Origin of the sequence: Microbacterium sp. NPDC060117, from assembly GCF_042729315.1 — a bacterium.
Taxonomy (GTDB): Bacteria; Actinomycetota; Actinomycetes; order Actinomycetales; family Microbacteriaceae; genus Microbacterium.
The window spans coordinates 168,789-226,204 of record NZ_JBHWXR010000004.1; the positions used below are offsets into that span (position 1 = coordinate 168,789).

At 70.2% G+C, this 57,416-nt stretch carries 51 protein-coding genes and 1 tRNA gene (1 of these 52 only partly in view); 44 read left to right on the top strand and 8 right to left on the bottom strand.

Going from position 1 to position 57,416, the window contains the following annotated elements; translation table 11 throughout:
• From alr to ACFWCK_RS16630, 3 genes are all read left to right on the top strand, one after another.
• On the top strand, window positions 1-360 hold the end of the coding sequence (alr, locus tag ACFWCK_RS16620; RefSeq protein ID WP_378806892.1) for an alanine racemase. Its footprint begins 750 nt before the window's first position; the window shows 360 of its 1,110 coding nt (coding positions 751-1,110); its start codon lies beyond the left edge, outside the window; its stop codon occupies window positions 358-360.
• Window positions 357-845: a tRNA (adenosine(37)-N6)-threonylcarbamoyltransferase complex ATPase subunit type 1 TsaE gene (tsaE, locus tag ACFWCK_RS16625; RefSeq protein WP_378806893.1), complete on the top strand. Its 489-nt coding sequence runs from the start codon at window positions 357-359 to the stop codon at window positions 843-845. Before alr ends, tsaE begins: the two co-directional genes overlap by 4 nt.
• A 200-nt stretch (window positions 846-1,045) precedes the next feature.
• Window positions 1,046-1,933 carry a response regulator transcription factor gene (locus tag ACFWCK_RS16630; RefSeq protein WP_378806894.1) on the top strand — a complete coding sequence of 296 codons (888 nt, stop codon included), beginning with the start codon at window positions 1,046-1,048 and terminating at the stop codon, window positions 1,931-1,933.
• A gap of 406 nt (window positions 1,934-2,339) precedes the next feature.
• Here the strand turns inward: ACFWCK_RS16630 and ACFWCK_RS16635 are convergent, their stop codons facing one another.
• Window positions 2,340-3,551, bottom strand: coding sequence for a chitinase (locus ACFWCK_RS16635; RefSeq protein WP_378806895.1), 1,212 nt, complete (start codon window positions 3,549-3,551; stop codon window positions 2,340-2,342).
• A gap of 235 nt (window positions 3,552-3,786) precedes the next feature.
• Between ACFWCK_RS16635 and ACFWCK_RS16640 the strand changes: the two genes are divergently transcribed.
• The 7 genes from ACFWCK_RS16640 to ACFWCK_RS16670 all read left to right on the top strand — a co-directional run bounded on the left by ACFWCK_RS16640 (window position 3,787) and on the right by ACFWCK_RS16670 (window position 10,578).
• The gene (locus tag ACFWCK_RS16640) at window positions 3,787-5,382 is read left to right on the top strand and encodes an ATP-binding protein (RefSeq protein WP_378806896.1); all 1,596 of its coding nucleotides are present in this window, start codon (window positions 3,787-3,789) and stop codon (window positions 5,380-5,382) included.
• Complete coding sequence (locus tag ACFWCK_RS16645) at window positions 5,379-6,527, top strand: hypothetical protein (RefSeq protein WP_378806897.1); 1,149 nt, start codon at window positions 5,379-5,381, stop codon at window positions 6,525-6,527. The genes ACFWCK_RS16640 and ACFWCK_RS16645 overlap by 4 nt, the downstream gene beginning before the upstream one ends.
• Window positions 6,528-6,588: 61 nt before the next feature.
• A complete protein-coding gene (gene tsaB / locus ACFWCK_RS16650) occupies window positions 6,589-7,227 on the top strand; it encodes a tRNA (adenosine(37)-N6)-threonylcarbamoyltransferase complex dimerization subunit type 1 TsaB (protein WP_378806898.1) in 639 nt (212 codons plus the stop codon).
• Window positions 7,224-7,808 (top strand): ribosomal protein S18-alanine N-acetyltransferase, encoded by a 585-nt coding sequence (rimI, locus tag ACFWCK_RS16655; protein ID WP_378806900.1) that lies wholly within the window; start codon window positions 7,224-7,226, stop codon window positions 7,806-7,808. The genes tsaB and rimI overlap by 4 nt, the downstream gene beginning before the upstream one ends.
• Window positions 7,801-8,910: a tRNA (adenosine(37)-N6)-threonylcarbamoyltransferase complex transferase subunit TsaD gene (tsaD, locus tag ACFWCK_RS16660; protein WP_378806901.1), complete on the top strand. Its 1,110-nt coding sequence runs from the start codon at window positions 7,801-7,803 to the stop codon at window positions 8,908-8,910. The genes rimI and tsaD overlap by 8 nt, the downstream gene beginning before the upstream one ends.
• Window positions 8,910-9,350, top strand: a complete 441-nt coding sequence (locus ACFWCK_RS16665; RefSeq protein WP_378806902.1) for a hypothetical protein — start codon at window positions 8,910-8,912, stop codon at window positions 9,348-9,350. The genes tsaD and ACFWCK_RS16665 overlap by 1 nt, the downstream gene beginning before the upstream one ends.
• A 4-nt stretch (window positions 9,351-9,354) precedes the next feature.
• Window positions 9,355-10,578, top strand: a complete 1,224-nt coding sequence (locus ACFWCK_RS16670) for a hypothetical protein (protein ID WP_378806903.1) — start codon at window positions 9,355-9,357, stop codon at window positions 10,576-10,578.
• Window positions 10,579-10,584: 6 nt separating this feature from the next.
• Here ACFWCK_RS16670 and ACFWCK_RS16675 read toward each other — a convergent pair whose 3' ends face one another.
• Window positions 10,585-11,781 carry an SAM-dependent methyltransferase gene (locus ACFWCK_RS16675; protein ID WP_378806904.1) on the bottom strand — a complete coding sequence of 399 codons (1,197 nt, stop codon included), beginning with the start codon at window positions 11,779-11,781 and terminating at the stop codon, window positions 10,585-10,587.
• A 168-nt stretch (window positions 11,782-11,949) separates the two neighbouring features.
• On the opposite strand from ACFWCK_RS16675, the gene groES reads away from it, so the two are divergent.
• From groES to guaB, 5 genes are all read left to right on the top strand, one after another.
• Entirely contained in the window at window positions 11,950-12,246 is a 297-nt protein-coding gene (gene groES / locus ACFWCK_RS16680) for a co-chaperone GroES (protein ID WP_231090549.1), read from the top strand.
• Window positions 12,247-12,381: 135 nt separating this feature from the next.
• Window positions 12,382-13,341, top strand: a complete 960-nt coding sequence (gene rarD, locus ACFWCK_RS16685; protein WP_378806905.1) for an EamA family transporter RarD — start codon at window positions 12,382-12,384, stop codon at window positions 13,339-13,341.
• Between the two features lie 195 nt (window positions 13,342-13,536).
• Window positions 13,537-14,478, top strand: coding sequence for a helix-turn-helix domain-containing protein (locus ACFWCK_RS16690; RefSeq protein WP_378806906.1), 942 nt, complete (start codon window positions 13,537-13,539; stop codon window positions 14,476-14,478).
• Between the two features lie 165 nt (window positions 14,479-14,643).
• The gene (locus ACFWCK_RS16695) at window positions 14,644-15,123 is read left to right on the top strand and encodes a hypothetical protein (protein WP_378806908.1); all 480 of its coding nucleotides are present in this window, start codon (window positions 14,644-14,646) and stop codon (window positions 15,121-15,123) included.
• Window positions 15,124-15,297: 174 nt separating this feature from the next.
• Entirely contained in the window at window positions 15,298-16,800 is a 1,503-nt protein-coding gene (guaB, locus tag ACFWCK_RS16700) for an IMP dehydrogenase (protein ID WP_378806909.1), read from the top strand.
• 230 nt (window positions 16,801-17,030) lie between these two features.
• Here the strand turns inward: guaB and ACFWCK_RS16705 are convergent, their stop codons facing one another.
• Entirely contained in the window at window positions 17,031-18,518 is a 1,488-nt protein-coding gene (locus tag ACFWCK_RS16705; RefSeq protein WP_378806911.1) for a DHA2 family efflux MFS transporter permease subunit, read from the bottom strand.
• Between the two features lie 97 nt (window positions 18,519-18,615).
• Here ACFWCK_RS16705 and ACFWCK_RS16710 point away from each other — a divergent pair, with 97 nt between their 5' ends.
• The 8 genes from ACFWCK_RS16710 to guaA all read left to right on the top strand — a co-directional run bounded on the left by ACFWCK_RS16710 (window position 18,616) and on the right by guaA (window position 31,544).
• Complete coding sequence (locus ACFWCK_RS16710; protein ID WP_378806913.1) at window positions 18,616-19,260, top strand: TetR/AcrR family transcriptional regulator; 645 nt, start codon at window positions 18,616-18,618, stop codon at window positions 19,258-19,260.
• 134 nt (window positions 19,261-19,394) lie between these two features.
• Window positions 19,395-19,946: an OsmC family protein gene (locus ACFWCK_RS16715; protein WP_378806914.1), complete on the top strand. Its 552-nt coding sequence runs from the start codon at window positions 19,395-19,397 to the stop codon at window positions 19,944-19,946.
• Between the two features lie 422 nt (window positions 19,947-20,368).
• Window positions 20,369-22,057 (top strand): ABC-F family ATP-binding cassette domain-containing protein, encoded by a 1,689-nt coding sequence (locus ACFWCK_RS16720; protein WP_378806915.1) that lies wholly within the window; start codon window positions 20,369-20,371, stop codon window positions 22,055-22,057.
• A 31-nt stretch (window positions 22,058-22,088) separates the two neighbouring features.
• Window positions 22,089-23,210: a GuaB3 family IMP dehydrogenase-related protein gene (locus ACFWCK_RS16725; protein WP_233312770.1), complete on the top strand. Its 1,122-nt coding sequence runs from the start codon at window positions 22,089-22,091 to the stop codon at window positions 23,208-23,210.
• A gap of 88 nt (window positions 23,211-23,298) precedes the next feature.
• Window positions 23,299-24,063 (top strand): SURF1 family protein, encoded by a 765-nt coding sequence (locus tag ACFWCK_RS16730; protein WP_378807383.1) that lies wholly within the window; start codon window positions 23,299-23,301, stop codon window positions 24,061-24,063.
• A 264-nt stretch (window positions 24,064-24,327) separates the two neighbouring features.
• On the top strand, window positions 24,328-29,349 hold the full coding sequence (locus ACFWCK_RS16735) for an ExeM/NucH family extracellular endonuclease (protein ID WP_378806917.1): 5,022 nt from the start codon (window positions 24,328-24,330) through the stop codon (window positions 29,347-29,349).
• Between the two features lie 126 nt (window positions 29,350-29,475).
• The gene (locus ACFWCK_RS16740) at window positions 29,476-29,961 is read left to right on the top strand and encodes a DUF3817 domain-containing protein (protein ID WP_378806919.1); all 486 of its coding nucleotides are present in this window, start codon (window positions 29,476-29,478) and stop codon (window positions 29,959-29,961) included.
• The gene (guaA, locus tag ACFWCK_RS16745; protein WP_378806920.1) at window positions 29,958-31,544 is read left to right on the top strand and encodes a glutamine-hydrolyzing GMP synthase; all 1,587 of its coding nucleotides are present in this window, start codon (window positions 29,958-29,960) and stop codon (window positions 31,542-31,544) included. The genes ACFWCK_RS16740 and guaA overlap by 4 nt, the downstream gene beginning before the upstream one ends.
• 213 nt (window positions 31,545-31,757) lie before the next feature.
• Here the strand turns inward: guaA and ACFWCK_RS16750 are convergent, their stop codons facing one another.
• A complete protein-coding gene (locus tag ACFWCK_RS16750) occupies window positions 31,758-32,432 on the bottom strand; it encodes a DNA alkylation repair protein (protein ID WP_378806922.1) in 675 nt (224 codons plus the stop codon).
• 117 nt (window positions 32,433-32,549) lie between these two features.
• Between ACFWCK_RS16750 and ACFWCK_RS16755 the strand changes: the two genes are divergently transcribed.
• Complete coding sequence (locus tag ACFWCK_RS16755; RefSeq protein ID WP_233312765.1) at window positions 32,550-32,975, top strand: YciI family protein; 426 nt, start codon at window positions 32,550-32,552, stop codon at window positions 32,973-32,975.
• A 5-nt stretch (window positions 32,976-32,980) separates the two neighbouring features.
• Window positions 32,981-34,255 (top strand): RNA polymerase sigma factor, encoded by a 1,275-nt coding sequence (locus ACFWCK_RS16760; RefSeq protein WP_378806925.1) that lies wholly within the window; start codon window positions 32,981-32,983, stop codon window positions 34,253-34,255.
• Between the two features lie 154 nt (window positions 34,256-34,409).
• Here the strand turns inward: ACFWCK_RS16760 and ACFWCK_RS16765 are convergent, their stop codons facing one another.
• Window positions 34,410-35,369 carry a Bax inhibitor-1/YccA family protein gene (locus tag ACFWCK_RS16765; RefSeq protein ID WP_233312763.1) on the bottom strand — a complete coding sequence of 320 codons (960 nt, stop codon included), beginning with the start codon at window positions 35,367-35,369 and terminating at the stop codon, window positions 34,410-34,412.
• A gap of 87 nt (window positions 35,370-35,456) precedes the next feature.
• On the opposite strand from ACFWCK_RS16765, the gene ACFWCK_RS16770 reads away from it, so the two are divergent.
• The 10 genes from ACFWCK_RS16770 (at window position 35,457) to ACFWCK_RS16815 (ending at window position 45,675) form a co-directional block, all read left to right on the top strand.
• Window positions 35,457-36,485 (top strand): glycerophosphodiester phosphodiesterase family protein, encoded by a 1,029-nt coding sequence (locus tag ACFWCK_RS16770; protein ID WP_378806927.1) that lies wholly within the window; start codon window positions 35,457-35,459, stop codon window positions 36,483-36,485.
• 47 nt (window positions 36,486-36,532) lie between these two features.
• Window positions 36,533-37,516 carry an ABC transporter ATP-binding protein gene (locus tag ACFWCK_RS16775; protein ID WP_233312761.1) on the top strand — a complete coding sequence of 328 codons (984 nt, stop codon included), beginning with the start codon at window positions 36,533-36,535 and terminating at the stop codon, window positions 37,514-37,516.
• On the top strand, window positions 37,513-38,538 hold the full coding sequence (locus tag ACFWCK_RS16780) for an ABC transporter permease (protein ID WP_378806929.1): 1,026 nt from the start codon (window positions 37,513-37,515) through the stop codon (window positions 38,536-38,538). Before ACFWCK_RS16775 ends, ACFWCK_RS16780 begins: the two co-directional genes overlap by 4 nt.
• 157 nt (window positions 38,539-38,695) lie before the next feature.
• Window positions 38,696-41,194, top strand: coding sequence for an ATP-dependent helicase (locus tag ACFWCK_RS16785; protein ID WP_378806930.1), 2,499 nt, complete (start codon window positions 38,696-38,698; stop codon window positions 41,192-41,194).
• Window positions 41,195-41,259: 65 nt separating this feature from the next.
• Window positions 41,260-42,402 (top strand): SseB family protein, encoded by a 1,143-nt coding sequence (locus ACFWCK_RS16790; protein WP_378806931.1) that lies wholly within the window; start codon window positions 41,260-41,262, stop codon window positions 42,400-42,402.
• Window positions 42,403-42,562: 160 nt separating this feature from the next.
• On the top strand, window positions 42,563-43,186 hold the full coding sequence (locus ACFWCK_RS16795) for a SipW-dependent-type signal peptide-containing protein (protein ID WP_233312757.1): 624 nt from the start codon (window positions 42,563-42,565) through the stop codon (window positions 43,184-43,186).
• 4 nt (window positions 43,187-43,190) lie between these two features.
• Window positions 43,191-43,853, top strand: a complete 663-nt coding sequence (locus tag ACFWCK_RS16800; protein ID WP_233312756.1) for a SipW-dependent-type signal peptide-containing protein — start codon at window positions 43,191-43,193, stop codon at window positions 43,851-43,853.
• Window positions 43,854-43,976: 123 nt separating this feature from the next.
• Window positions 43,977-44,495, top strand: a complete 519-nt coding sequence (locus tag ACFWCK_RS16805) for a signal peptidase I (protein WP_378806933.1) — start codon at window positions 43,977-43,979, stop codon at window positions 44,493-44,495.
• On the top strand, window positions 44,492-45,133 hold the full coding sequence (locus ACFWCK_RS16810) for an LPXTG cell wall anchor domain-containing protein (RefSeq protein WP_378806934.1): 642 nt from the start codon (window positions 44,492-44,494) through the stop codon (window positions 45,131-45,133). Before ACFWCK_RS16805 ends, ACFWCK_RS16810 begins: the two co-directional genes overlap by 4 nt.
• Entirely contained in the window at window positions 45,133-45,675 is a 543-nt protein-coding gene (locus ACFWCK_RS16815) for a hypothetical protein (RefSeq protein WP_378806935.1), read from the top strand. Before ACFWCK_RS16810 ends, ACFWCK_RS16815 begins: the two co-directional genes overlap by 1 nt.
• A 70-nt stretch (window positions 45,676-45,745) precedes the next feature.
• Here ACFWCK_RS16815 and ACFWCK_RS16820 read toward each other — a convergent pair whose 3' ends face one another.
• The gene (locus tag ACFWCK_RS16820) at window positions 45,746-46,423 is read right to left on the bottom strand and encodes a YqaJ viral recombinase family protein (RefSeq protein ID WP_378806937.1); all 678 of its coding nucleotides are present in this window, start codon (window positions 46,421-46,423) and stop codon (window positions 45,746-45,748) included.
• A gap of 1,073 nt (window positions 46,424-47,496) precedes the next feature.
• Between ACFWCK_RS16820 and ACFWCK_RS16825 the strand changes: the two genes are divergently transcribed.
• From ACFWCK_RS16825 to rplL, 3 genes are all read left to right on the top strand, one after another.
• Entirely contained in the window at window positions 47,497-47,790 is a 294-nt protein-coding gene (locus tag ACFWCK_RS16825) for a hypothetical protein (RefSeq protein ID WP_378806938.1), read from the top strand.
• 407 nt (window positions 47,791-48,197) lie between these two features.
• Complete coding sequence (gene rplJ / locus ACFWCK_RS16830) at window positions 48,198-48,686, top strand: 50S ribosomal protein L10 (protein ID WP_045273388.1); 489 nt, start codon at window positions 48,198-48,200, stop codon at window positions 48,684-48,686.
• 49 nt (window positions 48,687-48,735) lie between these two features.
• Window positions 48,736-49,119, top strand: a complete 384-nt coding sequence (gene rplL, locus ACFWCK_RS16835) for a 50S ribosomal protein L7/L12 (RefSeq protein ID WP_233312750.1) — start codon at window positions 48,736-48,738, stop codon at window positions 49,117-49,119.
• A 133-nt stretch (window positions 49,120-49,252) separates the two neighbouring features.
• Here rplL and ACFWCK_RS16840 read toward each other — a convergent pair whose 3' ends face one another.
• On the bottom strand, window positions 49,253-50,272 hold the full coding sequence (locus ACFWCK_RS16840) for a LacI family DNA-binding transcriptional regulator (protein ID WP_233312749.1): 1,020 nt from the start codon (window positions 50,270-50,272) through the stop codon (window positions 49,253-49,255).
• A gap of 236 nt (window positions 50,273-50,508) precedes the next feature.
• Here ACFWCK_RS16840 and ACFWCK_RS16845 point away from each other — a divergent pair, with 236 nt between their 5' ends.
• From ACFWCK_RS16845 to ACFWCK_RS16865, 5 genes are all read left to right on the top strand, one after another.
• Window positions 50,509-51,840, top strand: a complete 1,332-nt coding sequence (locus ACFWCK_RS16845) for an ABC transporter substrate-binding protein (protein ID WP_233312748.1) — start codon at window positions 50,509-50,511, stop codon at window positions 51,838-51,840.
• A gap of 114 nt (window positions 51,841-51,954) precedes the next feature.
• Window positions 51,955-53,298, top strand: a complete 1,344-nt coding sequence (locus ACFWCK_RS16850; protein WP_233312747.1) for a carbohydrate ABC transporter permease — start codon at window positions 51,955-51,957, stop codon at window positions 53,296-53,298.
• Window positions 53,298-54,266, top strand: a complete 969-nt coding sequence (locus tag ACFWCK_RS16855) for a carbohydrate ABC transporter permease (RefSeq protein WP_378806941.1) — start codon at window positions 53,298-53,300, stop codon at window positions 54,264-54,266. The genes ACFWCK_RS16850 and ACFWCK_RS16855 overlap by 1 nt, the downstream gene beginning before the upstream one ends.
• Before the next feature lie 120 nt (window positions 54,267-54,386).
• On the top strand, window positions 54,387-55,040 hold the full coding sequence (locus tag ACFWCK_RS16860) for a phosphatase PAP2 family protein (RefSeq protein ID WP_233312745.1): 654 nt from the start codon (window positions 54,387-54,389) through the stop codon (window positions 55,038-55,040).
• Between the two features lie 125 nt (window positions 55,041-55,165).
• Window positions 55,166-55,780 carry a GNAT family N-acetyltransferase gene (locus ACFWCK_RS16865; protein ID WP_378806943.1) on the top strand — a complete coding sequence of 205 codons (615 nt, stop codon included), beginning with the start codon at window positions 55,166-55,168 and terminating at the stop codon, window positions 55,778-55,780.
• Window positions 55,781-55,824: 44 nt separating this feature from the next.
• On the opposite strand, the gene ACFWCK_RS16870 is transcribed toward ACFWCK_RS16865, so the two are convergent.
• Window positions 55,825-55,912 (bottom strand) — tRNA-Ser (locus tag ACFWCK_RS16870).
• Window positions 55,913-56,026: 114 nt separating this feature from the next.
• Between ACFWCK_RS16870 and ACFWCK_RS16875 the strand changes: the two genes are divergently transcribed.
• Window positions 56,027-57,409: an LssY C-terminal domain-containing protein gene (locus ACFWCK_RS16875; RefSeq protein ID WP_378806944.1), complete on the top strand. Its 1,383-nt coding sequence runs from the start codon at window positions 56,027-56,029 to the stop codon at window positions 57,407-57,409.
• Window positions 57,410-57,416: the final 7 nt, after the last annotated feature.

The window sequence follows — 57,416 nt, forward strand, 5'->3', positions numbered from 1 at the left end:
GTGCGCCGGGTGCCGGCGGGCACCGGCGTCTCGTACGGCTACACGCACCGCACTGCGGCGGAGACGACGCTCGCTCTGGTGCCGCTGGGCTACGCGGACGGCGTGCCGCGGCATGCCTCCGGACGCGGTCCCGTGCAGATCGGCGGGCGTCGGTACACGGTCGCCGGCCGCATCGCGATGGATCAGTTCCTCGTCGACGTGGGTGACGAGGAGGTCGCCGTGGGCGACGAGGTCGTGCTGTTCGGCGATCCGACGCTCGGGGTGCCGTCGGCCCGGGACTGGGCCGATGCAGCCGACACCATCGACTACGAGATCGTGACCAGGATCGGCCCCCGCGTGCCGCGCCGGAGCGTGTCGTGACTGCGCTGGACGACCTCGCGGGCCGGCTGGAGATCCGCACCGCTGAGGCCATGGAGCAGCTCGGCCGCCGGATCGGGTCCGACCTCGTCGCCGGCGACGTGCTGATCCTCACCGGCCCGCTCGGCGCGGGCAAGACCACGTTCACGCGCGGGCTGGCCGACGGACTCGGCGTGCGCGGCCCGGTGCAGAGCCCGACGTTCGTGATCGCCCGCACGCATCCGTCGCTGGTCGGCCGTGCGCCGCTCGTGCACATGGATGCGTACCGGCTCGGATCTGCGGCCGAACTGGACGATCTCGACGTCGACGTGCCCGGATCCGTCGTCGTGGTGGAGTGGGGGCGCGGCATGGCCGAGGAGCTCGCCGGCGCCTGGTGGGACATCGAGCTGGAGCGTCCGGTCGGCGCCGTCGCCGACGAGCTCTCCGCGGAGGAGCTCGACGCCGACGCACCCCGCGTCGTCACGATCACGCGCAAGACCGCCCGCTGAGCCGCGACGCCTGCAGGGCTCGCGCGACGGATGCAGGCGCGCGACGCCGAATCTGCCCTGCAGACGTCGCGCGGCCCTGCATCCGTCGCAGGCTCCGGGTCGCTCCCGATCTCCGATCGTCGGACCGGCCGAGGGCCCGCGCTCGGATGGGCGTCGCGGGCATATCGATATGATGCTGACGACCGAGCGCAGGGAAGAGCATGAGCGAAGACGACACGAAGACCGCCGTCATCATCGAGGATGATCCCGACGTCCGGTCCCTGCTCGACGAGGTGTTCCGCGCCGCGGGATTCCGCACGGTGCTCGCCGGCACCGGTCTGGAGGGCGTCGCCGCGGTCGCCGCCCACGAGCCGATCATCACGACGCTCGACATCAATCTGCCCGGCATCGACGGCTTCGAGGTGGCACGGCGGATCCGCGCCGTCAGTGCGACGTTCATCATCATGCTGTCCGCCCTCGGCGAGGAGTCCGACGTCGTGCTCGGCCTCACCTCCGGCGCCGACGAGTACCTCGTCAAGCCGTTCCGCCCCCGTGAGCTCCGCGCGCGCATCGAGGCACTGCTGCGCCGACCGCGCAACGCGCACCCGGCTGCCGCGGGTGCGGCTGAGACGGGTGCGACGCCGCAGCCCGCGCGTGCAGCACATGCGGGATCCGCGACAGGGGCTTCGGCCGACGGGCAGCAGACCCCGGCCCGCAACCCCTCGGTCGCGCCGGCGGTCGCCCTGCCCGGCCCGGCGGGGCATTGGCGGGTGCACCGCGACATCAGCCTCGATCCGGTCACGCACACGGTGGTCGTCGCGCAGCGCGAGGTCGAGCTGACACCCACCGAGTTCGATCTGCTCGCGACCCTGCTCGAGTCGAAGCGCCGGGTGCGCAGCAAGGCGGATCTGGCACTCGTGCTGCGCGGTGAGGCATTTGGATCCGCGTCCTATGTGGGCGAACCCGACAAGCGGGCGATCGAGGCGCACATGGCGAACCTCCGGCGCAAGATCGGCGACAGCACGGCCGATCCCCGGTACATCGAGACGGTGCGCGGGGTGGGCTACCGTCTCACCGCGCATGCGGACGAGGCGTCCGCCGAGGTCTGACCGGTCCGCCGGAATCCCGGCGGCATCAAGCGAGGACGCCGCGCGGGAGCCGTCAGATGTCGTCTCAGGGAGCAATGTCTGCTCTCGGATCCGGGATGACCGAGCAGACATCGCTCCCCGAAATTGGTGAGGCCAGGAGCGGCGAGCGGCGAGCGGCGAGCGGCGGGCGGCACGACGGAGGCGCCGATCCCGATGTCGGCGCCCCGTCGGCGATCCCGTTGATCGCCCCGTGCAGCGCGGGTCCGAACCCGCGCCTTCCGCGGAGCCCCGGGTGCCGATCCCCATCGGCCCCCGGACTCCGCGACCCGCCACCGAGTCCCCATCGGTGTCGGGTTCCCGCTCCCGGGCAGGGTCCCGGGAGCGGGATGGCGCCCTGTCCCCGGGGCGCCGCCCACTCCGTCCCGGATTACGGGTCCCTGGTCGGAGTGGGAGTCGAAGCCGGCGGCGGTGCCGGCGAGCCGGTGTACGGCGCCGCCGCGCTGCCGGAGGTGGAAGCGGTCGGGCCGGGCTCGGCCGCGGTCGTGGGCGCGACCGCGAAGCCGCGGCCCAGCACTGCTGCGAACGCGGAGTCGCCCTGCGCGACGCCGCTGCAGGAGGCGGAGGCCGGATCCTGCTGATCCGCATCGCAGGCGCGGTCGCGGTTGAGTGACCACATCGAGAGGCGGGCGAGTCGCTGCTTCTGGGCGAAGGCGTTCAGCGTCGCGGCGTCGTCGAGGGCGAACACCTCGTCGTGCACGTCGTTGCGGCCGATCATCGGCGTCGCACCCATGACCGCCCACGCGCCGCCCGCGGGGAGCGCCAGATGAAGGTCGTCATAGAGGCGGCCGAGCTGGTCGTGCACGGCCGTCAGCGCCGTGATCGTGGCCGCCGCCATCGATCGGCCGGCGAGCGGTGCACCGTCATCCAACGTCATCGCGTTGACCCCGGAGAGCTGTACGCCCGCCTGCAGCAGCTGGCGGATGGAGCGCAGCCCGTCGGTGCCGAGCCCGTCCTGTCCCGCCGGCAGCGTGAGCCAGACCGACAGCTCCGAGCCCTTCGCACGCTGCCGCTCCTGTAGTCGGGCCACGGCCTCCGCGCGCCGGTCGCCGGCGACCACATCGCTGAGGGCGGGGTGCTCGAGGTCGAGATCAATCGCGGTGATCGTGTAGCGCTCCAGCACGGCCGCGTAGGCGTTCATCAGGTCGTCGATCGACGCGCAGGCGCTGGCGAGCTCCGTGCCCCTGGTGCCGCCGAAAGACACCGTCACCGGCGCGCCGTCCTGCCTCTTCTGCGCGATCCTGTGGTCCAGGTCGAGCGCGTCCCCCGCCTCGGCGAGCGAGTACACCCCGCCCCAGGTCGGACGGCAGGCGTCGCCGGGGCCGGCGGTGACGAACGCCAGGACGACCGCATCCGAACCGGATCCGGACAGCACGTCCTTCGGCGGGTCCGTCGCGGTGATGTCGTAGTAGCCGCCGAACCAGCGCGGACCGGGCGCTGCTCCCGGGACCGCCTCATCGCGAAGCAGGAACCACGGCACCACGACGATGCCGGCCACCACGGTGAGGGCCACGAGCACGCCCACCAGCACGCGCCAGGCGGACAGGCGTCCGCCGGACGGGGGTGCAGAGGGGCCGGTCATCGCAGCACGCTCGCTTTCTGCCCGTCGATGGCGGTGGACGGATCCGATGCGCGGGCGGCGGATCCGGTCGGGTGGGGACCTTCGATGCTGCGATGCTAGGCGGGGCGATATATCCGTTGAAGGGCCTTGGGCGCTTCTTTGGATAACCTTGCGGAAGCGTTGAGCGTCAGGGTTTCCCCCGGTGCGCGCGACGCGTCCCGCGGCGGCTCCGTGCCGACGCGGAGAGAGGATCGGCATGTCCCGCAGGGCGTCGATCTGGCGTTGGCAGCTCATCTTCGTCAGCACCACGGTTGCGATCGCCGTGCTCGTCGCGGCGCTCAAGCCGACCGTGTTCGCGACGCCGCTGTTCACCGCCGGGCTCGCGCTGTCGGTGCTGACCACGGCCGTGGTGCTGGTGCTGCCGTGGGATCGCATCCCGCCCGCGGGGATCCTCGCCGTCCCGATGATCGACATCTGCGCGATCGGCCTCACGACGCAGGCGCCGGACATCCGGCTCGGGTTCCTCTGGGTGATCCCGATCACGTGGATCGCCACGTACTACTCGATGATCGCGGTGTTCGGTGGCATCGCCCTCATCACGGCCTTCCTGTTCACGGTCGCGAACCAGACCGGACTGATCTCGGATGTGGTGCTGCGCGTGCTCATCACCGCGTTCGGGCTGGGTTTCCTGGGCACCACGATCCGGATCGGCGTGCGGCGCTCCCGGGCGTCCCGGCGACTGCTGCGTCGCCGATCCGAGCAGATCGACCGAGTGGCGCGGCGGGCCGAGACGCACGAGCGCCGGGTCACCCAGATCATCGATGCACTGGACACGGCACTCGTCGCCGTCGGCGACGACGGCGAGATCCTCAAGATGAACGACGCCTATCGCCGGCTGTACGGCCGCGACGCCGACGGCATCGCGCTGCCCGCGCTCGCGGTGGAGTACGACGACCGCGAGGGCGAGCCGATTCCGGTGCAGCGCACCGTGCTCGCCCGGGCCGCGCGCGGCGAGCACCTCGCGGGAGAGCGGGTGTGGCTCTACGGCGTGGACGGCGAGTGGCGGGCGCTCGAGGTCGACACCCAGCCGATCGCCAGCGACGCCGATCAGGGCGCCGTCGTGCTGGTCAAGATCGACGACGTCACCGCCCGGCTCGCCGCGGCCGAGGAACGCCGCCTGATGTCGGCCATCCTCACGCACGAGCTGCGCAACCCGCTCACCGCGATCGTCGGGCACGTCGACCTGCTGCTCGAGCGCGAGGATCTGCCGGCCCGTGCCGCCGACCAGCTGGGTGTGGTCGCCGGGGCCGCCGAGCGCATGCAGGATCTGGTCACGACGGCACTGGATGCCTCCCGTCCCCGCTCCCGGGTGCTGTCGGAGCCGGTCGATCTGCATGCCCTGGTGCAGGCCTCGGTGTCGTCGTTCCTGCCGACGGCGACGGCAAACAGGCTGCGGGTCGAGGTGACGGGCGAGCCGACCCTGCTCATCTACGGGGACGCGTTCCGGCTGCGGCAGGTGATCGACAACCTGCTCAGCAACGCCGTCAAGTACACCGCGGCCGGCGGCTCCATCCTGCTCTCGCTGGGCGTCACCGACGACACGCGCGCGGAGCTGGTCGTCGCCGACACCGGATCCGGCATGGCGCCCGCGGACGTGGACCAGCTCTTCCAACCGTACTTCCGCGGCGAACGGGCCGAGCGCAGCGGAGTGCCGGGGACCGGCCTGGGCCTCGTCGCCGCGCGCGACATCGTGACCGCGCATCACGGCACCATCGACGTCAGCAGCCGGCTCGGCGAAGGCACGCGCATGCGCGTGCTGCTGCCTCGGCGCCCCGAGAGGAACGACGCATGACCACCCTCACCGCCCCCGTCGGCATCACCGTGAACACATCCGTCACGCTCGTGGCGATGGTGACGCTGTCCGCCGCGCTGGTGTTCGGACTGGCTCTCATGCCGCGTCCGAGCAGAGCCACCGTGACCTGGTCGGTGGGTTTCGGCATCGCCATGCTCGCGACCTACGTATGGGTGGCAGCGAACCAGTTCGACAGCGCTCCGCTGCGAGCCCTGTCCTCGGGGCTGATCGTGTGCTTCGAGCCGCTGCTGTGGCTCGGGATCCGCGCCTATGCGGGGAAGCGGCTGCTCTGGCCTGCGGCGGCGGCGTTCGTCCTCGTCGCGCCGACGCTGCTCATGGCGAGCAGCACCACCGCCGCGTATCCGACCGTGTTCCGCGTCGTGTTCTCCGCGGCGGCGGTGTTCGCGGGGCTCGCGGCGTGGGAGCTGTTCCGGCTGCGGATCAGCGCCCGGGACGTGGTGCTGCCCCTGGCGCTGGTGTCATCGGCGTTCGTCGTGGTGGCCGTGTTCGGCGTCATCGCCGGCATCACGGGTATCGGATCCGCTCCCGGCGACGAGCTGCGCATGCTGCGTGACATCAACGGCGTCGGAATACTGCTGACCAGCCAGTGCGCGGCCGTCACGATCGTCCTGCTCGCCCGCGGCGAGGCGCTGCTGCGCGGCGGCGGGCACAGCAGCGCGGACAGCCGCGCAGCGCTGCGGGCACGTCTCGCCCGGGCCCGGCAGGCGCAGGAGCCGGCCTGGTCGCTGCTGGACATCCGGCTGGACGATCCCGCGGATCTGGCGGAGGCCTCGGGGCCGGCCGTGTTCGCCAGCATCGTGGATGCGTTCCATGCGCACGTGCTCGACGCGCTGCCCGCCGCGGCCGACGTCGAGCGGATCTCGGACGTGCGTGCGCTGGCCCTGCTGCCCGGCGCCGAGGACGCCGTACGACGCGAGCTGCGGGTGCTGCTGCAGCGGGTCTCCACGATCGAGGACTCCGGGCCTCGGGCGTCGGTGCGCGTCTCGGCGAGCGTCGGCTGGGCGGGCGCCGCAGCCGCGGACTACGATCTCGACGCGCTGTCGGCCGTCGCGGCCGATGCGGCGACCCTCGCGCAGGACCGCGGCGGCGACCGCTGGGAGCGCGCCGGGGTCTCCGCGCGCTGACGGGCGGATCCGGGGCCGCGTGCAGGGACCGGCCGAGGGCCGCGGCGGCTACCCTGGAAGGGTGATTCTCGGCGTGGACACCTCACTCGGCTCGGCCGTCGGCCTGATCGGCCGCGACGGGCGCACTGTCGCCGACGTGGCGCGGGAGGGACACCTGGGACACGCCGAGGCCATCGGTTCTCTGCTGGAGCAGGTGCTCGCCGCCGCGCCGGCGTCGGATCCGGATCCGGATCCGCTCACGCATGTCGCGGCGGGCATGGGGCCGGGGCCGTTCACCGGGCTGCGGATCGGAATCGCCGCCGCGCGTGCATTCGCCCTGGGACGGGGCGTCCCCGTGATCGCCGTGCCGAGCCATCATGCCGCCGCTCTCGCGATCATCGAGGCGGACGCTCCCACTGAGCCGTTCGCCATCCTCACCGACGCCCGGCGCCGCGAGACCGCGGTGACCGTGTACGAGGGGATCGACGTCGACGGCATCCCGCACGCCGTCGTCGACACCGTGCTCGTGCCGCAGGCCGACGTGGATCGCAAGCTCGGGGCGCTGCGCCGTTTCGAGGTCGCCGCGATCTCGGCCGCCGCCGTCGCGCGCGTCGCCCGTCGCGCCGTCGCGGCCGGGCGCACCCTCACCGGATCCGAGCCGTTGTACCTGCGCCCGCCGGATGCCCGCGTGCCCGCTGCGCCCAAGCGGGTCGGGCCGTGATCCGCGCCGCGACGACGGCCGACCTCGACGCGATCATGCTCATCGAACAGCGCTCGTTCCCGACCGACGCATGGAGCCCGGAGATGATGGCGGCCGAGCTCGCGAGCCCGCACGGCCGATACTTCGTCGACGTCGAGCCGGCCACCGGTTCCGCCGCGCAGAGCGCTGGTGCCGAGGTGGTCGTCGGATACGGGGGAGTGCGCGCGCTGCGCGGATCCGCCGACAGTGACATCCAGACCATCGCCCTCGACGCCGAGCACCGCGGATCCGGTCGGGGCAGGGCGCTGCTGCGCACGCTCCTCGCGGAGGCCGCGGAGCGCGGTGCGACGTCGGTGTTCCTCGAGGTGCGCGCCGACAACCCGGTCGCCGAGGGGCTGTACCTCTCCGAGGGGTTCGCGGAGATCGGCCGGCGCGCCGGCTATTACCAGCCCGACGACGTGGACGCCGTGATCATGAAGCTCGACCTGACCGCACGCGCCGAATCCGTCCTCAGGACGGATTCCGCCGATCCGCGCGAATTGGACCGATCCGCCGAGGATTCGCGAAATGATCCTGAGAACGGGAAGGGATCCGATGACTGACCAGCCCCTCGTGCTCGGTATCGAGACGAGCTGCGACGAGACCGGGATCGGGATCGTCCGCGGTCGCACCCTGCTGTCCAACACGATCGCGTCGAGCATGGACGAGCACGCCCGCTACGGCGGCGTCGTGCCCGAGGTCGCCGCACGGGCGCATCTCGAGGAGATGCAGCCGGCGATCGAGCGGGCTCTCGCCGAGGCGCAGGTGCGGCTGCAGGACCTCGACGCCGTCGCCGTGACCAGCGGGCCGGGCCTCGCCGGCGCGCTCATGGTCGGCATCGGCGCGGCGAAGGGCCTGGCGGTGTCGCTCGGCAAGCCGCTCTACGCCGTGAACCACCTGGTCGGGCACATCGCCGCCGACATCCTGACCCCCGACTCCGTGCCCCTCGAGTACCCGACGATCGCGCTGCTCGTCTCGGGCGGGCACACCTCGCTGCTGCACGTGCGTGACCTCACCACCGACGTCGAGCTGCTCGGCGAGACCGTCGACGACGCCGCCGGCGAGGCCTTCGACAAGGTCGCCCGCATCCTCGGCCTGCCGTATCCCGGGGGGCCCGAGATCGACCGGGCGGCCGTGGGAGGGGATCCGGCCGCGATCCGGTTCCCGCGCGGACTGTCCCGAGCGTCGGATCTGGACAGGCACCGCTACGACTTCTCGTTCTCCGGGCTGAAGACCGCGGTCGCCCGCTGGATCGAGCGCGAGGAGGCCGCGGGCAACCCGATCCCCGTCGCCGACGTCGCCGCGAGCTTCCGCGAGGCCGTGGTGGACGTGCTCGTGACCAAGGCGCTGGCGGCCTGCGCCGACCGGGGCGTGCCCCGGCTGCTGCTGGGCGGCGGCGTCATCGCGAACCGCCGACTGCGTGAGGTCGCCCTCGCCCGGGCGGCAGAGGCGGGCGTCACGGTGCGCATTCCGCCGCTCTCGCTCTGCACCGACAACGGCGCCATGATCGCGGGGCTCGCCGCCGAGCTGATCGCCTCCGGCCGGCGCCCCTCGACGCTCGCGTTCGGCGCCGACTCGACGCTGCCGGTGACCGAGATCCAGGTCGCCGAGGACTCCTCCGGCGCGGAGGACGCACTCGTCCGCGCGGGCGCCGAGGTCGGATGATGGCGACCGCGGACGGGAAGGATCCGCAGCGCTACACGCGGCTGCCGACGGCTCCCGTGCCCGTGGGCGTGGAGAGCGGGCCCCAGCTGGACGGCGGGATCGAGCCCGAGGAACTGGAACTCGACCGCGACGGTGCGGCGGTGGCGCACGAGGAGTGGCACCCCACGGACGGCACCGAAGCACCCGTGCCGGCGCCCGCCGAGCCCCGGCTCGCGCCGTGGGCACTGCTGTCCGCGATCGTCGCGCTGTTCGCCGCGCTGTTCGTCGGCTGGGGGATCCCCGTCGCGATCGTCTCGGTCATCGCCGCGATCATGTCGCTGCGCCGGCCGGAGGAGAACCGTGTCATCGCGGTCTGGGCGCTCATGCTCGGGTGCGTGGCCACGCTGTACAGCACGGGATGGCTGCTCTGGGCCGCCTACCGGTTCGGCTGGTTCGGATAGCGCCATGACGGATCCGGCGCAGGAGGAGGAACGGCGCGAACTGGAACGCCGTGCCTTCGGCCGGGACGGTTCCGGGCTGAGCCGGGACGAGGCCGCGCGCTTGACGGAGCTGCGCCGTGCCGCCCTTCCCCTCCCCACGGGGTCGTTGCAGCGGCAGGCCGCTGTGTCCCTCCCCACGGGGTCGTTGAGCGAGGACGGCGAAGCCGAGCGAGACGAAACGCAGCGGAACGAAGGACCGCCGACCCACGCGCCCGCTCTGCCGATGGTGTCCCGTTCCTCCGACGGATCCGGCGATGTCGTCGGTGAAACGGGACAGCGTCGGCGGTTCGGGACGGGTCGTGCCAGGATCCGGGCCTGGCTCGCGACGGGCCGCTGGAAGCGTCCGCGCTACCTCGTCGGCGGCCTGGCCGGGCTGCTCCTCGTCGGTGTGCTGATCGGATGGACCATTCCGCGCCCGCCCGACGTGGGTCTCGCCCTGCGCGCCGGTGAGGCCGAGCGTCGGGACGTGGTGCTGAAGGACTCGGACCACGATCCAGGCAGCGCGGTGCTGCTGGCCCGCCGCGACGATGCCCTGCTCTGGACCTGGACGAAGATGAACGGCGCGCTGCGCTGCGCCGCGTTGGACGTGCCGAAGGCGACGTCGGAACGGCAGTGCCAGCTGCCCGGGGAGATGGCGAAGACCGCGTATTCGCTTCAGCTGAGTGCCACGCTGCCTCCGGCAGCCGATCGTCTCGACACGCAGGTCGGCTACGGCGCGACCCTCTTCCTCGCGGGGCAGGGGTTCCCCGGCGGATCGATCCAGCGCTGGGAGTCGGATTCCCGCATGAGGAACCAGGGGATGAGTGCGGCCGAGATCGAAGCGGCTGCACGGCTGTCGACGGACCAGAACCTCGAAGGCCTCTCGATCGTCGGACGCTGGCGTGGACTGCCCGTCTGGCGTGGCTTCGCGGACGATGGGTCGTCTCAGTGCCTGATCGTCGAGACGCCGGATCCGCAGCGCGGGTGCGGGTCGGACGGCCGCACCTACCACAGCACTGCCGGGGGCGGCGTCACCATCCTCGGTTCCGGGAACGCTGACGAGGAGTCGTCGATCGTGCTCGAGGTGCCCGCGACCGAGGAACGGCCCTCCGCGATCATCGATATGCGGACGGGGATGTACATCGGGTCCTATCTGATGATCACGGAGAATGCGGCGGTGGGCGACGGCGGGCTGTTCTCGCGCAAATGACCGCGTTCAGACCCGGTCTGCGAGGATCGCGTGCCGTCTGTCGCTGATGCGCACCAGGATCAGGGTCGCCTCGGCGGCCCCGCGCAGGTTCAGCTTCTTGCGGAACGCGGCCGGATCCACGTCCACGCCGCGCTTCTTGATCTCCAGGCGTCCGATCCCGGCAGTCTTGAGGGCGGACCCGATCGCCTTCGGGTTCATCGGCAGCACCTCGCGCACCCGGAACGACGCCGCGAACGGGCTGTCGGCCGGAGCGTCGGACGTCAGATACGCGATGTGCGGATCCAGCATGCCGGCGTCGATGCTGCGCGCGAGGTCGCCGATCAGGCGTGCGCGGATCACGGCGCCGTCGGGCTCGTGCACATACGCGCCGAGCTCGCGCACCTCCGCGTCCTCGGTGTCGGCCGGGGCGGTCAGTTCGTGCGCCCGGTCGCCGCGGATCACGAGGGCCGCCCGCCGGACGCCCTCGCGTGCCAGCCCGCCCGACCACAGCACGAGCTCCACGACGTCGCCGTCCGCGCTCACCCACTGCGCTTCGACATCGGCGGGGATCGCGTCACGGTCGTGGGCGGGCCCGAGCTTGATGCCGGTAGGGACGCGCGCGGCGAGCGCGAACGCCCAGTCCAGCGAGGGGGAGTAGTCGTCTGCGGCCACGCGACGGGTCTCGGAATGCCCCGCCGTGCGCCGGGCCGGATCCAGCCACACCGCCGCCGACTCGGTGCCCTCGGAGGGCGCGTGATCCTCCGCGAATCCGTGCCGCACCTCGGCATCGGATCCGAACGGCGCCAGGTTGTACGCCGCCAGCGCGGCCGTGACCTCGTCGGCATCCACGGCCGTGACCCGCAGTCCTGCGCCGGCGAAGGCGAGCGCGTCGCCGCCGATCCCGCAGCCGAGGTCGGAAACGTGCGCGACCCCGGCGGCGCGCATCCGACCGGCATGACGTGCGGCGACCGCGAGCCTGGTCGCCTGCTCCAGGCCGGCGCGCGTGAACAGCATCCGGTCCGCGAACTCGCCGAATTTCGCCGTCGCCTTCGTGCGCAGCCGCGCCTGGCCGACCACGGCGGACACGAATTCCGGGGAGTGCCCCTCGGACCGCAGGCGCATGACTGCGCGGGCGGCCGCATCCGTGGATCCGATCTCGCCGAGCTCGTCGATCGCCCGCAGCGCCTCGGGCGTCAGCAGGGTTCGCAGTTCGCTCATATCCACGCGGTCCAGGCTATCCGTCCGCCGTGGGCGGACCGGCGTCTGACCCTTCGAGACGTCACGCGACTGGCACTCTGATTGCATGAGTGCCAGCGATGCGCCTAGACTGTTGTTAGCACTCTCGGGCTGAGGGTGCTAATCAGTCTTGAACCGTCAAGAAAGAGGTAGACCGTGTCGGTTTCCATCAAGCCGCTCGAGGACCGCATCGTCATCAAGCAGGTCGAGGCCGAGCAGACCACCGCGAGTGGCCTGGTCATCCCCGACACTGCCAAGGAGAAGCCCCAGGAGGGCGAGGTCGTGGCCGTGGGTCCCGGTCGCATCGACGACAACGGCAACCGCGTTCCGCTCGACGTCGCCGTCGGCGATCGCGTGCTCTACAGCAAGTACGGCGGCACCGAGGTGAAGTTCGGCGCCGAGGAGTTCCTCGTGCTGTCCGCGCGCGACGTGCTCGCCGTCGTGGTGCGCTGAGCGCCCACTGACGTCTCGAAGGCCCGGATGCCCTGTGCATCCGGGCCTTCGTCGCGGGCGGGGGTCGGAGGCGGATCCGCGTGCGGATCGGATGCGGCCGGCCGCGCGTCCTTCCTGCGGCAATAGGGTTGACCGGTGACCACCGCCCCGCGCAGCGCCCAGACCGTGGGCGTCGCCTCCGCGATCGGCGCATACCTGCTGTGGGGCGTGCTGCCGCTCTACTTCCTGCTGCTGGCGCCGACCGGCCCCTGGGAGCTGGTCGCCTGGCGGGTCGCGCTCTCCTTCGTGTTCTGCCTCATCCTGCTGGCGATCACCCGCGGCTGGAAGCCGTTGATGGCGATCGTCCGGCAGCCGCGGCTGCTCGCGCTGACGGCGCTCGCCGGGGTTCTGATCTACATCAACTGGCAGGTGTTCGTCCTCGCCACCCTGAACGGCGAGATCGTCGAGACCAGCCTCGGCTACTTCATCAACCCGATCGGCACCATGCTGCTGGGCGTCTTCGTGCTGAAGGAGAAGCTGCGCCGGCTGCAGTGGGTAGCGATCGGGATCGCGACCGTCGCGGTGCTGGTGATCGTCTTCGCCCACGGCACGTTCCCGTGGATCGCGCTCTCGCTGACCGCCTCGTTCGGCATCTACGGACTCGTCAAGAAGAAGATCGGCCCCTCGGTCGACGCCGTGAGCGGACTCACCCTGGAGTCGTTCTGGCTGCTGCCGGTCGCTGTCGTGCAGCTGATCGCGGTGGGTCTCACCACCGGGATCACGATGGGCGCGAACGGTGCGCTGCATGCGAGCCTGCTCGCCTTCGCGGGCGTCGCCACCGCGGTGCCGTTGCTGCTGTTCGCCGCGGGAACCCGCCGGATCGGGCTGACCGTGATCGGCATGATCCAGTTCATCACCCCGATCATGCAGTTCCTGGTCGGCGTGCTCGTCATGCACGAGCCGATGCCGACCGAACGGTGGATCGGCTTCGCGATCGTGTGGGTCGCGATCGCCGTGTTCCTGATCGACCTCGCGCTCGCCGCCCGCCGGATCCGATCCGGCCGTGGCACGGTCCAGGAGTCGAACCCCGGCACCGACACGATCCACGTGCCCTGAGGCGCCGCCCCAGGTCCGCGTCACTTCTCACCCGCGGCTCGCTCCTTCGATGTGACGATGCGTCGACGAGCGACCCGAAGCTCCGCACACGTCGTCTGCAGGGAGTCGAAGACCGACCGGTCGAATCGATCCGCACGATGCGAACGCACGTCTGCGGCGGATCCGGACCGGCGCTGGGGAGCCTGGGGAGGCGAGATGCTGGTGCAGCGATCGCCGTCCGGCGACGCCGTCGCGTGGCTGCGCTCCGCGGGGGCGAAGAGCGATGCGGCGTGGGCCGCGGATCCCGGCGATCAGCCGACCCGACCCGCTCCCACCGGTTCTCCGCCTCGCCTGATCCTCGGCGACATCACCATCGCCGCGCACGCGCTCCCTCCTGGTGCCGACCGCACATCGGGCGTCGCCGCTGGTCGCATGCGGCTGCTTCTGGTGCGCGGCGGACCCGTGCGGATCCCGTCCAGGAGCGGGCCCGTCGAGATCGGCGACGGCCAGGGCGTCCTCGTGACCGGCACCGCATCGGTGCGGATATCGACATCGCACGCAAGCGACGTGATCGCCGTCGGCATGCCGGTGGACGCGTTTCCCGAGCTGTCGCTGCCGCGGAAATCGGCGATCCTCGTCGAGGACGCGGTGCTGCTGGGCCCGATCGCCGCGTTCGTGCACACGCTCCACAGCGGAGGCCCGCTCGACCTCCTCTCCCGGGAGCGCTTCGCCCCGATCCTGCGCGACATGATCCTCGTCGCCATCCGGCGAGGGGTCGGCAGAACGGGAGTGGCGTCAGTGCACTCCCTGCATCTGCGCGCCCTGGCGATCCTCCAGCGGCGGTACACCGAGGCGGCCCTCACCCCATCCGCGGTGGCCACCGAGATGAGCGTCTCGCTGCGTCACCTCGAACGCGAGTTCCAGCCGTCGGGTCGGACGATCCGCCAGGAGATCCGCCGCATCCGCGTCGCCGCCGCCGTGGCGCTGCTGCAGGAATCCGCCTCCACGGCGCAGACCGTCGACGCGATCGCCGCGCGGGTCGGATTCAGCAACGGCTCGAGCCTCGCCCGGGCGATCTCGGCGGAGGGCCTCGCGTCGCCCTCGCGCCTGCGGGCCGGCGGACGACGTGGGGGAGTCGCCGACGGTCTTCATACCTGACGCGACCGGATTCGCACGTGGGTCGACCGGGTCGGGGAACGCGGGCGGGAGCGCGGAGCGGGGTCGATTGGATACCGGAGGACCACCGCCCCGAACCCGCGGGAGCGGTCTCAACGGCTCCCGCATGTCCGTATGCGTGAGGCGACAACGAACTGGAGCATCCCCATGACCGAGATCCGTTCCGAGCGCGGCTTCCCTCGCCGCACGATCGTCAAGGGCGCCGCGTGGTCGCTGCCGGTCATCGCCGCGGCGGCGGCGACGCCGCTCGCGGCCGCGAGCGAGACGGCACCGGAGGCGAACTACGCGGAGGTCACGGCCACCGCCAATCCCAAGGTCGGCACCAACCCGAACTTCAAGATCCAGGGCCAGTACACCGACGGCGCCAACTACGTGGACGGTGCCCTCAAGGCCGGCACCCTGGTCACCTTCATCTTCGCGAACGGTGCGGCGGCGGCGTCGTACTCCGGGCTCTCCGGCCTGACGTTCGTCAGCGGCGACCCGGCCACCGGCGGCCCCGTCATCTTCCAGGTGACGGCCACGACGAGCAACCAGGTCAAGGTCACCTTCAACAACGTCGCCCCTGTGGGCGGCACCATCACCGCCGAGGTGCTGGGCGGAACCGGCACCGCGACCATCACCGCCTGAACGGTCAGGAGCGGATCCGGCACCCGCGTCGTCTCCGCTCAGGGAACGGCCGCCGTCGTGCCTGCGACGGCGGCCGTTCGCGTCGCGTGCGAGAGCGCCGTTCCTGGGAATACCCCACCCGGCGTGGCGCTTAGAATCGATACACGCGCGCGAGAAAGAGGAGCCCCGCAACCCATGGAGCAGCACGACCCGTTCGGTTTTGTCGGATTGACCTACGATGACGTCCTGCTCCTGCCCGGGCACACGGATGTGATCCCCAGCGAGGCGGACACCTCCTCGCGTGTGACGCGCCGCATCTCGGTCGCCACCCCGTTGCTCTCCAGCGCGATGGACACCGTGACCGAGGCGCGCATGGCGATCGCCATGGCGCGCGAGGGCGGACTGGGCATCCTGCACCGCAACCTCTCGATCGCCGACCAGGCCGCGCAGGTCGACCGCGTCAAGCGCAGCGAGTCGGGCATGATCACCGATCCGATCACCACGACCCCCGACGCGACGATCGCCGAGGTCGACGCGATGTGCGCCAAGTACCGCATCTCGGGCCTGCCCGTCGTCGACCCCGACGGCCGTCTGGTCGGCATCGTCACGAACCGCGACATGCGCTTCGTCTCCGGATCCGCCAAGCAGACCACGCTCGCGCGTGATGTGATGACGAGCGAGAACCTCGTGACCGCGCCCGTCGGTGTCGAGGCCGCGCAGGTCATCGCGCTGTTCGCGAAGCACCGCGTCGAGAAGCTGCCGCTCATCGACGCGGACGGCAAGCTCGCGGGTCTGATCACCATCAAGGACTTCGACAAGAGCGAGAAGTACCCGCTGGCCACCAAGGACGACCAGGGCCGGCTCCGCGTCGGCGCGGCGATCGGCTTCTTCGGCGACGCCTGGGAGCGCGCCGAGGCGCTGCGCGACAAGGGCGTGGACGTGCTCGTCGTCGACACGGCCAACGGCCAGTCGCAGGGCGTGATCGACCTGGTCAAGCGACTCAAGGCGGATCCGTCCTTCGCGCACATCGACATCATCGGCGGCAACGTCGCAACCCGTGAGGGCGCCCAGGCGCTCGTCGACGCCGGAGTGGACGCTGTCAAGGTCGGCGTCGGCCCTGGCTCGATCTGCACCACCCGCATCGTCGCCGGTGTCGGCGTGCCGCAGGTCACCGCGGTGTACGAGGCGTCGCTCGCCGCGCGCCCCGCCGGCATCCCGGTCATCGCCGACGGCGGTCTGCAGTACTCCGGCGACATCGCCAAGGCGCTCGTCGCCGGTGCCGACGCCGTGATGCTCGGATCCCTGCTCGCGGGCACCGAAGAGTCCCCGGGCGAGATCGTGTTCCAGGGCGGCAAGCAGTTCAAGCTGTACCGCGGAATGGGCTCGCTCGGCGCAATGCAGACCCGCGGCAAGCAGACGTCCTATTCGAAGGACCGCTACTTCCAGGCCGATGTGCCCAGTGACGACAAGCTCATCCCCGAGGGCATCGAGGGCCAGGTGCCCTACCGCGGTCCGCTCTCCGCCGTCGCGTACCAGCTCGTCGGCGGGCTGCGTCAGTCGATGTTCTACGTCGGAGCGCGCACGATCGAGGAGCTCAAGACCCGCGGCAAGTTCGTCCGCATCACGGCGGCAGGTCTCAAGGAGTCGCACCCGCACGACGTGCAGATCGTGGTCGAGGCGCCGAACTACAAGCGCTGAGGCGACCAGAAGGGCCCGGATCCGATCGGATCCGGGCCCTTCGTCTATCCCCTGATGGTCCTTACCGGCTTGGATCCAGGCCATCGGCGAGTCCAGGGTCGTGGCTCATCTGACTGAGCATTTCCCGGATGGCTGAAGGAATCGAACGGATCCATCCGCCATCCGGGAATCCCTCAGTCGAACGGCCGAGTCGGAGGCCAGACGAGCGAGCGGGACGGGCACCGAGGGGATCAGCCTGCCGCGACGGGCTCCGGTGCAGCGGACTCCGCCTCGACGCCGGCCGCATCGTCCACGTGCCCGCCCCTGCCGGCCGGCAGCCAGAGCGCGATGACCGTGGCGACCAGCAGCACCGCGGCGCCGGTGAACACGGCGGGGCGGGCGGCGTCGACGTAGTGGTCGGGCAGCAGCTGGCCGCCCGCGCCCACGAAGATCGCGGTCATCACGGCGGTGCCGAGGGCGACGCCCAGCTCGCGGAGCGTGGAGTTGACGCCCGACGCCTTGGCGTGGTCGACGAGGCCGAGCGTGGCGAGCAGCGCCGTCGCCGAGGGGGCGAACACGAGGCCCATGCCGACGCCGGCGAGGATGAAGGGCGCGACGAGGGCGGCGTACGGCACGTCCGTGGCGAGCAGCGCGGCGAGCCAGCCCAGCGCGATGCCCTGCAGCAGCAGGCCTGTCACGAGCAGGACCCTGGTGCCGACGCGCGGGGCGATCAGGCCTGCGAGCGGCGCCACGAACATCGGGGCGAGCGTCCAGGGCGTGGTCTGCACGGCGGCCTCGAGTGGAGTCGCCCCCTGCACCACCTGCAGGAACTGGATCAGGATGAAGACGGATCCGAACGTGCCGAAGCTGAAGGCGAAGCCGACGACGTTCGTGAGCGAGAACGACCGGTCCCGGAACAGTCGCAGCGGCACCAGCGGCGTGGCCGAACGCAACTGCCAGACCAGGAACGCGATCACGAGCGCGCCGCCCAGGGCGAGCTCGGCGATCACGCCGATCGTGTCCCAGCCGTCGTCGTTGCCGCGCACGATCGCATGCACGAGCGCGAGCACGCCACCGGCCGCGAGCACCGCGCCCGGCACATCGATGCGCACGCGGGCGCCGAAGTCGTTGCCCAGCACGAGCAGGGCGAGCGGGATCGCGATCACCGCGACGGGCACGTTGATCCAGAAGATCGCCTGCCAGTTCCAGCCCTCCATGATCGCGCCGCCGATGAGCGGGCCGACGGCGACGCCGAGTCCGGAGACACCGCCCCAGATGCCGATCGCGAGCGGGCGGCGGGCGGCGGGCACCGCGCCGGTGAGCAGCGCGAGGGACAGCGGCATGACGGCGGCGGCGCCCAGCCCCTGCACGGCGCGGGCGGCGATGAGCTGACCAGGGTCGGTGCTGAGCGCCGCGAACAGCGAGCCCGCCCCGAACAGCGCGATGCCGAGGGCGAACACGGTGCGGCGGCCGAACCGGTCGCCGAGCGCGGAGGCGACGAGGATCGCCCCGGCGAAAGCCAGGGTGTAGGCGTTCACGAACCACTGCAGCTGCTCGATCGTGGCGCCCATCTCGCGGTGCAGCACCGGCAGGGCGTTGGTCATGACGAGGTTGTCGAGGGTCGCCATGAACATCGGCAGGGAGGCGGCGGCGATGACGAGCGCGACCGGGCGCGATCGCCGCGGAGCGAGAGCGGCGCGGCTCCGGCGAGCGGCCGGGGCGGGTGAGGGAACGGTCATGGGAAGCTCCAGTTGTAATTGGATGATTACTAGCGCTTGAGACAATGTAGTAATCGTATGATTACAAAGTCAAGTCATTCGCTGATAACCTTTCGCCATGACCCCCGCAGCGCCCACGGACACCGGCATCGGCGAGGACTCCGGTCGCCGCCTCTCCTCCCAGGAGCGTCGCGCGCAGATCATCCTCGCGGCGCTCACCGTCTTCGGATCCCGCGGCTACGAGGGCGCCACCACCGACCAGGTGGCCAAGGCCGCCGGCGTCAGCCAGCCGTACGTCGTGCGTCTGTTCGGATCCAAGGAGAACCTCTTCCTCGCGACGATCGAGTTCGCCCTCGACCGCCTTCTCACTGTCTTCCGCGAGGCGCTCGTGGCGTCCGACGAGGGGGGCGAGCGCCCGCTGGGCAAGCGCATCGGCGAGGCGTACGTCGACCTCATCGAGGTGCGGGGCCTGCATCAGACGCTCGCGCACGCCTACCTCCTCGGCAGCAACCCGGCCATCGGCGCCGCCGCGCGCCAGGGATTCGCGAAGGTGTGGCGCTTCTTCCGCGATGACATGGGCCTCGACGCAGACGAGGCCCGCACCTTCCTCGCCGAGGGCATGCTGATCAGCACCATGATCGGACTCCGGATCGTGGACGACTACGGATCCGATCCGCAGATCACCGAGCTGTTCCGGGCGTGCTTCCCGAACAAGCTGCCGCATGTGCTCGAGGTGCTGCCGCGCAACGAGCACCGGCTCTAGTAGCCGCATCAGGCTCGGAGCCGGGGCGTCGGCGCCGCGGCGCCGCAGGAGGCCCCGCGACGCCGCATGACGCCGGATGTCCGTCGATGACGGACCTGCGGCGCCGGGGTGCGGGAGCCGAATATGGTCACGCCATGACTCTCCTCCAGGACACCACCGCCCCTATCGCCGACGTCACGCCCGAGCAGCGCGCGGAGCGTCTGAACAACGCCGGCTCCGCATGGAACGAGCGCATCGCCGCCGACCCCGCGAACGCGCAGCTGACGTACAAGGTCGTGGGGCGGGGCGTCGGATCCGTCGGCACCGAGATCCGCGCGGGTAAGCACACGTTCCTCGTGGACGAGCCGGCCGGGCTCGCCGGTGATGACGCCGCCGCGAGCCCCGTCGAGTATGCGTTGGGTGCCCTCGTCTCGTGTCAGGTCGTCGTGTTCCGGCTCTACGCCCAGGCTCTCGGCCTCACGATCGACGAGATCGAGATCACGGCCGAGGGCGACCTCGACGTGCGCAAGCTCTTCGGCATCGATGAGTCCGGACGCGCCGGGTTCCACGACGTCCGCGTGCGGGTCGACATCACCGGTCCGAACTCCGCCCAGGAATACGAGCGGCTCCGCGTCGTCGTCGAGGAGCACTGCCCCGTGCTCGACCTGTTCGCGAACCCGGTTCCGACCTCCGGCGCGCTCGTCTGAGCCCTCGCAGGCGTCGCTCGCCGGACGCGGTGCGACGGATGCGCGACGCTGCGACGGATGCACGAAGGATCCCGGGGTGCAGTCGTGCAGGCGTTGCGCGATCGTGCACGCGTCGCCGGCGCCAGCGCGGATCCGGGCTGGGCTCGACCGGCATTCGGTGCCGGACGCGGTGCGACGGATGCGCGACGCTGCGACGGATGCACGAAGGATCCCGGGGTGCAGTCGTGCAGGCGTTGCGCGATCGTGCACGCGTCGCCGGGGTGCAGTCGTGCAGGCGTCGCACGACCGTGCAGGCGTCGCAGCGGTGACGGTGTCGGGCTCGCCGTCGTTCCGGCCACGCGCGGGTGCGCGCCGGATCCCTCGCCTGATAGCCTGGTCGGCTCGCCATTGCGCACACGCGCGCGGGCGGAAGGACCACCACCGTGGGATACATCGATGTCGCCGGCGTCTCGCTCACCCTGCCCGACGGCCGCCCCCTGCTCGACGAGGCCTCGTTCCGCGTCGGCGCCGGATCCACCAGCGCCCTGATCGGACCGAACGGGGCCGGCAAATCCACGATCCTGCGGATCATCCGTGGCGAACAGGCGCCGGACGCCGGGGTCGTGACGATCGACGGATCCCTCGGTGTGATGGATCAGTTCGTGGGCCACGGCCACGAGGGGCAGACCGTGCACGAGCTGCTCATCACGGTCGCGCCCGCGCGCATCAGGGCGGCGGCCGAGGCGCTCGAGGCCGCCGAGAACGCCCTCATCGAGGACGACGCCGAGCCCACGCAGATGCGGTACGCGACCGCGATCGCGGAGTACGCGGATGCCGGCGGGTACGAGCACGAGACGGTGTGGGACCAGTGCACGGTCGCCGCTCTCGGCGTCCCGTTCGAGCGGGCGCGATTCCGCGATCTCGCGACCCTGTCCGGCGGCGAGCAGAAGCGGCTCGCCCTCGAGGCGCTGCTGCGCGGTCCTGACGACGTGCTGCTGCTCGACGAGCCCGACAACTACCTCGACGTGCCGGGCAAGCGCTGGCTCGAGGAACGGCTGCGGGAGACCCCGAAGACGGTGCTGCTCGTCTCGCACGACCGCGAACTGCTCGCCAGGGCGGCCGACCGCATCGTGACGCTCGAGCCGGGCGGCGCGGGCGCGACCGCGTGGGTGCACGGCGGCGGGTTCGCGACCTACCATCAGGCGCGGACCGACCGGATGGACCGGCTCGACGAGCTGCGCCGACGCTGGGATGAGCAGCACGAGAAGCTGAAGACCCTGGTCGCGAACCTCAAGGTCAAGGCCGCCGCGAACGACGGCTTCGCCTCGCGCTACCAGGCGGCGCAGACCAGGCTGCGCAAGTTCGAGGAGGCGGGACCGCCCGAGGAGCGCCCGCCCGCGCAGGACTTCGACATGCGGCTGCGGGGTGCGCGCACGGGCAAGCGCGCGATCGTCTGCACAGGCCTCGAACTGACCGGCCTCATGCGCCCCTTCGACGCCGAGTTCTGGTTCGGCGATCGTGTCGCCGTGCTGGGGTCGAACGGATCCGGCAAGTCGCACTTCCTGCGGCTGCTGGCCCGCGGCGGCAGCGACCCGGATCCGACTCTCGGACACCTCACCGGCGCGGGGGAGCGGCTGGACGAGGTCGCCCACACCGGTGCGGCGGTGCTCGGCGCCCGCGTCGTGCCCGGCCTGTTCGCCCAGACGCACGCGCATCCGGAGTTCGCCGGGCGTACCCTGCTGGAGATCCTGCACCGTGGTGATGACCGCAGGACGGGCATGCCCCGCGACGCCGCGAGCTCGGCGCTGGACCGTTACGGGCTGGTGCGGCAGGCGCAGCAGGAGTTCGCGCAGCTCTCCGGCGGGCAGCAGGCCCGGTTCCAGGTGCTGCTGCTCGAGCTCTCCGGTGCGACGCTGCTGCTGCTCGACGAGCCCACGGACAACCTCGACCTCGAGTCGGCCGAGGCCCTCGAGGATGCGATCGCGCGGTTCGAGGGCACGGTCGTCGCGGTCACCCACGACCGCTGGTTCGCGCGCTCGTTCGACCGCTTCCTGGTGTTCGGCGAGGACGGCGGGGTCTACGAGTCGGACGCTCCGGTGTGGGACGAGCGCCGGGTCGCGCGCACCCGCTGAGCGGCAGAGGCAACCCGGGTAGGCTGGGGTCGTGACTCAGGAGATCGAGCTCGGCCGAGGCAAGCGCGCGCGTCGCGCATACACGTTCGACGACATCGCGGTGGTGCCCTCGCGGCGCACCCGCAACCCGGAGGACGTCTCCACCGCGTGGACGATCGACGCGTTCCCGTTCGAGATCCCCGTGCTCGGCGCCCCGATGGACTCGGTGATCAGCCCCCGCACGGCGATCATGCTGGGTCAGCTCGGCGGCCTCGGCGTGCTCGACCTCGAGGGCCTGTGGACCCGGTACGAGGATCCGCAGCCGCTGCTCGCCGAGATCGCCGGCCTCGACGAGGCGACGGCGACCTCGCGCATGCAGGAGCTGTACGCCGAGCCGATCAAGCCGGAGCTGATCAAGGCGCGCCTGGCCGAGATCCGCGACGCCGGTGTCACGGTCGCCGGATCCCTCACGCCGCAGCGCACCCAGGAGCTCTACCAGACCGTCGTCGAGGCGGGCGTCGACCTCTTCGTCATCCGCGGTACGACCGTCTCCGCCGAGCACGTGTCGAGCGTCGCCGAGCCGCTCAACCTGAAGAAGTTCATCTACGACCTCGATGTCCCGGTGATCGTCGGCGGCGCCGCCACCTACACCGCGGCCCTGCACCTCATGCGCACGGGCGCGGCCGGCGTGCTCGTCGGCTTCGGCGGGGGAGCGGCCTCGACCACGCGCGCCACGCTGGGCATCCACGCGCCGATGGCCACCGCGGTCTCCGACGTCGCCGCCGCGCGCCGCGACTACCTCGACGAGTCGGGCGGCCGCTACGTGCACGTGATCGCCGACGGCGGCGTCGGCACCTCGGGCGACATCGTCAAGGCTCTCGCGATGGGCGCGGATGCGGTCATGCTCGGCGTCGCGCTCGCGCGTGCCACCGACGCCCCGGGCCAGGGCTTCCACTGGGGGCCCGAGGCGCACCACCCGAAGCTTCCGCGCGGTCGGCGTGTGGCGGTCGACGGCGTCGCGACGCTCGAGGAGATCCTCTACGGCCCGGCCCCGGTGGCCGACGGCACCGCCAACCTCATCGGCGCACTGCGCAAGTCCATGGCGACCACGGGATACTCCGACCTCAAGGAGTTCCAGCGCGTCGAGGTCGTGCTCTCGCCGTACGAGTCCTGAACGTCCGCCGTTCTTGAACCGCCCCGTGTCGTCTTCGCAGCACCCCGCCGTTCCGGCTCAGGAGTTTCCGCCGACCCTGCGCGAGGTCATGCTGCGTGGCCGCTGGATCGGCATGCTGCTGCTGTGCCTCGTGGTGGCCGGCGTGTTCGCCTGGCTCGGCCAGTGGCAGCTCGGCCGCGCCATCGACACCAACCCGCCGCCGCCCGGGGCGACCGAGAAGGTGCTGCCGATCGACCAGGTCGTGAAGCCGGGCGCCTATCTGGACGCGCCGCTGGTCGGCCAGCGGACCCAGACCAGCGGATCCTGGATCCCGGGTGACTTCCTCATCGTCTCGTCGCGTTTCAACGACGGCGTCGAGGGCTACTGGGTGACCGGGCAGCTGCGCATCGCCGGCACCGCGAAGCCCACCTCCCTCGCCGTCGCGATCGGCTGGGCGCCTGACGAGAAAGCCGCCCAGGCCGCGGTGCAGAGGCTGGAGAAGACCGCTGACGGATCCGTTCTCACCGTCACCGGTCGCCTCATCTCCGACGAGGGGCCCGTCGCGCCCCCGCAGGATCAGCCCGCCCGTATGGACCGGATGTCGCCGGCGGCGCTGCTCGGCTTCTGGCATGACACCGCGGAGCTGAACGTGTACCGGCCGTACCTCGCCTCCGGCACCCCGCTCGGCGGTCTCAGCACGATCTCCTCGCCGGCACCGGAGGAGCACTCCTCGGTCAACTGGCTGAACATCTTCTACGCCGTGGAGTGGGCGATCTTCGCCGGCTTCGCGTTCTACCTCTGGTACCGCCTCGCGAAGGACGCCTGGGAGCGAGAGGTCGAGGACTTCGACGAGCGGCGCGGCACCGCCGACTGAGTCGCCCCCCGCTCGTCTGCGCGCGCCGGAGTGCGCGTCTGAGCACGGGAGGTTACGCCGATGCGCGTTCGCGCGGGCCGAGGGACGCGACCCCAGTGCTCCGTTGGTGACGAGCCGATGAACAGCTTTCAGCCAGTGCATATCTTCCTTGAAGAGGGTCCATAGGCTCGCCTATCGTCGGTGAGGTGTGCGGCTGCCCGAATGCGCCGCGCACCGACGGTCCCGACCGGGAGCCGTCGCATCCGTTCCGTGGAGGCAGCGCTGATGAAGTCCGTCCCCGATGATGGGAACCGCATGGTCCCCTCGTCGTTCCGCAGAAGAGGGGCGCGACTCGGCGCCCTCGCCGCGACCACCGTCGCCGCGCTGAGCTTCGGCTGCCTGGCAGCCGTCCCGGCGTTCGCCGACACGACCGGCACCGGTGTCGTGATCAACGAGGCCTACCTCTCCGGCGGCAGCGCCGGCGCGGCCTACACGAACAAGTTCGTGGAGCTCTACAACCCGACGCACACGGCCGTCACGCTCGACGGGCTGTCCCTGCAGTACCGCTCGGCGGCCGGAACCGGGAACTCGAACGGTACCGTCGCGCTCTCCGGTACGATCGCGGCCGGCAGCTACTACCTCATCCAGGGCAGCAGCAACGGATCGAACGGCGCGGCCCTGCCCACGCCCGATGCGACCAGCACTCTGAACCCGAGCGGCGCTTCCGGCACGATCGCCCTGGTCAAGGGCGCAACGGCGATCAGCCTCCCGACCGGATCCGTCGCCGGCAACGCCGACGTGATCGACCTGCTCGGCTACGGCACGTCCAACACCTTCGAGGGCGCGGCCGCCACGGCTCCCGCGGGCAACACCGACGTGAAGTCCCTCAACCGGACGAGCGGGGCCGACACCGACTCGAACAGCGCCGACTTCACGCTGTCCGCCACGCTCACCCCGAAGAACACGTCCGCGGCGGCCGAGTTCCCGACCGACCCCGGAACCGGTCCAGAGCCGACCCCGACGCCGACGCCGACCGACACCCAGGCTCCCGGCGAGACCAAGACCATCGCCGAGGTGCAGGGCACCACCGACACGTCGCCGCTCGTGGACCAGACCGTCACCGTGCAGGGCATCGTGACCGGCGACTACCGCACCGGTGGATACAAGGGCATCACGATCCAGACCGAGGGCACCGGCGGGGACGTCAAGACCGACGGCGCCTCGGACGGCATCTTCGTCTACCTGAACGCGCTCGCCCCGTCCGTGGCGCGCGGCGACCTCGTCACCGTGACCGGCAAGGTCTCGGAGTACTTCGGTCAGACCCAGATCAACCCGGCCGCGGTCGGGGACGTCTCGGTCGTGACGGCCGGCGCAGGCGTGCCGCAGCCGGTCGCACTGCCCGACAGCGTGCGCGGCGCCGACCGCGAGGCGTACGAGAACATGCTCGTCGCGCCCACCGGCACGTACAAGCTCGCTTCCAGCCACCAGCTCTACAACTATGGCGCGCTGTGGCTCAACGCGGGCGACAAGCTCAACGTCAAGGCCACCGAGCTCGCACGCCCCGGCGCCGACGCCGACGCGATCACGGCCGCGAACCGCGCGAACCGGATCCTGCTCGACGACGGCTGGTCCTCGCAGATCGGCAAGGGCGGGCACACCGGCGGCCAGCCGTACTTCACCAAGGACACGGTCGTTCGCAACGGCGACACCGTGAACTTCCCCGCCGAGGGCGAGATCCTGCAGTACGGCTTCGACGACTGGCGCCTGCAGCCGGTGGTGCCGATCTCCGGCACCAGCGATGCGTCGCACAAGCCGACCTTCGGCAGCGAGAACCCGCGCCCGGCCGCACCTCCGGCCGTCGGGGGAGACGTGAAGGTGGCGTCGTTCAACGTCTACAACTTCTTCACGACGCTCTCGAGCCAGGACGCGAACGCCCGCGGCGCCAAGACCGACGCGCAGTTCCAGATCCAGCGCTCCAAGATCGTTTCGGCGATCAACGGGCTGGGCGCCGACGTCGTCGGTCTCATGGAGGTCGAGAACGGACCGAAGTTCGGCCTCGCGCTCGACGCTCCGCTGCAGAACCTCGTGCAGGGGCTCAACGACGCGGCCGGATCCGAGGTGTGGGACTACGTCCGCACGCCCGCGGCGCTGAACGACCCGTCGATCACCGACGCGATCACGACAGCGATCATCTACAAGAAGGCGTCCGTCACGCTCAAGGGCGACGCGTCGACCATCGTCGACGAGACCGTCTTCGGCAACGCCCGCGAGCCGATCGCGCAGACGTTCCAGACCGCTCAGGGCCGCATCCTCTCCGTTGTCACGACGCACCTGAAGTCGAAGTCCCCGCCGCAGAACGCGGGCCCCGAGCCGGCCGACGGGCAGGGCTTCTTCAACGCCGACCGCGTCGCCCAGGCCAAGGCCGAGCTCGCGTTCGCGCAGAAGGTGCAGAAGGACTCGGGCAGCGATGACGTCTTCCTCGTCGGCGACTTCAACGCCTACGGCAAGGAGGACCCGATCGACGTCTTCACCCAGGCAGGGTGGACCGATGTCGAGCCGACGCACGCCGCGGGCCAGTACACCTACTCCTTCGACGGCGAGCTCGGATCCCTGGACCACGTGATCGCGTCGCCCTCCGCGGCGAAGGCCATCACCGGCGCCGGAGTGTGGAACATCAACTCGCCCGAGTGGAGCGACCGCGGCTACGCGTTCGCGGCCACCGAGGCGGGCACTCCGTACCGCTCCAGCGACCACGACCCGATCCTCGTCGGCGTCAAGGGCGCGGCGGATCCGATCGACATCAACGTCGCGACGATCAACGACTTCCACGGTCGCATCGAGGCCGACGGCGCCGCCGCCGGAGCCGCGGTGCTGGCCGGAGCGGTCGAGCAGATCCGGGCCCAGAACCCGAACACGATCTTCGCGGCCGCGGGCGACCTCATCGGCGCCTCCACGTTCACATCCTTCATCCAGCAGGACAACCCGACGATCGACGCGCTCAACGCGGCCGGTCTCGATGTGAGCGCGGCAGGCAACCACGAGTTCGACCAGGGTTACGCCGACCTCCGCGACCGTGTGGAGAAGCGCGCCGACTGGACCTACCTCAGCTCGAACGTGTTCCTGACCGCCACCGGCGAGCCCGCGCTCACCCCGGCCTGGGTCAAGGACATCAAGGGCGTCAAGGTGGGCTTCATCGGAGCCGTCACCGAGGACCTGCCGACCCTCGTCTCGCCGGACGGGATGAAGGGCCTCGAGGTCCGCAGCATCCCCGAGTCGGTGAACAAGGTCGCGAAGCAGCTGCGCGACGGCGACGCCTCCAATGGCGAGGCCGACGTGATCATCCTGCTCGTGCACGAGGGGGCGACCACGACCGACGTGGCCAGCATCACCCCCGAGTCGCGTCTGGGCGAGATCGTGAACGGCGTCTCGAAGGACGTCAACGCGATCGTCTCTGCGCACACGCACCTCGCGTACAACCACGTGATCGACGGGCGACCGGTGGTCTCGGCCGGGCAGTACGGCGAAAACCTGGGCCTGATGGACATCAAGGTCGACCCGACGAGCAAGAAGCTCCTCTCGATCACCAACGAGATCAAGCCGCTCACGGTGGGCGGCAAGCCCGCCTTCCCGGCCGACCCGAAGGTGCAGGCGATCGTCGACGCCGCCAAGGCGAAGGCCGCGGAGCTGGGTTCGGTCAAGCTCGGCGACATCACCGCCGACTTCAACCGGGCCCGTCAGAGCGACGGCAAGACGGAGAATCGCGGCGGCGAGTCCACCTTGGGCAACTTCGTCGCCGACGTGCAGAAGTGGTCGACCGGCGCGGACTTCGCGGTCATGAACCCGGGCGGTCTGCGTGCCAACCTCACCTACGCGTCGAGCGGCGCGGGGGACGCGGACGGCAGCGTCAGCTACAAGGAGGCTGCGACCGTGCAGCCCTTCGCCAATACGCTCATGACGGTGAAGCTCACCGGAGCGCAGGTGAAGCAGGTGCTCGAGCAGCAGTGGCAGCCCGCCGGTTCGGCGCGTCCGTTCCTCAAGCTGGGCGTCTCCAAGGAGCTGACCTACACGTACGACCCGGCCGCCGCGGCGGGTTCGCACATCACGGGCATCCTGGTGAACGGCGCTCCGATCGATCCGGCCGCGACCTACACCGTGGGCGCGAACGCCTTCCTCGCGGCGGGCGGTGACGCGTTCACCGCGTTCCAGAAGGGCACCGACAAGAAGGACACCGGCAAGGTGGACCTGCAGTCGATGGTCGACTGGTTCGCGGCGAACAAGACAGCATCCCCTGACCTCGCCCAGCGCGCGGTCGGCACGGTGCTCTCCGCTCCCGCCGACGCGGCCGGTTACAAGGCAGGGGAGAGCGTCACGCTGAACCTCAGCTCGCTCGCGTTCACCGCGGGGGAGAAGGCGCCCGGTGACGTCACGGTCTCGCTCGGCGGCAAGGACCTGGCCACCGCGCCGGTGAACCCGGCCATGACCCTGGACGCCTACGACGAGGCGGGCACGGCCACGCTGATGTTCACGATCCCCGAGGGCGTGACCGGCGCGCAGGCGCTGCACGTCTCGGTCGCCGGCACCGGCACCGCGGTGCAGCTGCCGATCACGGTCGCCGGATCCGACACCGGATCCTTCAACGGCACCGTCTCGGTCGGCGCGGCCAAGGTCCTCGCGGGCGAGAAGCTGACGCTGACCGGCCAGGCCTTCGAGCCCGGCGAGACGCTGACGCTGCAGCTGCGCGAGCAAGGCAAGAAGGGCACGGTCATCGACCTCGGCACCGTCAAGGTCGGCGGCGACGGCTCGTTCTCCGTGTCGCCGGTGGTGCCGCGCTCGGCCAAGGGCGGCGACTACCTCGTCGCCGCGACCCAGGCCGACGGCGACGAGGCGACCGCCGCCGTCACCGTGGTGCGCGGGAAGGGCCAGCTCAAGCTCGGCTCCTCCTCGGTCGCCGCGGGCGGCAGCATCACGATCGCGGGCTCGGGTCTCGATGAGAACCAGGCCGTCGCGCTCGAACTGCACTCCACCCCGGTCTCCCTGGGATCTGTGACGACCGACGCGGACGGCGCGTTCTCGGCGACCATCACGATCCCCGCGGGCACCACACCCGGAGAGCACCACGTGGTGGCGATCCTGGCGGACGGCACCCAGATCACCGCGGCGATCACCGTCGCCGCGGCGGGATCCGCGGCCGGCGGCGGTCTCGCGCTGACCGGTGCGGACTCGGGCTCGTTCCTGCTCCTCGCCGCGGTGCTGCTCGCACTCGGCCTGGGCCTGATCGTGGCCCGTCGTCGCCTGCGCGCGGAGTGATCCTCCCGCGCTGACCGCGAAGGCCGTCGGATCCTCGGATCCGGCGGTCTTCGTCGTTCCCGGGGCCTTCGGTCGCACTTCAGGTGCCCGGGAAGCGCGCACAGGTCGGCCGCTTAGAATAGACCCATGCCCGAACCGAAAGCCGCGAGCTTCCCGGCCATCCGCGGGGCGCTGAAGTTCTACCAGATCGCTTCCGTGATCACCGGCGTCATGCTCCTGCTCCTGGTCACGGAGATGGTCCTCAAGTACACCCCGATCCATCTCGAGCTCTTCGCCGGCGGATCCGGCGGCTTCCTCTGGTTCGCCCCGGTCGTCGAGAGCCTGCACGGGGGCCTCGAATCCACCGGCAACGGTCTGAACCTCTCGATGGGGATCCTGGTCGCGCACGGCTGGTTCTACGTCGTGTACCTCTTCGCGTGCTTCCGGGTGTGGAGTCTGATGCGCTGGCCGTTCCTGCGATTCATCCTGCTCGCCCTCGGCGGCGTCGTGCCGTTCCTCTCCTTCATCATGGAGACCCGTGTCGCCCGCGAAGTGAAGGCGTACCTCGCCACGCGGGAAGCCTCCGCCGACCAGACCTCCTCGACCACTCCCGCCACGGAAGGTGCCCGTTGACCGACAACACTCCCGACACCGAGCAGCGCCCCGCCCTCGTCGTCGACTTCGGTGCGCAGTACGCGCAGCTGATCGCCCGCCGCGTCCGCGAGGCCGGTGTCTACAGCGAGATCGTGCCGCACACCGCGACCGCCGCCGAGATCGCGGCCAAGAACCCGGTCGCCCTGATCCTCTCCGGCGGTCCGTCGTCGGTCTACGAGGAGGGCGCGCCGCAACTGGACCCGGCCGTGTTCGAGCTCGGGGTCCCGACGCTGGGCATCTGCTACGGCTTCCAGTACATGGCGCGCACGCTCGGCGGCGAGGTGGCCAACACGGGCCTGCGCGAGTACGGGGCCACCGATGCGATGATCCCGATCAACGACTCCACGCTGCTCGGCGGTCAGCCTGCAGAGCAGAACGTGTGGATGAGCCATGGCGACCAGGTCGCCCGCGCCCCCGAGGGCTTCGAGGTTCTCGCCTCGACCGGTTCCACCAAGGTCGCCGCGTTCGCGGACGAGGAGCGCAAGCTCTACGGCGTGCAGTGGCACCCCGAGGTGAAGCACTCCGACCACGGTCAGGAGATCATCGAGAACTTCCTGCACAAGGGGGCGGGCCTGCCCGCCGACTGGAACAGCGACAACGTCATCGCCGAGCAGGTCGAGCGGATCCGCGCCCAGGTCGGCGACGCCCGCGTGATCTCCGCGATGTCGGGCGGCGTCGACTCCGCCGTCTCGACCGCGCTCGTGCACAAAGCGATCGGCGACCAGCTCACCGCGGTCTTCGTGGATCACGGTCTGCTGCGCAAGGGCGAGCGCGAGCAGGTCGAGCGCGACTTCGTCGCAGCGACGGGCGTGCGCCTCATTACCGTCGACGCGGCCGACACGTTCCTCGGCCACCTGGCCGGCGTGACGGATCCGGAGACCAAGCGCAAGATCATCGGCCGCGAGTTCATCCGCGCCTTCGAGCAGGTGCAGCGAGACCTCGTCGAAGAGGCCAAGGCCTCGGGGGAGAAGGTCAAGTTCCTCGTGCAGGGGACCCTGTACCCCGACGTCGTCGAGTCCGGCGGCGGTGCCGGCACCGCGAACATCAAGTCGCATCACAACGTCGGGGGCCTTCCCGACGACCTCGACTTCGACCTGATCGAGCCGCTGCGCACCCTGTTCAAGGACGAGGTGCGCGCGATCGGCCGCGAGCTCGGGATCCCCGACGCGATCGTCGGCCGCCAGCCGTTCCCCGGGCCGGGTCTCGGCATCCGCATCATCGGCGAGGTCAACCGCGAGCGTCTCGACATCCTGCGTGAGGCCGACGCGATCGCTCGCGAGGAGCTCACGCTCGCCGGGCTCGACCAGACCATCTGGCAGTGCCCGGTCGTGCTGCTCGCCGACGTGCGCTCCGTGGGCGTGCAGGGTGACGGCCGCACCTACGGCCACCCCGTCGTGCTGCGCCCGGTGTCATCCGAGGACGCGATGACCGCCGACTGGACCCGTCTGCCCTACGACGTGCTGGCGAAGATCTCGAACCGGATCACGAACGAGGTGTCCGAGGTCAACCGGGTCGTGCTCGACGTGACGTCGAAGCCGCCGGCAACCATCGAGTGGGAGTGACGAAGGAGCTCCCGCTCGACGAATGGCACCGGTGGCACTCGGCCGCGCCAGCGGTCGAGTGGGAGTGATCTCCCACAGTGACGTTCGGGAGGGCGCGGGCTTCGGCTCGCGCCCTTCCACTGTCTTCGGAGATGTACTCGATTCTCGGACTGATTTCCGGATCGGATCCGACGATCCTGTACATCTCCGACGATGGCGATCGGGATCCGGGTCTCAGCCGAGGTGCTTGAGCGCCTCGCGGCGGCTCAGGGGCGAGAGGCCGGGGTGCGCGTCGATGAATTCGCGCACCCAGTCGGGATCGTGCCGTGCGACTTCCCGCAATGCCCAGCCGATCGCCTTGCGGATGAAGAACTCCGGATCTGCGATGTTCGGCTCGATCGCGTCGGTGAGCAGTGCCCGATCCACGCGCTGCGTGCGGCCGAGTTGCGCGATGATCGCCGCGCGCCGGATCCAGAGGTCCTCGTCATCCGCCCACACGCGCAGCTCCACGGACAGCTCCTCGGGATGGGCGTCCAGCAGGTCGGCGAGACGGTGCGCGACCTCGTCGACATGGTCCCACCACGCGCCGGAGCGGATCATCTCCTCGTGCACGTCGAGCAGATCCAGCCGTCGACGCAGCGGCTTCAGCGCCATCAGCGCCTGCGCCGCATAGCGCTCCTCACGGTGCTCGGCCGCACGCCACAGGTCGAGGGCCGCCTCGCGCAGCTCGTCGACGTCCGTGATGCCGCGCGCGGCCTCGCGAGTGAGCCGGCGCGCTTCGGGCACCCGCACGCCGAGGAACGGCATGGTCGACTTCATGTAGGCCTGCTGGCCCGGTGCGAGAGCGGGATCCGCGGCCGTGCGCAGGGCCTCGCGGATCTCGGTCGCGAGCGCAGAGGAGAACGTCATCTGGGGAGTCTAGAAAAACTTCGGAGAATCTTCGATGAGGTGTCGATCCGGTGTCTTCTCGTTCGACGTCTTGAATGAGAGGGTCGAGACACGACCCCCGATGAGGAGACAGAGATCATGAAGTTCATGCTGATCATGCGCGCGGACGACCAGGGTGTGCGGGCGTACGAGGACATGCCGTTCGAAGAGGTCATCGCGGCGATGGGGCGGTACAACGAGTCGATGATCAAGGCGGGTGTGCTGCTCGCCGGCGAGGGGCTCACGGACGCCGCGGAGGGTTTCGTCGTCGACTTCTCGGCCGAGGCGCCGCTGGTGACGGACGGCCCCTACGGCGAGACGAAGGAGCTGTTCAACGGCTTCTGGATCATCGAGGTGTCCACGCGCGAGGAAGCGGCGGAGTGGGCCAAGCGTGCTCCGCTCAGCCCCGGCGCGTACCTCGAGGTCCGCCGCGTCACCGAGTTGGAGGACTTCCCGGCCGACAACGAGTGGATCCAGAAGGAGGCCGGCTGGCGCGAGGAGGCGGCCGCCCGCGCGGCCGAGTGAGGCCGATGCCAGGAACCGACTCCCCGGCGACGGCGGGCTCCTCGACGGAGCGCGCCGTCGCGGCGGTGTGGCGCATCGAGTCCGCGCGCATCGTCGCGACCCTGACCCGCTTCACCGGCGACTTCGGCCTCGCGGAGGACCTCGCCCAGGATGCGATGCTGGAGGCGCTCGCTCAGTGGCCCCGGGACGGCGTGCCCGCCAACCCCGCCGCCTGGCTGACGGCTGTCGCCAAGCGCCGCGCGATCGACGGGTGGCGGCGTCGCGAGCGCTACGACGACCGGCTCGCCGTGATCGCGCACGATCTCGAACGGGAGCAGGACTCCGCGCTGGACGCGCCGCCCTGGGATCCGGACGCGATCGACGACGACGTGCTGCGCCTGGTCTTCATCGCCTGTCACCCCGTGCTGGCGCGCGAAGCACGTGTGGCGCTCACGCTGCGCGTGGTCGGCGGCCTCACCATCGAGCAGATCGCCCGGGCGTTCCTGGTGCCGGTCGCCACCGTGCAGCAGCGCATCGTACGTGCCAAGAAGACGCTCGCCGCGGCGAAGGCCCCGTTCGAGGTGCCGTCGCGGGATGAGCTTCCGGCGCGGCTCGGCGCCGTGCTCGGCGTGCTCTACCTGGTCTTCAACGAGGCCCACGCCGCTACGGCGGGGGAGGACCTGCTCCGCCCCGACCTGGGGCGCGAGGCGATCCGGCTGGCCCGCGTGCTCGTCGCGCTCCTGCCCCGCGAGCCCGACGTGCACGCGCTGCTCGCGCTCATGGAGCTCACCGCCGCGCGCTTCCCCGCGCGGGTCGACGCGCACGGGGATCCGATCCTCCTCGCGGATCAGGACCGGCGCCTCTGGGATCGCGGAAGGATCGCCCGAGGACGGGCCGCCCTGGCCCGTGCGGACGCCTTCGGCAGGGGGCGCGGCGCGTACGCGCTGCAGGCTGCCATCGCGGAATGCCACGCCGTTGCTCCGTCGGTCGAGGAGACGGACTGGGCCACCGTCGTGCTGCTGTACGAGGCGCTCGGACGGATCGCGCCGTCGCCCGTTGTGGAGCTCAACCGCGCCGCCGCCGTCGCGATGGCCACGGGCCCCGCCTCGGCGCTGCGCATCATCGACGCGCTGGCCGCGGACGGCGTGCTGCGCGGCTATCACCTGCTGCCGGCCACCCGCGGCGAGCTGCTGCTGCGGCTCGGGCGCGAGGCGGAGGCGCGGTCGGAGTTCGCGGTCGCCGCCGCCCTCGCGGGCAATGACCGGGAACGCGCCCTGCTCGAGCAGAAGGCGCGCGGCTGACGCCACGGGGACGTTGCGCGAGGACGCCGAACGGTCGTTGAGCGAGGACGTGCAGCGACCGAGACGAAACGCAGACCGAGACGAAACGCGGCCCCGCGGGAACGACGAAGGCCGCCCTCCGAGGAGAGCGGCCTTCGTGCGGATCGGGTCCGCGTCAGTTGTTGCCGCGAGCGATCGCGATCATGCGCAGGATCTCGACGTACAGCCAGACCACGGTGACCATGATGCCGAAGCCGCCGAGCCAGCCGTAGACGCGCGGGGCGCCGTTGCGCACGCCCTGCTGGATCTGGTCGAAGTCCATCACCAGCGAGTACGCGGCGAGGAAAACGACGAGCACGCCGATGATGAGGCCGAGCGGGATGCCGGCGATCTTGGCGCTGTAGAGGCCGAACATCATGTCCTGCGGCAGCACCTTGAAGAGCATGAGGCCGACGTTCAGCAGCGAGAAGACGAGGTAGCCGAGCATCGCGATCATCACGATCTTGGTCATCTTCTTCGAGGCGCGCACCTTGCCGCTCGCGAACAGAGCCAGGGTGACCGCGACGACGGCGACGGTCGCGAGGCTGGCCTGCAGCACGATGCCGGGCCACATCACCTCGAAGAACGCGGAGATGCCACCGACGAACAGACCCTCGAACGCCGCGTAGGCGAAGATCAGCGCGGGGCGGACCTTCTTGCGCGAGGTGAAGCTGACGATCATCGCGAGCACGAAGCCGCCGAGCGCGCCGACGAGCCACGGCCACAGCGCGATCTTGCTCATCGCGGCTGCCTTCACGTACGGGTCGGTGGTGTCGGGCACCGCCGCGCCGCCGAGCGTGAAGAACCAGCCGACCACGGCGAAGACGAGCAGGATGCCGAACAGGCCCGCGGTCTTCCACACGGTGTCCTCGACGGTCATCCGGTCGGTCTCGATCGCGCCCGCGGACGGGGCCGTGTACATCCCCTCCAGGTTCGCATTGACGGCGGCCTGCTGGGCCGCGGCGAACTGGCCGGCGGGCGGCGGCGGGGCGTACTGCCCGTTCTGCGCACCGGCCTGGGGGCCTCCCGGATAGGTCGCGACTGCGCGCGGATCCTTCTCCTTGAACGCCGGGTTGTTGAACACGAAGTTGCTCATGGTCGGCCTCACTCCTCAGAAGTGGTGGTCATCTTCCCTCTACGATAGCGGCGGATCCTGCGAGAGGCACTGCCGTACGCTGAGAGCGTGACCCGACGGATCCCGCTCGACGTCCCCCTGTTCATCGGCCATCGCGGTGCTCCCGGCTATCGCCCCGAGCACACCGCCTCCTCCTACCGCCTCGCATTCGCCATGGGCGCGGACGCGGTCGAGCCCGACGTCGTCGCCACGCGTGACGGCGTGCTGGTGATCCGGCACGAGAACGAGATCTCCGGCACCACCGACGTCACCGGTCATCCGGAGTTCGCGGACCGGCGCACCACGAAGCTCATCGACGGCGTGCCGCTCACGGGCTGGTTCACCGAGGACTTCTCCTGGGCGGAGCTGGCCACGCTGCGCTGCCGGGAGCGGATCCCCGAGCTGCGCCCCGGAGCCGCGGGCTTCGACGACATCGAGCCGATCCTGCGGCTGTCCGATCTGCTGGTGCTCGTCGCCGAGTCCTCGGCCGAGCACGGGCGGGAGTTCGGCGTCGTACTGGAGATCAAGCACGCGACGTACTTCGCCGGGATCGGGCACGATCTGGCGGCGCTGGTCGAGCGGGACCTGAGGCACGCCGGGTGGGCCTCGGGGGAGCATCCCCTCTGGATCGAGTCGTTCGAGCAGGGCGTCCTCGCCGAGCTCCGCGGTCGGGGCGTGCAGGGGACCTACATCTACCTTCTGGAGGCGAGCGGGGCGCCGGCGGATCTCGTCGCCCGTGATGGCGAGGCTGCATCGACGTACGCCGACGCGCTCACGTCGGCGGGTCTCGATCGCCTCGCCCGCGCCGGGGGAGACGGAGCGGTCGACGGTATCAGCGTGGACAAGCGGATCCTGCTCGATCCTCGTGATCCCGCGGCGGGAGCAGCTCTGGTCGCGGAGGCGCACGCGCGCGGACTCGTCGTGTTCACCTGGACGTGCCGCCCCGAGAACGCCTTTCTGGACCGACGATTCCGCACCGGCGTCGGCAGAGCCGCCTTCGGCGACTACCGGGCGGAGTGGGCGCGGATCGCCGCGACCGGACTCGACGGCGTATTCCTGGATCATCCGGATCTCGGGACCGGGGTATTCCGGGACTGACCGCGTGAGGCACCGGCCGTCGGCACGCCGTCTGGCATGCTGACCCTATGGATGCGCTTTCGGAGGGTGGGATCCACGTCGCCGATCTGGCACGGTCATTCGGCTCGGTGCAGGCCGTGCGCGGTGCGAGCTTCACCGCGGCGCGCGGGCGCGTCACCGGCCTGGTCGGGCCGAACGGCGCGGGCAAGACCACGCTGCTGCTGATGCTGGCGTCGTTGCTGGCGCCCGATCGCGGCAGCATCCGGATCGGCGGGGTCGATCCCGTCGCGGATCCGACCGGTGCCCGCCGCGTGCTCGGATGGATGCCGGACGCCCTCGGCGCCTGGCCGGCGCTCACGGTGCGCGAGAGCATCGTCACGACGGCGCGTCTGCACGACTTCGACCGGGACCGGGCCGCGACGCGCGCCGAGGAGCTGCTCGAGCTCGTCGGCCTGCGCGATCTCGCGGCGACCCCGGCCAAGGTGCTCTCCCGCGGTCAGAAGCAGAAGCTCGGTCTCGCGCGCGCTCTCGTGCACGATCCGCAGGTGCTGCTGCTCGACGAACCGGCCTCGGGCCTCGACCCCGAGGCGCGCGTGCAGCTGCGCGTGCTGCTGCGCCGGCTCGCCGCGGAAGGACGGGCCGTCCTCATCTCCAGCCACGTGCTGTCGGAGCTCGAGGAGGTCGTCGACGACACGGTCTTCCTCGTCGCAGGCACGGTCGTGGATGCCCCCGCGGTGCAGGCGCGGGCGTGGCGGATCCGCATCCTCTCCTCCGGACCCGTCGATGAGGGCGGAACGACGGGCCTGCCGCCCGCGGGCGCCGATCCGCGCCAGACCACGGCGGCGGCGCTGGGCGTGGCACCCGAGTCGCTCGGCATCGATCGAGGCGATGTGCTCGCCGTCTTCACGGACGACCGGGACGCCGCGGCCGGGCTCGCCCGTCTGGTCGGGCACGGACTCGCCGTGAGCGCGTTCGCGCCGGCGCAGAGCGAACTGGAGCAGGCGTTCCTCTCCCTCGGGGACGCGCCGGACAACGGGGGGAGCACCCGATGAACGCCTCGCGCATCTGGACCATCGCCCGTCTCGAGCTCACGCAACGACTGCGCAGTCCCGGCTGGTACATCCTGCTCGGCGTGTTCGCGCTCGTCCTGCTCATCGTCACGGTGCTCGCGCTGATGGCGTTCTCGTTCACTCCGACCGCCGGATCCGGCGCCTATTCCGTGATCGTCCTGCTGGTGCTGCTCCTCGTGATGCTGATCTCGCCGACGCTCAGCGGATCGTCCATCAACGGGGACCGCGACGCGGCGACACTGGCGAGCCTGCAGATCACGCTCGCCAGCACCGGCGATATCATGGTGGGGAAGCTGCTGGCGGCGATCATCACCGGCTCGGCGTTCCTGGTCGTCGCCGTCCCGTTCCTCGTGGTCTCCATGCTGGTGGGGAGCGTGCGCCCCGACGTCCTGCTGGTCTCGCTGCTCGTGCTCGCGGCCGAGATCGTGATCGTCGCGGCGATCGGCGTCGGCTGGAGCGGCCTGGTCGCACGGCCGCTGTTCTCCGTCGCGAACACCTATCTCGTGGTCGCCGCGCTGTGCGTCGGCACTCTGCTGGCCTTCGGGCTGGCGGGATCCGTGATCCGCACCGATGTCGAGGTGCGCAGCCGCGTCTGGGATTCGCAGGACGGGCCGGACTGCAATCGCTGGGAGACCCACACGATGCAGCAGCCGCGCTTCGACTACGTGTGGGGGTTCCTCGCGGCGAACCCATTCGTGGTGCTCGCCGACGCCACGCCGACGACCTATTCGGCATACGGCTCCCCGGACGACATGTTCGGCGGGATCAAGCTCTCGGTGCGCTCCGCGCAGCTTCCTCCGCAGACGCTGAACACCTACGACCCCTGCCTGGAGAGCCCCGACGGCGGGCGCCCGACGGCCAAGGAGATCATCGGATCCACCACGCCGAGCTGGTTCGTCGGACTCGCGATCCAGATCGTGATCGCCGCAGGCCTCTTCGCAGGAGCATGGGCGCGCACGCGCACACCCGCGCGGCGGCTGCCGCCCGGAACCCGGATCGCCTGAGCCCGGACCACGCCGCAACGACCTCTTCCCCGAACCCGGCGCCTACACACCGGTTCCTGAGCGAGCGCAGCGAGATGAAGGACGCCGCGCGCGCTCCGCGCTCAGGAGTTGCGCAGCACGTCGGAGTGTCGGCGGTCGGATCTAGACTTGGGGGGTCATGAGCGAAGCCCCTTCCCCCGTCATCCTCCCGCCCGGATCCTCCTTCGGAGGGGTGCACGGAGCGACCTCCGTCGCCGCGGCCGACGACCTGCTCTCGGGGCTCAACCCGCAGCAGCTCGACGCCGTCACCTACCGGGGCCAGGCGCTGCTGATCGTCGCCGGGGCGGGGTCGGGCAAGACCAGCGTGCTCACCCGCCGCATCGCTCTGCTGCTGCGCCAGCGCGAGGCCTGGCCGAGCCAGATCCTCGCGATCACCTTCACCAACAAGGCCGCAGGAGAGATGCGCGAGCGCGTGGAGCAGCTGGTGGGGGATTCCGCGCGCGGCATGTGGATCTCGACGTTCCACTCCGCGTGCGTGCGCATCCTGCGCCGCGAGGCCGAGCAGTTCGGTTTCACCAAGTCCTTCACGATCTACGACTCCGGCGACTCGCGCGCGCTCATCAAGCGGCTCGTGAAGGACCATGAGGCCGACGCGTTCGGCTTCACCCCCGCCGCGATGCAGTCGCGGATCTCGAAGCTCAAGAACGAGCTGCAGGATGCGGAGTCCTACGCCCGACAGGCGAACATGTCGGATCCGGCCGAGCGCGTCTTCGTCGAGGTGTTCGCCGACTACCAGCGCCAGCTGCAGAAGGCCAACGCCTTCGACTTCGACGACCTGATCGGACAGACCGTCTACCTGTTCCGGGCCTTCCCGCAGGTCGCCGACACCTACCGGCGCCGCTTCCGGCACATCCTCGTCGACGAGTACCAGGACACCAACGCTGCCCAGTACGCGCTGATCCACGAGCTCACCCGGCCCGTGCAGGGCAACACGCCGGAACCGTATGCCTCGAACGGCATGATGATCTTCGAGCCCGACCCGCACGAAGCGGGCGGCGGAGAGCCTGGCGCGTCGCTCACGGTCGTCGGAGACTCCGATCAGTCGATCTACGCCTTCCGTGGCGCCGACATCCGCAACATCAGCGAGTTCGAGCGCGACTTCCCCGGCGCGAAGGTCGTTCTGCTCGAGCAGAACTACCGCTCGACGCAGAACATCCTGTCAGCGGCCAACGCCGTGATCAGCAACAACTTCGACCGCAAGGACAAGAAGCTCTGGAGCGACAAGGGATCGGGCGACTCGATCGTCGGCTTCACCGGCTACTCGCAGCATGACGAGGCGCAGTTCGTCGCCGACGAGGTCGAGGCGCTGCGGCGTGCGGGCATGCCGTACGGCGAGATGGCGGTGTTCTACCGGACGAACTCGCAGTCCCGCGCACTGGAGGAGATCTTCATCCGCTCCGCCGTGCCGTACAAGATCATGGGCGGCACCAAGTTCTACGAGCGCGCCGAGATCAAGGACGCGCTCGCCTACCTCGTCGCCGTCGCGAATCCGGCGGACGAGATGGCCGTGCGCCGGATCCTGAACAAGCCGCGCCGTGGCATCGGCGACGTCACAGAGACCTCGATCGCCCGCTTCGCGGAGGAGCACGGCCTGAGCTTCCGCGACGCGCTCGCGCACCCGACTCAGCTCGGCGTGGGTCCGAAGATCCAGGCGGGCATCGCGCAGCTGGACGCGGTGCTGCGCGACGCCACGGAGATCATGCTTCCCGCCTCCGGCGAGGTGGCGCCGCCCACCGCCGTCGCGGAGGGGCTGACCCTGCTGCTGCAGCAGAGCGGCTACATGGACGCGCTGCGCGCGAGCCGCGACCCGCAGGACGAGGCGCGTCTGGAGAACCTCGACGAGCTCATCGCCGTGACCCGCGATTTCGCCCGCAACAACCCCGAGGGCACGATCGCCGACTTCCTCACCGAGGTCGCCCTCGTCTCCGACGCCGACGACCTCGAGGACGAGTCGGGCGTGGTGTCGCTCATGACGATGCACACCGCGAAGGGGCTCGAGTTCGACGCCGTGTTCGTGACGGGTGTGGAGGAGGACCTCATCCCGCACCGGATCTCCGCGAACGAGCCGGGTGGTCCGCAGGAGGAGCGCCGTCTCTTCTACGTCGGCATCACCCGTGCCCGCAAGCGCCTGCACCTGTCGCTCGCGATGACCCGCGCCCAGTTCGGCGAGGTGTCCGTGGCGATGCCGAGCCGGTTCCTGCAGGAGATCCCGTCGGAGCTCATCGACTGGCGGCAGTCCCCGGGAGACGTGAACTCGCGCGGCGGGATGCAGTCCCGCGCGCTGAACGCCCGTCGCCCGGGCGGATCCGGATCGGGCGGCTTCGGCGGCGGATCCGGCTCGGCGGACCGGTTCGCTCCGCGGGCGCTGCCGAAGCGGGACGGGCTCAAGCCGCTGTCGACCGCGATGGACAAGTTCCCGAACCGGGTCACGGCGAAGGTGCGCGACAACGGCGACCTCGAACTCGCTGCGGGAGATCGCATCCGGCACGACGACTTCGGAGAGGGCAAGGTCGAGGCGATCACCGGTGAAGGGGCGAAGCGGATCGCGCACGTGCGCTTCGATGCCGCGGGCCAGAAGAAGCTGCTCGTCAAGATCGCCCCGATCGAGAAGATCTGATCCGGTCGGACCGCTCTGCGCGGCGCGGCGCGAGAGCCGAGCCGGTCCCGGTTTAGGCTGGGGCAATGGGCCTTTTCTCGCGCCGTAAGAAGCAGGACGACGACGTCACGCCGGAGTCCGCTCCCGCCGCCGCGGAGGATGTCGCCGAGGACGGCTCTTTGAGCACGGCCGAGGCCGGCCCGGGGGAGTCCGCCGATGCGCTCGCTCCCGTCGTCAACGTCTCGGTGCAGGCCTTCCGCGGCCTGGGCTCTCCCTCCGGTCCTGCCGTCGCCCCGCCCGTTGAGGCGCCGGAGGCCGGCCACGACCTGATCGACCCCGTCGTGGACGAGACGCCTGTGGCGCCGGCTGCGCCGCAGACGCCGCCGGGGCGTCCGCCGCTTCCACTGGCCCCGGTGGATCCGCCCGAGCCGACCGAGTCGATCCCGGGCATGCCCGACAACGTGCTGCTGCGCGAGGCCCTCGCCATGCTCGGCGAGGACGCGAGCCAGGCCGAGCTGCTCGGTGTGCTGCGTCAGTCGCTGCAGGGCAACCTGTTCCTGCGGGTAAGCGGAGATGCCGGCGAGCAGATCAAGGAGGGCAAGCCCCTGGCCATCGCCGTCGTCAACGACGGCGAGAACTCCTTCATGCTGGCGTTCAGCTCGGCCGCCGCCGTCCGCGACTCCGTGCAGCAGGGCGACGAGGATCCGACCGAGACCTCGGCCGTCGTGCAGCCCGTGCAGGCGGTGTACCAGAACGTCATCGACGGTCCGTTCGCCGGCCTCATCATCGACAACGCGTCCGAGCCGCACCGGGTGGTGTTCCCGTCGGAGATCCTGCAGAAGGCGCTGGAGGAGGCAGATCCGACGTTCGCGGTCAAGGCCCTGCTCGCGGCGCCCCGCGAGGCGGACTCCGAGGCGCGCGTGGCCGAGGCGCTGACCACGGCCCGGCTCTGGGTGGCGGTCAGCGATGTCGACGGCGACGGACAGTACGGTGTGGCCGAGGCGCACACCGCCGACGGCGCGCGCTACCTGCAGCTGTTCAGCCACCCGTTGGAGGTCATCGCGCTCGGCCGTGGCGACCAGCCCCTGCCGTTCACCGCCGAGCAGATCGGCGCCGTGCTCGTGCAGCAGCCGGAGATGAGCGGTGTGCTGGTCGATGCAGCGGGCCCCGCGATCGCCGTGGGCCGGGACGCCCTCGCGCCCGTGATCGCGCTCGCACCTGCGGAGTAGCGGCCGCCGCGGAGACGTTCCACCCTCAGCGCAGGGTTCCTCGGCCAGCTCCTCAAGGTTGTGTCAAGGAAGCCTGAAGACCTGTTCAGTGGTCTTGTCAACCGGTATTCCGGAATCCAGTATGGGAGACATCAGGTCCCACACGATGCAAAGGATTCTCATGGACACCGTGACACCCACCACCCGCAACCGCCGGAAGGTCCTCGCCGTGCTCGCCGGTGGCCTCGTCCTCGGCGTCGGCGCGGCCATCACCCTCGCGGCCTGGAACGACTCCGAGTTCGCGACCGGCACGTTCACCGCCGGTTCGTTCAACCTCGAGGGATCCACGACGTCCGCGACGGCCGGTTTCACGAACCACAACGTGACGAAGGGCGACACGGCCGCCGCCCTGAGCTTCACCGCGCCGTTCAGCAACCTCTCGCCGGGCGACGTCGTCTACGCGCCGTTCTGGGTGCGCCTGGACAGCACGACGACCAACAATGCGACGCTCGTGGCGTCGACCGGAACCGGGACGGGCGCCAACGCGGCGAACGTCTCCTACTCGGTCTACTCGATCGCCCCCGCCGCGACCTGCGATGCGACTGCGACGACCGGAACCCTCGTCGCGTCGGGCACCGACCTCACGACCTTCACCGCCGGATCCAGTGTCGCCCTCGCCAAGGGCGCGACGGCAGGAACCGCGGGTGCCGCCGCGCAGCTGTGCTTCGTCGCGACCGCCAAGTCCTCCCTCACCCAGGGAGGGGCTGCGACCGGGACCTGGTCATTCACGGCCACGTCGAGCTGATCCCATGCGTCCCGGGGAGACCACGACCGTCGTGACGACGCGTCGCCGCCTCCGCCCGCGCCGGCGTGGGCTCGTCCTGAGGCGGATCAGGGCGGTCCTCGCCGGCGGGCTGGTGCTGGGCGTCGGCGCCACCGTTACGCTCGCGAGCTGGAACGACGGCGAGTACGCGACAGGCTCGTTCACGGCCGGGAGGTTCGACGTCGTCGGCAGCATCAACGGCACGAGCTTCGCGAGTCACTCGACGGCCGGGACCGCGATCGCGATGACCTTCGCCGCCGCGGCGGATGCGGCCGCGCTCGCACCGGGGAAGACGGTCTACGCGCTGTTCAGTGTGAAGACCGCGAACCCGTCGGTGGCAGGCACGGTCAAGCTCACCGCGAGCACCTACGCCGCCGGTACGCTCGCCGACTACCTCACCTACGGAGTGAAGACCGTGACAGCCGCCCAGTGCGCCTCGGCCACCGACTACGCCGCTGCCGGATCCACCGTCGTCATCGCTGACGGCGCGGCGCTGAGCACGTCGGCGGCCGGATCGCAGACCCTCTCCGCCAACGGAGGGAATCAGGTGAACTACTGCTTCGCGATCGCCATGCCCTCGACGGTCGGCAATGCGGCGCAGGGGCTGGCGCTGACCCAGACATGGCAGTTCGCCGCGACGTCGAGCTGATCTCGCGGAAACACGAGAAGGAGAAGGATCGTGACCCAGGCGACGACCCCGGCATCTCTGACCCGCCGCGCACGGCGAGAGTCGGACACCGGCGCACCGCGGCCCAGGCCGAAGGCGCGGGGCGTGCTGAGCGAAGTGCTGCTATGGATCGCCGCGCTCGCCGGCCTGATCTGCATCGTGCTGGTTGTGCTGGCCTTCACTGCGCACATCACGCTCATCATGTTCCGGACCGGATCCATGTCTCCGACGATCCCTGCGGGGTCGGTCGCGATCGTGCAGCAGATCCCGGCCGGTCAGGTGCACGTCGGCGACGTGGTGACGGTGGACCGTCCCGGCCAGCTGCCCGTCACACACCGGGTGCGCGCTGTCGAGGACGGCGCATCGTCGACCGAGCGGCTCATCACGCTGCGCGGTGACGCCAATGAGCAGGACGATCCCGCTCCCTACCCGGTCAGCACGGTGCGGATCGTGCGCTTCGCGATCCCGGGCCTGGCGCCCGTCATCGTCGCCTTCGGGAACCCGTTCGTGCTGGGCGGACTCACCCTCGGCGCCACCGCGCTGGTGATCTGGGCGTTCTGGCCCCGGACGAGCCGCCGGGTTCGGAATGCTCCCGCGGCGACCGGGGACGACCAGGGTTCATGACGAAACGGATCCGGCTCGTCGCGACAGCCCTGCTGGCAGGATGCCTCGGGGTACTCCCCGTGGCACCGGCGCATGCCGCGGTTGTGACCGAGACCGTGCAGGGGCAGTACCTGCGGATCGTGTCGAGTGCGGACTGGTCGACGGCTGCGGCGATGGGGGAGGGGGAGGCGGTCCGTTGGGATCTGGTGGTCAGCGCGCACGCTCCGGATCCCGGAACGGTGCGGCTCGCGGTCAGTGCCGCTGGTGCGGCGCCGATCGTCGCAGATGTGCGCATGTGCGAGGAGCCGTGGCAGGGCGGGACCTGCGAGTCCGGAGCGCGCGTCCTGCGCACGGACTGGAGTGTGCCCCGAGACGGCAGCGCGGTGCCGATCGACGCGATGTCGTCGGACACCGTCGCTCACCTGCGTCTCGACGTGAAGGTCGGACGAGACGCACAAGGCGGCGCCTCCACGCGGGTCAGGGTGCTCGCAGACGGATTCGGGGACAGCGTGCAGGTCGGTGCCGGTTCGGCCGGCTCCCTTCCGGCGACGGGCGGCTCGATCCCGGTGCCTCTTCTCGTGGTGGGAGGCGTGCTCGTCATCGCCGCTGCCGGGATGCTCGTCGTCGCTGCGCGTCGTCGGCGGGAAGGCGACGACTGATGTCGCGGGCGGGCGTGCTACGCAAGGCGATCCACGGAGTGCTCGCGGCCCTCGGCGTCCTCGTCCTGGGGCTGATCCTGTTCGCCCCGCCGCTGCCGCAGACCGACGCGTCCTACACCGATCCCGAATTCGCGGGAGGAACCGGCGTCAGCGCGGTGCGGCTGGTGCCGCCGCAGATCACCGCGGTGACGACGTGCCGAAGCGCGCTGCTCGGCGGCAACATCATGGTGATCACGTGGAAGTGGTCGGCGCAGACCGCGCCGTACTCCGGCTTCACGGCTGCCGCCAACACCGAGTGGCAGATCGCGGGCACGGCCTGGCAGGCGGTGCCCACCACCGGGCCGGACGCGAACGGCGTCTACACGACCACGTTCACCAGCAGCCTGCTGTCGGGCCTGCTGGGCGGCCTGCTGGGCGAGTCGTTCAGCTCCAACGTGCGCACCAAGGCGTGGACCGGCTGGGTATCGCCGACGGTGTCGACGCTCACCTACACCAAGCCCATCCTGAACAGCCCCACGTGCGGGTTCGCGAACGGGAGCTGACCATGTTCGCCGCGGAGCGCTCGACGCCGTGGACTGAGCGGGATCCGCTGCGGATCCTGCGCCCCTCGATTCACTCCGCCAGGGCGAGGGCGCGGAACATGTCGCGTTCGCGCAGTGCATCCCGGCTGCTGGGCGCGGCCGGTGCCGGCCGAGGAGGCGTCTGACCCGTCGTGCGGTGGTAGAGCTCGTCGATCAGGCGCGTGGCGAGTCCGACCAGGCGGCCGATCTCGCGATCGTCGCGGTCGATCCACACCGACTTGGGTTCGTCGTGGATCGGGCGGAAGTCGTCGTGCTCCTCCCACACGAACAGCGTCCGTTCGGCACCGAGCACGTGCTGCTGCCACCACACCTGGCGCAGGTAGGTGCGGGGGATGGACCGCCATGACTTGTTGGTGGTCTTGATCTCCGCGAGCAGCACCCGACCGTCCGACTCCTGCACGATGCCGTCCGGGGTGGCCAGGTGGCGCTTCTCGACCTCGGCGCAGAACAGTGCGGACGAGGGCATTATCCCGTGCGTGGCGGCGACCCAGGCGGCGATCTCCGGCTCGCGACGCCGACCGTGGTCGGTGTAGGCATTGCCGCCGAAGCGCGGTCCCGCGCCGAGTTTGGCATCCGCCGCGCGGGCGATCGACGTGTCGCTCGTGAGTCCGGCGACGTCCGTGGCCGTGATCCCGCGCGCCCTGGCTCGCAGCCACGCCACCCGATCGCGGGAGTCCGCGATGATGCGCGCTTCGAGTTCCGGGGTCACTCATCGAGGCTACCTCCGCCCGCCGACGCCGGTGCCCTGGCACGCCGCAGGGACCGAGCTCGAGGCCCGCGCCGCGCGCCTCGGGCGGGCTCCGGGACGGCCCCGCCGGCACGCCGGCGCCGAGTGCACCGGTTGTTGCCGAGTGCACGGGGTGTTCGCGCGATGTTCCCGTACGGTCGGCAGGGTCTCGTGCGGTCGTGCGGTCGTGCGGTCGTGCGACGGCGGCGGGCGACCGGCCCTCCCGCACAACGGCCGCGCTCGCGGAGTTCTCCACCTTTCTCGTGAAGCGCTACCTACGACGCCGGCGGAGGAACCACGATCAGGCATGATCTCGTTTGATTCCGCTCCGGCGCATCCGGTTCCGCTCGTCGGCGCCTCGCATCCGCCGCTCGAGCACGAGGTGCGCTCCCGCGACGATCTGATCCTGAACGGATGGACGGATCGGCGCCTCGCGGCCGCCGTCGCGCGGGGCGAGTTATTCCACATCCGGCGCGGCTGGTACATCGACGGCGCAGAACGTGCAGCGCTCCACTCCGAGGAGCGTCATCGGGCGCATGTGATCGCGGTCGCGCGAGACAGCACCGGCGGTGCGGCCATGTCACACACATCCGCCGCCGTGCTGTGGCGTTTGCCGTTGTATCGAATCCGCTGCGCGGCGGTGCACATGACGATGCCCGCCGCTCGGCGGGTGTCGAGCAGCCCCGACGTGCGGCGGCACGTGGCGCCGTTGCCCGCTTCCGACGTCGTGATCGTCGACGGGATCCGATGTACCTCGCTGTCGCGTACGGTCTTCGACCTCCTGTGCGCTCTGCCTCGGGAAGCCGCCGTCTCCGTCGCGGATGCCGCGGAGCGTCAGATGGCACTGCGCCTGCGCGAGTGGGATCTGGATGCGGTCGCGGCCTGGCGCCTCGGGCTCGACGCCCGCCTCGCCGACGCTCACGGGAGGCGAGGCGTCCGGCAGGCGCGATGGGGGTGGCGGCGTTCGCGGACGGACGGGCGCAGCTTCCCGGTGAGAGCGTCAGTCGGCTTCAACTGCACGGCTCGGGTTCGACGCGCCCGAGCTCCAGGTTCCGGTGGCGGGACCGGACGGTCAGACGTTCTTCGTGGACTTCGAACTCGGCGATGCGCACTGCTTCGGCGAGTTCGACGGCAAGGACAAGTACTTCGACGAGGCGATGCGGTCGGGGCGCACCGTAGCGGAGGTCCTCTTCGACGAGAAGCGTCGGGAGGACTGGATCCGCGGTATCTCGCAGAACCGCTTCGCCCGCTGGGAGATGGAGCACATCGGCACGCCGGCGGCCCTCGGGCGCCGTCTCGCTTCGTTCGGTGTGCGGCCACCGGATGGTGGGGTCCCGGGTCGACGATGAACGCCATCGCCCCGGATCGGCGCCCTGGCGCCGAGTGCCGGGCCGCCGAGCGCACGGGTTGTTGCCGAGCGCACGGGATGTTCGCGCAAATGATCCGTGCCGTGGCAAGATCCCGTGCGGTCGCGGCGAGAACGGGCGTCGATTTGGGGGAGGGGGCGGGATGCCGTAGTCTTGAGGCAACCGAAGACCGCTGGTCATCGTCGTGTGCGCGAGCATGAGGCGATCGAAGCACTGCCGGATCCTGGATCCGATCAGCAGAGGCCCGCGCAGGTGACACGAACGAACTCCAGATCCTGGATCACGCTCCGTGCGCTTGCGCCGGAGCGTTTTTGTTTGCCTGCAGAGCGCGGCGGTCGAGGTCGGTGCTCCACCGCCGTGGAGCATCCCGTACTCATCAAGGAGTGACCATGGCGCAGAAGGATGCATCGGTCGCCGAGCTCACGAAGAATTTCGAGGACTCGAACGCCGTCCTGCTGACCGAGTACCGCGGTCTGACGGTTGCCCAGCTCAAGCAGCTGCGCAACAACATCCGTCAGGACGCGAGCTACGCCGTGGTGAAGAACACGCTGACCAAGATCGCCGCGAACAACGCGGGGATCACGGCGCTGGACGACGACCTCAAGGGTCCGTCGGCCGTCGCCTTCGTGCACGGCGACTTCGTCGCCACCGCCAAGGCTCTGCGTGACTTCGCCAAGGCGAACCCGCTTCTCGTGATCAAGGGCGGCATCTTCGAGGGCAACGCCCTGAGTGCCGACGAGGTCAACAAGTACGCCTCGCTGGAGAGCCGTGAGGTTCTGCTGGCGAAGGCCGCGGGCATGATGAAGGCGACGATGGGCAAGGCCGCGGCCACCATCGACGCTCTTCGCGAGAAGCTGGAGACCGCCGAGGCTGCCTGAGCCTCGAGGTCTTCATCCCACAAACCCCCATCTATCTAGGAGAAACATCATGGCGAAGCTCACCACTGAGGAGCTGCTCGACCAGTTCGCTGGTCTGACCCTTGTCGAGCTCAGCGAGTTCGTGAAGGCGTTCGAGGAGAAGTTCGAGGTCACCGCTGCTGCTCCCGTCGCCGTCGCCGGCGCTGCGGGTGGCGCGGGTGGCGCCGAGGCCGAGGAGGAGAAGGACTCGTTCGACGTCATCCTCGAGGCCGCTGGCGACAAGAAGATCCAGGTCATCAAGGTCGTCCGCGAGCTCACCTCGCTGGGCCTCGGCGAGGCCAAGGCTGTCGTCGACGGTGCTCCGAAGGCCGTCCTCGAGGGCGCCAACAAGGAGGCCGCCGAGAAGGCCAAGGCTTCCCTGGAGGAGGCCGGCGCGACGGTCACCCTCAAGTAATCTCGCGTTTCGACGCTGCGAAGGCCCCGGGTTCTCCCGGGGCCTTCGTGCGTCTGCGGCGGATCCGGCTCGTCGAGCGCCCCGGACCGAGTCGTCGGGCGACCCGACGCGGCTGGTCGAGCGTCCCGAGCGGTCAGCGGGCGGTCTCGAGGCGCGGGACCGCCGTCGACTGGCGTGCGACGAGCGTCGCCGGGGAGATCACATGCTCGAGCGGGGCTTCGGGGTCCTGCATCCGAGCGCGCAGCAGGCGCACGGCCTCGGCGCCCTGCTCGCGCGGGTTCTGCCGGATCGTGGTGAGGCTGAACATCTCGGCGTAGCGATGGTCGTCGATCCCGGTCACGCTCAGCTCGCTGGGCACGCCGATCCCGAGGCGCTGCGCGGCGATGATCGCCCCCACGGCGGCCTCGTCGCAGACGGCCGCGATCGCGGTGGGGCGCTTCCGCCGGTCCGCGAGCAGTGCCGCCGCGGTGGCGAACGCCTCGGGGATCGTCGACTGCGTGGTAACGGCGCGGATGCGCTTCTCCAGGCCCGCCGCGGTCATCGCCTGGCGGTAGCCGTCCAGGCGCTTGTGCTCGCCGAAGCTGAAACGGTCTCCGTCCGCCGCGTCGCCGAGGAACGCGATGTCCTCGTGGCCGAGGTCGATCAGATGCTCCGTGGCCACGCGCGCGGCGGCGACGTCGTCGATCGTGACGGTGTCGGCGTGGTCGGCGAACGGGCCCACCGACACGAGTGGCAGCCCGGTGCCGGCCAGGCGCTCCAGCTCGTGCGCCCCCGGCTGCAGACACACCGCGATGATGCCGTCGAACCGGCGACCCGCCAGCGCGTGATCCAGCATGCGGGCGCGTTCGTCGCTGCCTTCTGCGGCGCCGTAGAGCGCGAGGTCGAGACCGTCGTCGATGAGGGCCTGCTGGAGCCCCCCGAGCAGTTCGGCGAAGTACCAGCGATCGGCCATCGGCATGATCACGCCGATCGTGGAGGTGCGCCCGGTCGCGAGACTCGAAGCACTCGAGTGCGCCGAATAGGCGAGATCCCGCGCGGCGCGCTCGACGCGCTCCCTGGTCTCGGCCGAGACATAGCCGTTTCCGCTGAGGGCGCGACTGGCCGTCGACTTCGCCACGCCGGCACGCAACGCCACATCGATGATCCCGGTCACGGCGACCCCTCCTCGAAAACGGATTCCCTCACCATAGCGATATCTCAGAGAGGATGGAACCGGTTCCTTGAGAGCGGTCCCATACATTCCGCCGTCGGACGCGCCCGGTTATGCAGTTGTGATCCAAAGCCGTTGCGCAACGGGCGGATGGGTCACTAGTGTCGCCTGGAAGCGGTTCCTGAGAGGAGCCCCCAGCGCTGGGGAAATCGCCCCCGCGAATTCGAAGGAGAAAACGTATGGGAATGTCTCAGCGACGTCGCCTGGTCGTGCCCCTGGCACTGCTCGCGGTCTCGGGCCTGGCACTCGCAGGGTGCGCCGAGGGAAGCTCGTCCGGTGGCGGAGACTCGTCCGGCAAGGGTGAGACCGTCAAGATCTCCGGCGGCATCACGGGATCCGAGGCCGATCTGCTGAACAAGTCCTTCGACCAGTTCACCAAGGACACCGGCATCAAGGTCGTCTACACCGGCGACAAGGGCTTCGAGGGCAACATCGTCACCAAGGTGTCCGGCGGCAGCGCCCCCGACATCGCGATCGTGCCGCAGCCGGGTCTGCTGAAGAGCCTCGTCGGCACGGGACAGGTCAAGGAGGCTCCTTCGGAGGTCTCGGCGAACGTCGACAAGAACTGGTCCAAGGACTGGAAGACGTACGGAACCATCGACGGCAAGTTCTACGCCGCCCCGATGCTCGCGAACGTCAAGGGCTACGTCTGGTACTCCCCGGCGAAGTTCAAGGAGCTCGGCGTCGAGGTCCCGAAGACCTGGGACGACCTGCTGACGCTCACCAAGACGCTCCAGGAGAAGACCGGCGCCGCACCGTGGTGCGCGGGCTTCGCCTCGGGTGACGCCTCCGGCTGGCCGGGCACCGACTGGATCGAGGACCTCGTGCTGCGCCAGAGCGGCACCGATGTCTACGACAAGTGGGTCGCGGGCGATGTTAAGTTCACCGACCCGCAGATCAAGCAGGCCTTCGACGCCGTGGGCACGATCCTGCTCGACCCGAAGTACGTCAACGCCGGATTCGGTGACGTGAAGAGCATCAACTCCACCGCCTTCGCCGACGTCGCCGCCAAGGTCGCCGACGGCACCTGCCTCATGACGCACCAGGCCTCGTTCCTCTCGTCGAACTTCCTCGACGTGAAGACCAAGGCGGGGGCCGCGCCGAAGGTCGCCCCCGACGGCGACGTGTACGCGTTCGTGCTCCCCGGCATCAAGGAGGGTGAGAACACCATCGAGGGCGGCGGCGAGTTCGTCGCAGGCTTCACCGACTCCGCCGCGACCAAGAAGGTCCTGGAGTTCATGTCCTCGCCGGAGTTCGCGAACGCCCGCGTCAAGCTCGGCGGCGTCATCTCGGCCAACAAGAACGCGGACGCCTCGCTGGCCTCCAGCCAGTTCCTGCAGGACGCGATGAAGACGCTGCAGGATCCGAAGACCACGCTGCGTTTCGACGCGAGCGACCTGATGCCGGCCACCGTCGGCTCGGGGTCGTTCTGGAAGGGCATGGTCAGCTGGGTCGACGGAAAGCCGACGGACCAGGTTCTGAGCGACATCCAGGCCGGTTACAAGAACTAGTCTGAGCATCACCCTGTGGGCTGCGGGGCTCGTCCGCATCATCGGCGGACGGCCCCGCAGTCGTCACGGGGCAGATCCTGACAGAGTTCACCGTCGAACCCGAAGGGGGTCCACATGTCGCAAACCACAGCGACCGAGACGACGCGATCCGGTCGCAAGACCGAGTCCGTGAGTTCCGGCCGCACCACCGCTTCCCGATCCGTCACGATCGGCGCCTACATCGTGGGTGCGATCGTGATTCTCGGCGTCTTCATCGCCCTCATCGCCGGAGGTCCGGCGGAGAGCCCGAGGCCGACCTCGCTCGGCTTCTCCCTGAACAGCTTCTTCACCTGGCTCGGCGGGCTGAACCCGCTGCTGCAGATCCCTCTCGTGCTGCTGGTGTTCGGCATCGTGGCCGGGGTCCTGCTCGTGCTCATCGAGTATGCACCGCGGCACGGGAAGGGATACTTCTGGCTCCGTCTGGTGGCCTGCTTCGCGATCCCGGTGCTGGCGTTCATGATGCTGCGTCCGTACCAGAACGCGGTCGTGTACGTCATGATCATCGCCCTGGTCGCCGGCGGGCTGCTGTTCTTCGCCGACTACCGCGCGCGTGAGGGATCCGGCTACCTGTTCCAGCTCACGCTGTTCATGGCGCCGGCCACCCTGCTGCTGATCATCGGCCTCATCTACCCGGCTGTGTCGACGATCATCCAGTCGTTCTTCGACAAGACCGGCAAGGACTTCGTCGCGCTGGAGAACTACCAGTGGGTGTTCACGAACCCCGAGGGGTTCTGGTCCGTGATCAACACGCTGATCTGGGCGCTCATCGCCCCGATCGTGTCGACGATCTTCGGACTCGCCTACGCCGTGTTCATCGACCGCGCCCGCGGCGAGAAGATCCTCAAGGTCTTCGTGTTCATGCCGGTCGCGATCTCGTTCGTCGGCGCCGGCATCATCTGGAAGTTCATCTACGACTTCCGCCAGGGCGACCAGATCGGCCTGCTGAACGCCATCGTGACGCTGTTCGGCGGCAAGCCCGTCTCCTGGCTGGACACGACGCCGCTCGTCAACACGATCTGCCTGCTCATCGTGTTCATCTGGACCCAGACCGGGTTCGCGATGGTGATCCTGTCCGCGGCGATCAAGGCGGTTCCGACCGAACAGATCGAGGCCGCGTCGCTGGACGGGGCGAACGCCTGGGAGAGGTTCCGCAACGTCACGGTACCGGGGATCCGGTCCTCGCTCATCGTCGTGCTGACCACGATCACGATCGCGTCGCTCAAGGTCTACGACATCGTCGCCGTGATGACCGGCGGCCGGGCGAACAGCACGGTGCTCGGCTTCGAGATGGTCAACCAGCAGCAGCGGTTCCAGAGCTACGGGCATTCGTCGGCGCTGGCCGTGGTGCTGTTCCTGTTCGTGCTGCCGCTCATCATCTACAACGCCCGGCAGATGGCCAAGCAGAGGGAGATCCGCTGATGAGTGCGACACAGGCGATCGTCACCGACAATCGCAGCAAGCGCCAGGTCGAGCGCGACACCCGACGCAACGAGGCGACCGCGCAGAAGCGGCTCACGTCGAAAGGCGCCACGTTCGCCGCAGTGATCATCGCGATCTTCTGGACGATGCCCACACTCGGACTGTTCGTCACGTCGTTCCGCCCCGGAGCTGACTCGAACAGCACCGGCTGGTGGACCGCGTTCGTGAACCCGTCGTTCACGCTCAGCAACTACGCCGACGCCCTGAACTCCGGTGGCACGGCTCTGACGCTCGGCGCCTCGTTCGTGAACTCGCTGGCGATCACGATCCCGGCCACGGTGATCCCGATCTTCATCGCGTCGCTCGCCGCCTACGGCTTCGCGTGGATGAACTTCAAGGGCAAGAACCTCGTCTTCGTGTTCGTCTTCGCGCTGCAGATCGTGCCGATCCAGATGGCCCTGGTGCCGTTGCTGTCGCTGTTCTCGCGCGGACTGACGCTGTTCGGCACGCAGATCTTCCCCGGCTTCACCCTCCGCGATGTGGATCACAGCTTCGCCACGGTGTGGATCGCGCACGCGATCTTCGCGATGCCGCTGGCGATCTTCATGCTGCACAACTTCATCGCGGAGATCCCGGGGGAGGTCGTCGAGGCCGCCCGCGTGGACGGGGCAGGACACGGGCAGATCTTCTTCCGCATCATCCTGCCGCTGGCGATGCCGGCCATCGCGTCGTTCGCGATCTTCCAGTTCCTGTGGGTGTGGAACGACCTGCTGGTGGCGACGATCTTCGCGCCGGAGTCATCGCTGCCGCTGACTCAGACGCTGAACTCGCTGTCCGGCACATGGGGCAACCAGTGGTATCTGCAGTCGGCCGGAACGTTCATCTCGATCATCGTTCCGCTGATCGTGTTCTTCGCCCTGCAGCGGTTCTTCGTGCGCGGTCTCCTGGCCGGCGCGACGAAGGGCTGAGCTCCCGATGCCTCGGAGGCCGGGCCCCGCACCTCGCGGGACCCGGCCTTCGTCGCGCCACCGGCGTGGCACCGGCGCTGGATGCGGGCTGCTTCGGTGCGCCCGGGGGAGAATGGCCGGATGACACGTCGGCTCGCCCTCGTCCTCGGCATCATCGGGGTGACCGCCGCGCTCGCCGCCGCCGTGGTGCTGGCTGCGGCGCCCGGTGCGATCGTGTCGCTCGACGACGCCTGGAACCTGGAGATGGTCGAGTGGCGCGGTCCCGTGCTCGTCGGCTGGGCGCTGGTCATGAACGTGCTCGGCGGGGGATGGGTCGCGACGATCCTCACGCCCCTGGTGATCGCCGCGCTCGCCTGGCTCGTGCGGGGCTGGCGCGGCGCCCTGTTCGCGCTCATCGCCTTCGTCGTGAGCGCGGGCGTCGTGCAGCTCGTGAAGAAGGCGCTGGGCCGTGCCCGCCCGCAGGATCTGCTGATCGCTTCAGATTTCGGATCCTTCCCCTCCGGCCACACCGCGAACGCCGCGACCCTCGCGGTGGTGCTGTGGTTCCTGTTCCCGACGCTGTGGGTGGCGATCGGTTCAGCGGTGTGGACGGTGGCGATGGGCTTCTCCCGCACGGTTCTCAGCGTGCACTGGTTCAGCGACACGGTCGGCGGTGCGCTGATCGGCGCGGGCGCGGCCTTCCTGGTGGCGGCCGTCCTGTGGCGCTGGGTTCGGCTGCCGCGCGTGATCGAGGAGGCGGAACACCGGGGATCCTGGGCGGATCCGGCTCGCTAGGCTGAAGGGATCCGCCGGTCCCTGAGCATCCTTCGTCCCGTGGCTCCCGAGCGAGCGCAGCGAGACGGCGGACGCTCTCGCTCAGGACCGTGTCGAGACCGATGGCGCCGATCGAAGGGCACTCCGTGGCACGCATCCGACCGTTCCGTTCCGAAGACGTCGACGGCCTCTACGACGTGTGCGTGAAGACCGCCGACGTCGGCGCCGACGCGACCGGCATGCTCGAGGACGACGCTCTCTGGGGTGACCTGTTCGCGGTGCCGTACGCGCGGCGCGACCCTGGACTGTGCTGGGTGGTCGAGGCGGACGACGCGCGCGTGATCGGATACGTCGTCGCCACCGACGACACCAACGCGTTCGCCGCGTGGTTCCGCGACGAGTGGTGGCCGTCCCGACGGGACCGCTACCGGGCGTCGGGTGCGGCCGAGCCGACGGCACAGGATCGCTTCATCGCCTACGGCGACCGGCAGAAGCCCGGTGACGACCCGGTCGTGCGCGAGTATCCCGCGCACCTGCACATCGACCTGCTGCCCGAGACCCAGGGACAGGGCCTCGGCCGACGGCTCATCGACACGCTGCTCGCCGAGCTGGGTCGCCGCGGCGTGCCGGCCCTGCATCTCGGTATGAATGCCGACAACCTCTCCGCGGGCGCGTTCTACGAGCGGCTCGGCTTCGCGAAGCTCGCCTCGGGCGACGGCAGCACCACGTACGGGATCCGGATCCCGGCGAACGAGCAGTAGACGAACGAAGCACCGCCCCGATCATCGGGGCGGCGCTTCGCATCTGGCGGTGACGGCGGGATTCGAACCCGCGGTTGCTTGCACAACACACGCTTTCCAAGCGTGCTCCTTCGGCCGCTCGGACACGTCACCAGGAATACAACCTGACCATCCTATCCGATGCGACGGGATGGTCCTGACCGGCAGCCGGGCGAGCACTCGGCCTCCGTGCCAGGATGAGAGACGACCGCGAAGGAGAGGGCAGCCGTGAGCGACGCGCAGCACCCGTCCAGGCGCCGCTGGGCGCTGCAGATGCAGCAGCCGCTGCCGTCCTCCACGGTGTTCGACCGGGTTGCGTTCCTGATCGGGACCGCCTCGGCGGTCTGGCTCGCGATCATCATCTCGATCGAGGGCGTCCGGTCGCCCTGGGCGCTGCTGCTGTTCATCCCGGTGTGGGCGATCATGGCGTACCTCGTGCTGCCTCGGCTGCACCGCCTGCTCAGCGACCTCTACGTGCCGGACTACTTCTTCGGGCGCACGCGCACGGGGGACGGCCTCCTCGGGGATCCGGTCAATCTCGGCGTCGACGGCACGGCGGCGCAGCTCGACGAGGTGATGACCAGGGCCGGGTGGCACCGTGCCGATGAGATCACGGCCGCCTCGACCTGGGGGATCATCGCATCCACGCTCACCCGGCGCAGCTATCCGACGGCGCCCGTGTCGCCGCTCATGCTGTTCGGCCGTCGGCACGACGTCGCGTACCAGCAGGAGGTGGCGGGCAACCCCAAACAGCGTCACCACGTGCGGTTCTGGCACTGCCCGCCCGGCTGGCTGCTGCCGGGCGGGGCCAAGACGGACTGGCTCGGCGCCGGCACCTACGACACCGATGTGGGGCTCAGCCTGTTCACCCTGCAGGTGACCCACCGGATCGATGAGAACACCGACGTCGAACGCGACTTCGTGGTGCAGAGCGCACGGGACGCGGACGCCGCGGTGCAGGTCCGACTCCTTCACGACTTCACCACCGGGTACCACTCCCGCAACGGAGGCGGCGATCGGTTCATCACCGACGGCGATCTGCCGATCCTCGACGTGACCCGCGTGCGCATGACCCAGGGCGAAGCGGACGAAGGCGCAGACGAGTTCTTCGACGCGGATGCCGCCGGCGCCCCGGTCGAAGGGCGCGGTGAATCCCTGCGCACCACGGCCGAACGCTCCATGCGGCGGGCGCCGCTGTCGACGTTCTTCGCCGTGGGCGTCGTCGTGATCGGAGCGGTCCTGGATGTGCTCGGTCTGACCGTCGGGGCCGCGGCCGATCCGGGCGTGCAGGCTGTGCTCTCGTCAGGCCGGACGCTGGAGACGGCCGTGCTGATCGGGTTCCTCGGGTTCGGAGTGCTCATCTCGCTCGCGCAGCTGCTCATGGCCTGGTTCGTGCTGCGGCGCGGGCGGCGCTCCCGGGCGATCCTGATGATGCTGCTGGCGATCGGCGTGCTCTCCACGGCGATCGACTACCTCGACGGCACGGCGACGCTCGGCCTCAACGGCACGCTCCTCGCCGCGTCGCTGCAGTGCCTCGCGCTGCTCGCCCTGTCCAGCGAGTCGGCGGGAGCCTGGTCGCGCCGACGCTCGCGGGCGGACGCGGAGGGCTGACATGATC

Coding starts and splice junctions, on each gene's coding strand:
- tsaD (WP_378806901.1), top strand. CDS start 7,801: ATGACTGACCAGCCCCTCGTGCTCGGTATCGAGACGAGCTGCGACGAG.
- ACFWCK_RS16640 (WP_378806896.1), top strand. CDS start 3,787: ATGTCCCGCAGGGCGTCGATCTGGCGTTGGCAGCTCATCTTCGTCAGC.
- ACFWCK_RS16755 (WP_233312765.1), top strand. CDS start 32,550: ATGAAGTTCATGCTGATCATGCGCGCGGACGACCAGGGTGTGCGGGCG.
- ACFWCK_RS16645 (WP_378806897.1), top strand. CDS start 5,379: ATGACCACCCTCACCGCCCCCGTCGGCATCACCGTGAACACATCCGTC.
- ACFWCK_RS16815 (WP_378806935.1), top strand. CDS start 45,133: ATGTCGCGGGCGGGCGTGCTACGCAAGGCGATCCACGGAGTGCTCGCG.
- ACFWCK_RS16635 (WP_378806895.1), bottom strand. CDS start 3,551: ATGACCGGCCCCTCTGCACCCCCGTCCGGCGGACGCCTGTCCGCCTGG.
- rplL (WP_233312750.1), top strand. CDS start 48,736: ATGGCGAAGCTCACCACTGAGGAGCTGCTCGACCAGTTCGCTGGTCTG.
- ACFWCK_RS16765 (WP_233312763.1), bottom strand. CDS start 35,369: ATGAGCAACTTCGTGTTCAACAACCCGGCGTTCAAGGAGAAGGATCCG.
- ACFWCK_RS16665 (WP_378806902.1), top strand. CDS start 8,910: ATGGCGACCGCGGACGGGAAGGATCCGCAGCGCTACACGCGGCTGCCG.
- ACFWCK_RS16800 (WP_233312756.1), top strand. CDS start 43,191: ATGCGTCCCGGGGAGACCACGACCGTCGTGACGACGCGTCGCCGCCTC.
- ACFWCK_RS16710 (WP_378806913.1), top strand. CDS start 18,616: ATGACCCCCGCAGCGCCCACGGACACCGGCATCGGCGAGGACTCCGGT.
- ACFWCK_RS16760 (WP_378806925.1), top strand. CDS start 32,981: ATGCCAGGAACCGACTCCCCGGCGACGGCGGGCTCCTCGACGGAGCGC.
- ACFWCK_RS16715 (WP_378806914.1), top strand. CDS start 19,395: ATGACTCTCCTCCAGGACACCACCGCCCCTATCGCCGACGTCACGCCC.
- ACFWCK_RS16730 (WP_378807383.1), top strand. CDS start 23,299: ATGCTGCGTGGCCGCTGGATCGGCATGCTGCTGCTGTGCCTCGTGGTG.
- ACFWCK_RS16695 (WP_378806908.1), top strand. CDS start 14,644: ATGACCGAGATCCGTTCCGAGCGCGGCTTCCCTCGCCGCACGATCGTC.
- ACFWCK_RS16735 (WP_378806917.1), top strand. CDS start 24,328: ATGAAGTCCGTCCCCGATGATGGGAACCGCATGGTCCCCTCGTCGTTC.
- ACFWCK_RS16630 (WP_378806894.1), top strand. CDS start 1,046: ATGAGCGAAGACGACACGAAGACCGCCGTCATCATCGAGGATGATCCC.
- ACFWCK_RS16860 (WP_233312745.1), top strand. CDS start 54,387: ATGACACGTCGGCTCGCCCTCGTCCTCGGCATCATCGGGGTGACCGCC.
- ACFWCK_RS16795 (WP_233312757.1), top strand. CDS start 42,563: ATGGACACCGTGACACCCACCACCCGCAACCGCCGGAAGGTCCTCGCC.
- ACFWCK_RS16670 (WP_378806903.1), top strand. CDS start 9,355: ATGACGGATCCGGCGCAGGAGGAGGAACGGCGCGAACTGGAACGCCGT.
- ACFWCK_RS16750 (WP_378806922.1), bottom strand. CDS start 32,432: ATGACGTTCTCCTCTGCGCTCGCGACCGAGATCCGCGAGGCCCTGCGC.
- ACFWCK_RS16855 (WP_378806941.1), top strand. CDS start 53,298: ATGAGTGCGACACAGGCGATCGTCACCGACAATCGCAGCAAGCGCCAG.
- guaB (WP_378806909.1), top strand. CDS start 15,298: ATGGAGCAGCACGACCCGTTCGGTTTTGTCGGATTGACCTACGATGAC.
- ACFWCK_RS16740 (WP_378806919.1), top strand. CDS start 29,476: ATGCCCGAACCGAAAGCCGCGAGCTTCCCGGCCATCCGCGGGGCGCTG.
- ACFWCK_RS16780 (WP_378806929.1), top strand. CDS start 37,513: ATGAACGCCTCGCGCATCTGGACCATCGCCCGTCTCGAGCTCACGCAA.
- ACFWCK_RS16775 (WP_233312761.1), top strand. CDS start 36,533: ATGGATGCGCTTTCGGAGGGTGGGATCCACGTCGCCGATCTGGCACGG.
- ACFWCK_RS16690 (WP_378806906.1), top strand. CDS start 13,537: ATGCTGGTGCAGCGATCGCCGTCCGGCGACGCCGTCGCGTGGCTGCGC.
- ACFWCK_RS16785 (WP_378806930.1), top strand. CDS start 38,696: ATGAGCGAAGCCCCTTCCCCCGTCATCCTCCCGCCCGGATCCTCCTTC.
- ACFWCK_RS16850 (WP_233312747.1), top strand. CDS start 51,955: ATGTCGCAAACCACAGCGACCGAGACGACGCGATCCGGTCGCAAGACC.
- ACFWCK_RS16810 (WP_378806934.1), top strand. CDS start 44,492: ATGACGAAACGGATCCGGCTCGTCGCGACAGCCCTGCTGGCAGGATGC.
- ACFWCK_RS16705 (WP_378806911.1), bottom strand. CDS start 18,518: ATGACCGTTCCCTCACCCGCCCCGGCCGCTCGCCGGAGCCGCGCCGCT.
- ACFWCK_RS16845 (WP_233312748.1), top strand. CDS start 50,509: ATGGGAATGTCTCAGCGACGTCGCCTGGTCGTGCCCCTGGCACTGCTC.
- ACFWCK_RS16790 (WP_378806931.1), top strand. CDS start 41,260: ATGGGCCTTTTCTCGCGCCGTAAGAAGCAGGACGACGACGTCACGCCG.
- rplJ (WP_045273388.1), top strand. CDS start 48,198: ATGGCGCAGAAGGATGCATCGGTCGCCGAGCTCACGAAGAATTTCGAG.